Origin of the sequence: Streptomyces humicola, from assembly GCF_024436035.1 — a bacterium.
Lineage (GTDB): Bacteria > Actinomycetota > Actinomycetes > Streptomycetales > Streptomycetaceae > Streptantibioticus_B > Streptantibioticus_B humicola.
The window spans coordinates 113,758-170,330 of sequence record NZ_JANFNG010000002.1 but is presented as its reverse complement, the minus strand read 5'-3'; the positions used below and the strand labels follow the sequence as shown (position 1 = coordinate 170,330).

The 56,573-nt window shown below is 68.1% G+C and carries 51 protein-coding genes and 7 pseudogenes (2 of these 58 only partly in view); 25 read left to right on the top strand and 33 right to left on the bottom strand.

The window, feature by feature from the left end; translation table 11 throughout:
* The 3 genes from NGB36_RS04185 to NGB36_RS04175 form a co-directional block, all read right to left on the bottom strand.
* A protein-coding gene (locus NGB36_RS04185; protein WP_255918666.1) for a transketolase crosses the window boundary here: on the bottom strand, window positions 1-1,600 show its 5' portion. Its footprint begins 275 nt before the window's first position; only the first 1,600 of its 1,875 coding nucleotides appear in the window; the start codon lies at window positions 1,598-1,600; the stop codon falls past the left edge of the window.
* A 175-nt stretch (window positions 1,601-1,775) separates the two neighbouring features.
* Window positions 1,776-1,988 (bottom strand): DUF5133 domain-containing protein, encoded by a 213-nt coding sequence (locus NGB36_RS04180; protein WP_255918665.1) that lies wholly within the window; start codon window positions 1,986-1,988, stop codon window positions 1,776-1,778.
* Between the two features lie 47 nt (window positions 1,989-2,035).
* A complete protein-coding gene (locus NGB36_RS04175) occupies window positions 2,036-2,542 on the bottom strand; it encodes a MarR family winged helix-turn-helix transcriptional regulator (protein ID WP_255918664.1) in 507 nt (168 codons plus the stop codon).
* 75 nt (window positions 2,543-2,617) lie between these two features.
* Here NGB36_RS04175 and NGB36_RS04170 point away from each other — a divergent pair, with 75 nt between their 5' ends.
* The gene (locus NGB36_RS04170; RefSeq protein WP_255918663.1) at window positions 2,618-3,445 is read left to right on the top strand and encodes a class I SAM-dependent methyltransferase; all 828 of its coding nucleotides are present in this window, start codon (window positions 2,618-2,620) and stop codon (window positions 3,443-3,445) included.
* Window positions 3,446-3,878: 433 nt separating this feature from the next.
* On the opposite strand, the gene NGB36_RS04165 is transcribed toward NGB36_RS04170, so the two are convergent.
* Together NGB36_RS04165 and NGB36_RS04160 are read right to left on the bottom strand one after the other, a co-directional pair.
* Window positions 3,879-4,814, bottom strand: a complete 936-nt coding sequence (locus NGB36_RS04165) for an SDR family NAD(P)-dependent oxidoreductase (RefSeq protein WP_255918662.1) — start codon at window positions 4,812-4,814, stop codon at window positions 3,879-3,881.
* A gap of 65 nt (window positions 4,815-4,879) precedes the next feature.
* A complete protein-coding gene (locus NGB36_RS04160) occupies window positions 4,880-5,191 on the bottom strand; it encodes a Rossmann-fold NAD(P)-binding domain-containing protein (protein ID WP_255918661.1) in 312 nt (103 codons plus the stop codon).
* Between the two features lie 81 nt (window positions 5,192-5,272).
* On the opposite strand from NGB36_RS04160, the gene NGB36_RS04155 reads away from it, so the two are divergent.
* Window positions 5,273-6,049 (top strand): LysR substrate-binding domain-containing protein, encoded by a 777-nt coding sequence (locus NGB36_RS04155; RefSeq protein ID WP_255919012.1) that lies wholly within the window; start codon window positions 5,273-5,275, stop codon window positions 6,047-6,049.
* Window positions 6,050-6,246: 197 nt separating this feature from the next.
* Here NGB36_RS04155 and NGB36_RS04150 read toward each other — a convergent pair whose 3' ends face one another.
* Window positions 6,247-6,420: a hypothetical protein gene (locus NGB36_RS04150; protein ID WP_255918660.1), complete on the bottom strand. Its 174-nt coding sequence runs from the start codon at window positions 6,418-6,420 to the stop codon at window positions 6,247-6,249.
* A 424-nt stretch (window positions 6,421-6,844) separates the two neighbouring features.
* On the opposite strand from NGB36_RS04150, the gene NGB36_RS04145 reads away from it, so the two are divergent.
* A complete protein-coding gene (locus tag NGB36_RS04145) occupies window positions 6,845-9,121 on the top strand; it encodes a terpene synthase family protein (RefSeq protein ID WP_255918659.1) in 2,277 nt (758 codons plus the stop codon).
* A 262-nt stretch (window positions 9,122-9,383) separates the two neighbouring features.
* Here NGB36_RS04145 and NGB36_RS04140 read toward each other — a convergent pair whose 3' ends face one another.
* The 4 genes and pseudogenes from NGB36_RS04140 to NGB36_RS04130 form a co-directional block, all read right to left on the bottom strand.
* A complete protein-coding gene (locus NGB36_RS04140; protein ID WP_255918658.1) occupies window positions 9,384-10,838 on the bottom strand; it encodes a glycoside hydrolase family 47 protein in 1,455 nt (484 codons plus the stop codon).
* A gap of 370 nt (window positions 10,839-11,208) precedes the next feature.
* Window positions 11,209-11,385, bottom strand: a pseudogene (locus NGB36_RS33365) (YdeI/OmpD-associated family protein); the annotation flags it as partial.
* Window positions 11,386-11,472: 87 nt separating this feature from the next.
* The gene (locus NGB36_RS34120) at window positions 11,473-11,652 is read right to left on the bottom strand and encodes a YdeI/OmpD-associated family protein (protein WP_505016737.1); all 180 of its coding nucleotides are present in this window, start codon (window positions 11,650-11,652) and stop codon (window positions 11,473-11,475) included.
* 57 nt (window positions 11,653-11,709) lie between these two features.
* On the bottom strand, window positions 11,710-12,588 hold the full coding sequence (locus NGB36_RS04130) for an SAM-dependent methyltransferase (RefSeq protein WP_255918657.1): 879 nt from the start codon (window positions 12,586-12,588) through the stop codon (window positions 11,710-11,712).
* Between the two features lie 331 nt (window positions 12,589-12,919).
* Here NGB36_RS04130 and NGB36_RS04125 point away from each other — a divergent pair.
* A pseudogene (locus NGB36_RS04125) lies at window positions 12,920-13,478 on the top strand (sugar O-acetyltransferase).
* Here NGB36_RS04125 and NGB36_RS04120 read toward each other — a convergent pair.
* Both NGB36_RS04120 and NGB36_RS04115 read right to left on the bottom strand, forming a co-directional pair.
* Window positions 13,411-14,553 carry an MFS transporter gene (locus NGB36_RS04120; RefSeq protein ID WP_269469789.1) on the bottom strand — a complete coding sequence of 381 codons (1,143 nt, stop codon included), beginning with the start codon at window positions 14,551-14,553 and terminating at the stop codon, window positions 13,411-13,413. The pseudogene NGB36_RS04125 and the gene NGB36_RS04120 overlap by 68 nt on opposite strands.
* Before the next feature lie 584 nt (window positions 14,554-15,137).
* The gene (locus NGB36_RS04115; RefSeq protein ID WP_255918655.1) at window positions 15,138-15,578 is read right to left on the bottom strand and encodes a DUF3574 domain-containing protein; all 441 of its coding nucleotides are present in this window, start codon (window positions 15,576-15,578) and stop codon (window positions 15,138-15,140) included.
* 707 nt (window positions 15,579-16,285) lie between these two features.
* Between NGB36_RS04115 and NGB36_RS04110 the strand changes: the two genes are divergently transcribed.
* From NGB36_RS04110 to NGB36_RS04100, 3 genes are all read left to right on the top strand, one after another.
* Complete coding sequence (locus NGB36_RS04110; protein WP_255918654.1) at window positions 16,286-17,284, top strand: acyl-CoA desaturase; 999 nt, start codon at window positions 16,286-16,288, stop codon at window positions 17,282-17,284.
* A 270-nt stretch (window positions 17,285-17,554) separates the two neighbouring features.
* A complete protein-coding gene (locus tag NGB36_RS04105; RefSeq protein WP_255918653.1) occupies window positions 17,555-17,890 on the top strand; it encodes an ArsR/SmtB family transcription factor in 336 nt (111 codons plus the stop codon).
* A complete protein-coding gene (locus NGB36_RS04100) occupies window positions 17,890-18,600 on the top strand; it encodes a cation efflux transmembrane domain-containing protein (RefSeq protein ID WP_255918652.1) in 711 nt (236 codons plus the stop codon). The genes NGB36_RS04105 and NGB36_RS04100 overlap by 1 nt, the downstream gene beginning before the upstream one ends.
* Before the next feature lie 98 nt (window positions 18,601-18,698).
* On the opposite strand, the gene NGB36_RS04095 is transcribed toward NGB36_RS04100, so the two are convergent.
* From NGB36_RS04095 to NGB36_RS04085, 4 genes are all read right to left on the bottom strand, one after another.
* Window positions 18,699-19,787, bottom strand: a complete 1,089-nt coding sequence (locus NGB36_RS04095; RefSeq protein WP_255918651.1) for a family 2 encapsulin nanocompartment cargo protein terpene cyclase — start codon at window positions 19,785-19,787, stop codon at window positions 18,699-18,701.
* A gap of 5 nt (window positions 19,788-19,792) precedes the next feature.
* Window positions 19,793-19,987 (bottom strand): hypothetical protein, encoded by a 195-nt coding sequence (locus NGB36_RS33675; protein ID WP_372509365.1) that lies wholly within the window; start codon window positions 19,985-19,987, stop codon window positions 19,793-19,795.
* A gap of 143 nt (window positions 19,988-20,130) precedes the next feature.
* Entirely contained in the window at window positions 20,131-21,009 is an 879-nt protein-coding gene (locus NGB36_RS04090; protein WP_255918650.1) for a geranyl diphosphate 2-C-methyltransferase, read from the bottom strand.
* A gap of 45 nt (window positions 21,010-21,054) precedes the next feature.
* Window positions 21,055-22,497 (bottom strand): family 2B encapsulin nanocompartment shell protein, encoded by a 1,443-nt coding sequence (locus NGB36_RS04085; protein WP_255918649.1) that lies wholly within the window; start codon window positions 22,495-22,497, stop codon window positions 21,055-21,057.
* Between the two features lie 744 nt (window positions 22,498-23,241).
* On the opposite strand from NGB36_RS04085, the gene NGB36_RS04080 reads away from it, so the two are divergent.
* A complete protein-coding gene (locus NGB36_RS04080) occupies window positions 23,242-24,009 on the top strand; it encodes a bestrophin-like domain (RefSeq protein ID WP_255918648.1) in 768 nt (255 codons plus the stop codon).
* 182 nt (window positions 24,010-24,191) lie between these two features.
* Here NGB36_RS04080 and NGB36_RS04075 read toward each other — a convergent pair whose 3' ends face one another.
* On the bottom strand, window positions 24,192-24,335 hold the full coding sequence (locus tag NGB36_RS04075; RefSeq protein ID WP_255918647.1) for a hypothetical protein: 144 nt from the start codon (window positions 24,333-24,335) through the stop codon (window positions 24,192-24,194).
* 62 nt (window positions 24,336-24,397) lie between these two features.
* Here NGB36_RS04075 and NGB36_RS04070 point away from each other — a divergent pair.
* The 3 genes and pseudogenes from NGB36_RS04070 to NGB36_RS04060 form a co-directional block, all read left to right on the top strand.
* Window positions 24,398-25,105 (top strand): annotated as a pseudogene (locus NGB36_RS04070) (AMP-binding protein); the annotation flags it as partial.
* 126 nt (window positions 25,106-25,231) lie between these two features.
* Window positions 25,232-25,528, top strand: a complete 297-nt coding sequence (locus tag NGB36_RS04065) for a hypothetical protein (protein WP_255918646.1) — start codon at window positions 25,232-25,234, stop codon at window positions 25,526-25,528.
* A 282-nt stretch (window positions 25,529-25,810) separates the two neighbouring features.
* Window positions 25,811-26,455 carry a CBS domain-containing protein gene (locus NGB36_RS04060; protein WP_255918645.1) on the top strand — a complete coding sequence of 215 codons (645 nt, stop codon included), beginning with the start codon at window positions 25,811-25,813 and terminating at the stop codon, window positions 26,453-26,455.
* A gap of 171 nt (window positions 26,456-26,626) precedes the next feature.
* Here NGB36_RS04060 and NGB36_RS04055 read toward each other — a convergent pair whose 3' ends face one another.
* From NGB36_RS04055 to NGB36_RS04035, 5 genes and pseudogenes are all read right to left on the bottom strand, one after another.
* Window positions 26,627-26,809 (bottom strand): DUF1918 domain-containing protein, encoded by a 183-nt coding sequence (locus NGB36_RS04055; RefSeq protein WP_255918644.1) that lies wholly within the window; start codon window positions 26,807-26,809, stop codon window positions 26,627-26,629.
* Window positions 26,810-27,132: 323 nt separating this feature from the next.
* A complete protein-coding gene (locus NGB36_RS04050; RefSeq protein WP_255918643.1) occupies window positions 27,133-27,255 on the bottom strand; it encodes a hypothetical protein in 123 nt (40 codons plus the stop codon).
* Between the two features lie 106 nt (window positions 27,256-27,361).
* A complete protein-coding gene (locus NGB36_RS04045) occupies window positions 27,362-28,219 on the bottom strand; it encodes a NucA/NucB deoxyribonuclease domain-containing protein (protein WP_255918642.1) in 858 nt (285 codons plus the stop codon).
* Window positions 28,220-28,273: 54 nt separating this feature from the next.
* Complete coding sequence (locus NGB36_RS04040; protein WP_255918641.1) at window positions 28,274-28,504, bottom strand: hypothetical protein; 231 nt, start codon at window positions 28,502-28,504, stop codon at window positions 28,274-28,276.
* 407 nt (window positions 28,505-28,911) lie between these two features.
* Window positions 28,912-29,022, bottom strand: a pseudogene (locus tag NGB36_RS04035) (MarR family winged helix-turn-helix transcriptional regulator); the annotation flags it as partial.
* Between the two features lie 215 nt (window positions 29,023-29,237).
* On the opposite strand from NGB36_RS04035, the pseudogene NGB36_RS04030 reads away from it, so the two are divergent.
* The 4 genes and pseudogenes from NGB36_RS04030 to NGB36_RS33670 form a co-directional block, all read left to right on the top strand.
* A pseudogene (locus NGB36_RS04030) lies at window positions 29,238-30,185 on the top strand (NAD(P)/FAD-dependent oxidoreductase); the annotation flags it as partial.
* Window positions 30,186-30,441: 256 nt separating this feature from the next.
* Complete coding sequence (hglS, locus tag NGB36_RS04025; protein WP_255919011.1) at window positions 30,442-31,782, top strand: 2-oxoadipate dioxygenase/decarboxylase; 1,341 nt, start codon at window positions 30,442-30,444, stop codon at window positions 31,780-31,782.
* Between the two features lie 24 nt (window positions 31,783-31,806).
* Window positions 31,807-33,336 carry an L-piperidine-6-carboxylate dehydrogenase gene (amaB, locus tag NGB36_RS04020; protein WP_255918640.1) on the top strand — a complete coding sequence of 510 codons (1,530 nt, stop codon included), beginning with the start codon at window positions 31,807-31,809 and terminating at the stop codon, window positions 33,334-33,336.
* 163 nt (window positions 33,337-33,499) lie between these two features.
* A pseudogene (locus NGB36_RS33670) lies at window positions 33,500-33,697 on the top strand (IS3 family transposase); the annotation flags it as partial.
* 323 nt (window positions 33,698-34,020) lie between these two features.
* Here the strand turns inward: NGB36_RS33670 and NGB36_RS04015 are convergent.
* The gene (locus tag NGB36_RS04015; RefSeq protein WP_255918639.1) at window positions 34,021-34,890 is read right to left on the bottom strand and encodes an XRE family transcriptional regulator; all 870 of its coding nucleotides are present in this window, start codon (window positions 34,888-34,890) and stop codon (window positions 34,021-34,023) included.
* A complete protein-coding gene (locus tag NGB36_RS04010; RefSeq protein ID WP_255918638.1) occupies window positions 34,887-35,681 on the bottom strand; it encodes a peptidoglycan-binding protein in 795 nt (264 codons plus the stop codon). The genes NGB36_RS04015 and NGB36_RS04010 overlap by 4 nt, the downstream gene beginning before the upstream one ends.
* Before the next feature lie 313 nt (window positions 35,682-35,994).
* Here NGB36_RS04010 and NGB36_RS33665 point away from each other — a divergent pair, with 313 nt between their 5' ends.
* A complete protein-coding gene (locus NGB36_RS33665; protein WP_372509364.1) occupies window positions 35,995-36,282 on the top strand; it encodes a DUF742 domain-containing protein in 288 nt (95 codons plus the stop codon).
* Window positions 36,283-36,676: 394 nt separating this feature from the next.
* Window positions 36,677-36,832, top strand: coding sequence for a hypothetical protein (locus NGB36_RS04005; protein WP_255918637.1), 156 nt, complete (start codon window positions 36,677-36,679; stop codon window positions 36,830-36,832).
* A 296-nt stretch (window positions 36,833-37,128) separates the two neighbouring features.
* Here NGB36_RS04005 and NGB36_RS04000 read toward each other — a convergent pair whose 3' ends face one another.
* A complete protein-coding gene (locus NGB36_RS04000; protein WP_255918636.1) occupies window positions 37,129-37,527 on the bottom strand; it encodes a peptidoglycan-binding domain-containing protein in 399 nt (132 codons plus the stop codon).
* 98 nt (window positions 37,528-37,625) lie between these two features.
* Entirely contained in the window at window positions 37,626-38,036 is a 411-nt protein-coding gene (locus tag NGB36_RS03995) for a peptidoglycan-binding domain-containing protein (protein WP_255918635.1), read from the bottom strand.
* Between the two features lie 751 nt (window positions 38,037-38,787).
* Here NGB36_RS03995 and NGB36_RS03990 point away from each other — a divergent pair.
* The 3 genes and pseudogenes from NGB36_RS03990 to NGB36_RS03980 all read left to right on the top strand — a co-directional run bounded on the left by NGB36_RS03990 (window position 38,788) and on the right by NGB36_RS03980 (window position 40,141).
* Window positions 38,788-38,985, top strand: a complete 198-nt coding sequence (locus tag NGB36_RS03990; RefSeq protein WP_255918634.1) for a hypothetical protein — start codon at window positions 38,788-38,790, stop codon at window positions 38,983-38,985.
* 133 nt (window positions 38,986-39,118) lie between these two features.
* Window positions 39,119-39,511 (top strand): annotated as a pseudogene (locus tag NGB36_RS33085) (IS5/IS1182 family transposase); the annotation flags it as partial.
* A gap of 123 nt (window positions 39,512-39,634) precedes the next feature.
* Window positions 39,635-40,141, top strand: coding sequence for a DUF6624 domain-containing protein (locus tag NGB36_RS03980; protein ID WP_255918633.1), 507 nt, complete (start codon window positions 39,635-39,637; stop codon window positions 40,139-40,141).
* 181 nt (window positions 40,142-40,322) lie between these two features.
* Here NGB36_RS03980 and NGB36_RS03975 read toward each other — a convergent pair whose 3' ends face one another.
* The 6 genes from NGB36_RS03975 to NGB36_RS03950 all read right to left on the bottom strand — a co-directional run bounded on the left by NGB36_RS03975 (window position 40,323) and on the right by NGB36_RS03950 (window position 49,415).
* On the bottom strand, window positions 40,323-41,555 hold the full coding sequence (locus NGB36_RS03975; RefSeq protein WP_255918632.1) for an amidohydrolase family protein: 1,233 nt from the start codon (window positions 41,553-41,555) through the stop codon (window positions 40,323-40,325).
* A complete protein-coding gene (locus NGB36_RS03970; protein WP_255918631.1) occupies window positions 41,552-42,664 on the bottom strand; it encodes an MAB_1171c family putative transporter in 1,113 nt (370 codons plus the stop codon). The genes NGB36_RS03975 and NGB36_RS03970 overlap by 4 nt, the downstream gene beginning before the upstream one ends.
* A gap of 23 nt (window positions 42,665-42,687) precedes the next feature.
* Window positions 42,688-43,209, bottom strand: a complete 522-nt coding sequence (locus NGB36_RS03965; protein ID WP_255918630.1) for a hypothetical protein — start codon at window positions 43,207-43,209, stop codon at window positions 42,688-42,690.
* 11 nt (window positions 43,210-43,220) lie between these two features.
* Window positions 43,221-43,703 carry a hypothetical protein gene (locus NGB36_RS03960; RefSeq protein WP_255918629.1) on the bottom strand — a complete coding sequence of 161 codons (483 nt, stop codon included), beginning with the start codon at window positions 43,701-43,703 and terminating at the stop codon, window positions 43,221-43,223.
* Window positions 43,704-44,441: 738 nt separating this feature from the next.
* The gene (locus NGB36_RS03955) at window positions 44,442-45,092 is read right to left on the bottom strand and encodes a TetR/AcrR family transcriptional regulator (protein WP_255918628.1); all 651 of its coding nucleotides are present in this window, start codon (window positions 45,090-45,092) and stop codon (window positions 44,442-44,444) included.
* 315 nt (window positions 45,093-45,407) lie between these two features.
* Window positions 45,408-49,415, bottom strand: a complete 4,008-nt coding sequence (locus NGB36_RS03950; protein WP_255918627.1) for a type I polyketide synthase — start codon at window positions 49,413-49,415, stop codon at window positions 45,408-45,410.
* Window positions 49,416-50,034: 619 nt separating this feature from the next.
* On the opposite strand from NGB36_RS03950, the gene galU reads away from it, so the two are divergent.
* Both galU and NGB36_RS03940 read left to right on the top strand, forming a co-directional pair.
* Entirely contained in the window at window positions 50,035-50,982 is a 948-nt protein-coding gene (galU, locus tag NGB36_RS03945; protein WP_255918626.1) for a UTP--glucose-1-phosphate uridylyltransferase GalU, read from the top strand.
* 291 nt (window positions 50,983-51,273) lie between these two features.
* Window positions 51,274-52,170 (top strand): ParB/RepB/Spo0J family partition protein, encoded by an 897-nt coding sequence (locus tag NGB36_RS03940; protein ID WP_255918625.1) that lies wholly within the window; start codon window positions 51,274-51,276, stop codon window positions 52,168-52,170.
* Between the two features lie 68 nt (window positions 52,171-52,238).
* Here NGB36_RS03940 and NGB36_RS03935 read toward each other — a convergent pair whose 3' ends face one another.
* Window positions 52,239-53,084, bottom strand: coding sequence for a helix-turn-helix domain-containing protein (locus NGB36_RS03935; RefSeq protein ID WP_255918624.1), 846 nt, complete (start codon window positions 53,082-53,084; stop codon window positions 52,239-52,241).
* Between the two features lie 211 nt (window positions 53,085-53,295).
* On the opposite strand from NGB36_RS03935, the gene NGB36_RS03930 reads away from it, so the two are divergent.
* The 3 genes from NGB36_RS03930 to NGB36_RS03920 all read left to right on the top strand — a co-directional run.
* A complete protein-coding gene (locus tag NGB36_RS03930) occupies window positions 53,296-54,729 on the top strand; it encodes an MFS transporter (protein ID WP_255918623.1) in 1,434 nt (477 codons plus the stop codon).
* A gap of 79 nt (window positions 54,730-54,808) precedes the next feature.
* Window positions 54,809-55,594 carry an SDR family NAD(P)-dependent oxidoreductase gene (locus NGB36_RS03925; RefSeq protein ID WP_255918622.1) on the top strand — a complete coding sequence of 262 codons (786 nt, stop codon included), beginning with the start codon at window positions 54,809-54,811 and terminating at the stop codon, window positions 55,592-55,594.
* A 68-nt stretch (window positions 55,595-55,662) separates the two neighbouring features.
* Window positions 55,663-56,573 carry the 5' portion of an MFS transporter gene (locus tag NGB36_RS03920; RefSeq protein WP_255918621.1) on the top strand. 310 nt of this gene lie beyond the right edge of the window, so only the first 911 of its 1,221 coding nucleotides appear in the window; its start codon is at window positions 55,663-55,665; the stop codon falls past the right edge of the window.

Genomic DNA, 56,573 nt, shown 5'->3' with positions numbered 1-56,573 from the left:
TCACCCGCGCATGGACGCCCTCCGCCGCGAGCTCGTCCGCCGCAGCCAGGCACTCGTGGAGCGTCACACCCGCTCCCACCAGCGTGACCCGGTCCTCCGCGCCGGAACGCAGCGTCTTGGACCCGCCCACAGGGAACGGCTCCTGCGGCGGATACAGCACGGGGTACGCCCCGCGGGTCGTCCGCAGATACGAGATCCCCTCCAGATCGGCCATCGCCGCCGTGAGAGCGGCAGCCGACATGGCGTCGCTCGGATACAGCACCGTCGAACCGTGCACGGACCGCATCATCGCGATGTCCTCCAGGCCCATCTGGGACGGCCCGTCGGCGCCGATCTCCACACCGCAGTGCGAACCGCACAGGGCGATGGACACCCCGGAGACCGAAGCCATCCGGATGAAGTCGTGGGCACGTGTGAGGAACGCCGCGAACGTCGCCGCGTACGGTCGGCGACCGCGCACCGCAAGCCCCACCGCGCTGGCGAGCATCTGCTGCTCCGCGATGAACGTCTGCACATAGCGCCCCGGATACACCTCCCCGAAGTCCTCGGCGTGCGTGGAGTTGCCGACCTCCGCGTCCAGCGCCACCACCTCGGGCCGCGCACCCAACGCCGCCAGAGCCTTGCCGTAGGCGGAGCGGGTCGCCACCTTCTCACCTTGCTTGAAGCGCGGCAGCTCCACCGCTGCCGGGTGGGACGGCTGACGAGCGGCGACGGAGTGCGGGCCGGGACCACGCACGGTCAGATGGCGCACCCCGCCGAGTGCGGCGACCGCCCGGTCGGCCATCTCCCGCGGCAGCGGCTTGCCGTGCCATCCCTCGGCGTCCTCCACCTCAGCGAACCCACGCCCCTTGATGGTCCTGGCCAGGACGACCGTGGGGCGCTCGGCGCGGCAGGCCACCTCGAAGGCCTTGTCCACCGCCGCCACGTCATGCCCCTCGACCGTCAGCGCCGCGCACCCGAAAGCCTCCACGCGGTTGGCGTACGCCTCCAGATCCCAGCCCAGCTCGGTGGGCCCGCGCTGACCGAGACGGTTGACGTCGACGATCGCCGTGAGGTTGGCCAGCCCGTAGCGGCCGGCCTTGTCCAGCGCCTCCCACATCGAACCCTCGGTCATCTCGCTGTCACCGCACAGTACCCAGACCCTGTAGGGCGCGTGGTCCAGCCTGCGCCCCGCCAGAGCCATCCCCACGCCGTACGGCAGACCCTGGCCGAGCGAGCCGGTGGCCACATCGACCCATGGGAGTACCGGCGTCGGATGCCCCTGCAGCCGCGACCCCGTGCGGCGGTAGGTGGTCAGCAGCTCCTCCTCGCTGACCACGCCGGCCGCCGTGAACATGGCATACAGCAGCGGCGAGGCGTGGCCCTTGGAGAAGACGAGGTGATCGTTGCCGGGGTCCTCCGGGTGATGCCAGTCGTAGTGCAGATGCCGGGCGAGGAGCACCGCCATCAGATCCGCGGCCGACATGCTCGATGTCGGATGGCCGGAACCGGCGCTGGTGCTGGCCCGTATCGAGTCGACCCGCAACTGCTGGGCGAGCTCGAAGACGTCCGCCAGATCGGAACGGGGACCGATGAGAGCGTTCGTGGGAGCGGCAGTCATGATTCTCCTCAGGTCCGTCGCGGCTCCTCGCATGCGTGAATTCGCGCATGCAAGAGTTCGCGCCCGCGGCCAGTCGGCCGCCGCGGGTGCCGTCACGCTGGAACGCCGTACCCGAGCCCGGCTCAGTCATGCCTGCGCCGGGCGCCGGGATTGGGGACTTCCGTGCCGGCGTCTGCTACGCCCGGCCTGTGGCCTCGACCCGCCGCAGCAGACTGCGCGCGCGGGCGACGGCCTGGCCGGGATCTCGGACACCGGTGTAGACGCACAGCGTGTACTTCACGTCCTCCAGCCGCTGCTCGGTGTCCGGTGCCGCATCGTTATGGGCACCGGTCAGGGCATCGAACTCGGCAAGCAGATCGCGCAACACGGAATAGTCGATCAGAGGCATCCCGGCTCCCGTTCCCGCACCGAACAGGCGCGTGGTCGCACCCTTTCTCACCCATGGTTGTCCACCATCCGGGGGAGCGCCACACGAGTGTTCGGATCGCGGGGGAGCTCGTCGGTCTCCGCCAGCCGTTCCATGAGCCCGGCGGCGATCCGCAGCAGCTCCCTCTCGGCTGTCGTGAGCTGCGCGGCCATGGCGGCGGCCAGCCAGGTGTCCCGTTGCCGCATGTCGTCGCGGAGGGCGCACCGCCCCGCATCGGTGATGGTGAGAAGTGAACGCCGCCCGTCGGAGGGATCGGGCCCACGGGTGATCAGCCGCCGCTCCTCCAGGCCCGTGAGGGTACGGGTGAGGGACTGCGGTTGAACACGCTCGATCGCGGCGAGATCACCCGGACTCATGGCTCCGCGTCGGCTCAGGTGGCCGAGCACGCTCAGCTGGAGCAGCGTCTCGCCCCGATCCGGCCGCTCCATGCGCAGCCGCCGCGCCAGCCGCGTGGCACCCCTGCGCAGCGCGGCGGCCGCACCCAGCGCCTCGCCACCATCCTCACCATGGTTCACAGTTCATACGCTAACACGTGCTAAATTGCCCGAGGATTCCTGCCCTCATGCCAACAAATATGTACGCTACGCCGTATGAATTCCATACTGAGCGCCTTCGCCGAGCGGTGGCTGGCCCGCCGCCCCGGCCCCACGGCCGTCCGCCCCTCGCGGACGAGCCAGGCCGTCGCACTGACCCGGGCCGAACTGTCCCGGCCACACAGCCCCGACGGCGACCCCGACGCCCAACGACACCTGTGCGCGGGAATGCGCTCCGCGCCGCCGCCCTGGCTGCGACCGCAGCTCGCCGCCCGTACACGCTTCTTCGACGAACACGTGACGGCGGGAATGGGGGGCGGGATCCGCCAGATCGTCGTCCTGGGCGCCGGCTACGACGACCGGTCCCTGCGTTTCCGTACCACCGGCGTGCGGTTCTTCGAGGTGGACCACCCGGCCACGCAGACCGACAAGGCGCGGCGGCTGCGTGCACTGCGTGCCCGTGCGGACGAACCGGTGTTGGCCGCGGCGGACTTCCGTGAGGACGATGTCCCCACGGTCCTCGGGGCCTGCGGGCACGATCCGGGTGAGCGGTCGCTGTTCATCTGCGAGGGGCTGCTGGTCTACCTCGAACAGCCGGTCATCGTCCGGTTGTTGACGGGCCTGCGCGCCTGCGCCCCCTCCGGCTCCGTCCTGGCCGCGAGCCTCGCCGTCCACGAGGACGGGCTGGACTCCGCCGAAGTCGCCGCCGCCGCGAACGCGAGGCGCCGTTCCGGCGCGCGCGAGCCGTGGCGGACGATTCTGCCGGCCGATGCCCATCTCGAGTTGTTCACGCGCGCCGGATGGAGCGTGGAACACGCGGTGGACGCCGTGGAGTTGGACGACGGTGTCCGGCCCGGCCGGTGTCTGCTGGTCACCGCCGGGTAGGAGCGCGGTGTACGCGAGGCGATGCACGTCATAGGCGGATGACCGCCAGGGCCGTGTCGTCAGTGGCCGCCTCCGGCCGCGCCCTGTATCCCTCCGGCGTCGTCTCGGTCAGAGGAACGCTCTCGCCCGTCCTCGAAGCGGCCCTGAACGATCTTTCGGACACGCTCTACCCAGGCCGTCCGAGGAGAAGGTGACGGCGGTGACGGCACCCAGGTCGTGGAACCGGGCTTCCGGATCGGCGAGCAGGTGCCAGATGGTGACCAGCAGCGGCCGGGCGACCGGGACGACGGTCTTTTTGCGTCCCCGGTGCCGGGCGATACGGCGGTAGCTTCCCCAAGGAAGGTGTCTCGGTCTTGCCAGCCGCGACGGTTGCATTGCCCAGGCCCCGGACCAGGTACGGATTGCCGTGACCAGTGGCCGACGTGCCCTTCTTCTACGAGGACTTCGCCCGGGTGAGCAGGTCCTGCGACAAGTCCCACAGGCGCCGGGCGTTGTCCGGGTCGACGGCGTAGCGGGCGACGCCGTGCAGCGTGCCGGAGCGCCGGTCGACGACCTCGGTCTCGTTGCAGTCGACGAAGTACCGGCCGCCGACGCCTTCGAGGTGGGGCGAGGTGGCGAGGAGGACGGAGGTCGCGGCGCCCTGCTCGATGCTCTTGATCAGCTCGGCGGGCACCCGGCCGCTGCCTCGGCCGCCGGTGTGGCGCTGCAGGTTCGTGTAGATGGCGCCGGGCATCAGGGCGTTGGCAGTGATGTTGTCCTCAGCCCAGCGGCGGGTCGCCTCGACCGCGAAGAGGACGTTCGCGGTCTTGGACTGGCCGTAGGCCAGCCACGGGTCGTAGGGACGGAAGGCGAAGTTGACGTCGTCCCATACGACGGGTGACTGCTGGTGGCCGGTGGAACTCACCACGACGACACGGGCGTTGCCGTCGGCGGCCAGTGCGTCGTGCAGTGCGGTGGCGAGGGCGAAGTGGCCCAGGTGGTTGGTGGCGAACTGCTGCTCCCAGCCCTGTTCGGTGTACTGCTCGGGGCAGGCCATGACGCCCGCATTGTTCACCAGTACGTGCAGCGGACCCTGCCAGGAGGGGGTGAAGGCGGCGACGGATCCCGGATCGGCGAGGTCGAGCTGTGCGACCCGCACGTCCTGGTTGCCGGTCGATGCGGTGATGCCCTTGGCGACGCGTTCACCCGCCGCCATGTCACGGACGGCGAGGGTGACGCTTGCGCCGGTCCCGGCCAAGGCGCGGGCCGTCTCGGCGCCGAGGCCGGACGAGGCGCCGGTGACCACCGCCTGGCGGCCGGCGAGGTCGATCCCTTCCGCCACCTCGGTGGCCGTGCTGGAGAAGCCTAAGGGGGTGGTGATGGTGCTCATGAGTGAACTCCTTGCCGTGTACTGCGTTGCGTACTGAGCTGGGTGTGGCGGCCGGCTCTGGGCGTTCAGGGCGTGACCAGGCGGTCCTGCTCCACCGGGGGCGTGCCGTCGTGCCAGTCCAGGGCTTTGCCTGCCCGGACGAGTTGGCCGTAGAGGGCGGGATCGACGTGGTCGGAGAAGACCAGGTCGAGTACGGCTTCGGCGGCCTGGGGCGGCGACTGGGCCTGGCTGTAGTCGCTGAACCAGGGGCGCGAGGTGGCGGTGTCGACCATGCCGGGGCACACGGCCGCGATCAGCGTGTCGGTGGCGAGGTCATGTTCGCGGCGTTCGGAGGCGAGCGCGCGGACGGCGGCGACCTGGGCGACCTTCGAGGGCACGTTCAGCCAGATGGGCCAGCCCGCCTCCTGCGCGGTCCGGTGGTGGATGGCGCTGCGCCACGACTCGACGGCGTACCCGACCTGGTCGAGGCTCGCACCGTCGAAGAGGTGGTGCAGGCGCGCATCGAGGTCGTCATGCGCCGCGCCACGACCGTGCTCGACGAGATCGAGGCCACCGCGCGTGAGCTGTCCGGCCTTCCGCAGGAGGGCGGCACCGTACGCCTCGGCTGGGTGCCCAGCGCCGGCACGACCTTGGTTCCGCGAGCCCTTGCCGCGCTGCGGAGCAGCGATCCGGGCGTGCACGTCGTCAGCCGCGAGGGTGGCACCCCGGCGCTGGTGCGCGCCCTGCGGGCGGGCAGCATCGACCTCGCCCTGCTGTCGTCGGCACCGCCGTTTCGCGCACCGGACGCCGAGTCGCCGCCCTTGGTGGTGCAGACGCTCACCGAGCGCGCCCTGTGCCTGGCCGTGCCCGCGGCGCACCCGCTGGCCCGCGGGGATTTCGTCGACGTGGCCGAGCTGCGCGGACAGCGGTGGATCGCCGGTTCATCGTTCGGCGCGGAGCGGCTCATGGGGGTGTGGCCGGGCCTGGACGAGCGGCCCGAGGTCGCGCACACGGCCCGGGACTGGCTGGCGAAGCTGCATCTCGTCGCCGCCGGCTGCGGCATCACCACCGTGCCCTCCGCACTGGCCCCCGCCGCACCGCCCGGCGTGCGCATCCTGCCGGTGCGCGGCGGCCCGCAGGAAACGCGGCGCTTGCTCCTGGCCCGGCTCCCGCAACAGCCGGCCGAGCCGGTCGTCCGGCTCGCGGCCGCGTTGCGGGCCGCGGCCCTCGGAACCGACACCGTCTTGGATCCGTGACGCGGGGCCGCCGACCGCGCGGCCCGTACGGGGGCTGCGCCGGGACCGGGGCGCCGCATGACGTTCTCGCATGGAGCGTATGTCCAACTGTCGTTGGACTCATGGCGGTTCGCTTCGTAGCGTGACAGTGGTCCCGGGGTGGCCGCTTCAGGGCCTTGCCGCCGGGCCGGTACGGGCCTCGGCCGGGACCCGGAGGGTCAGATCGCGGAGTGGTTTCCGTGCACCATGTCCCACGCCTCGCTGGTGTAGCGCTCGCGCTCGTCCAGTGTCAGCGTCGGAAAGTAGTCCTTGAGCCGCTCGATGACCTGCTGCTCCGGCTCGTGGCAGTCGCGCAGCAGAAAGACCGCCTTGTGAACGATGCTCTGGTCCACGGATGTTCCCCTTGATGGTTCGGCAGCCTCCCGGCGTCGTGCCGGTGAGGCGGGCGGTCCAAGATTACGCAGGCCGGGGCGGGTTTCGGCGGTGGCGGCAGGGCGGTGCGGGGCATGCCACACCAGAGGATCCGCCGGTGGGCGGCACCGGCTGGTGCTCGTCCATGTCGACCTGGCCGAGGAGTTGAAGGAGGCGGGGACAGCACGCGGAAGCAGGCGGCGACTTCGGTGCCGGTCAAGTCGTCGCCGGCCTGGCGCAGGACTGCTCGCTCGCGGTCGACCACGGCGGTGATGGCGGCTGTCATTGCCGCCCTCCGCCGATTTCCCGTCATCGTGTGACGATCACATTGATGCGTGTCGGGTCATAACCGGCCCGCGCCGGGGGTAGAGCTTGGCCGGTCGCTGTCAGGAAGGCCGGTGTCACATGAAGCAACAGCCCTTTGAGCTCCCCGACTTCTACATGCCGTATCCCGCACGCCTCAATCCTCACCTCGAACAGGCACGCAAGGCGTCCACGACCTGGGCGCGCGCGATGGGAATGCTCGAGGGATCCGGTATCTGGGACGCCGACGACCTGGACGCCCACGACTACGCTCTGCTGTGCTCCTACACCCACCCCGACGCATCGGCGGCGGCATTGTCGCTGGTGACCGAGTGGTACGTGTGGGTGTTCTTCTTCGACGACCACTTCCTGGAGACCTTCAAGCGGTCGCAGGACCGCGACGGTGGCAAGGCCTATCTCGACCGGCTGCCGGCGTTCATGCCGATGGAGTCCTCCGCTGGGGTTCCCGAGCCGGGCAATGCCGTGGAGGCAGGACTTGCGGACCTGTGGGCCCGCACGGTGCCTGCGATGTCCTCGCAGTGGCGGGCGCGGTTCGCGCAGAGCACCCGCAATCTCCTCAACGAGTCGCTGTGGGAACTGTCCAACATCAATGCCGACCGGATCCCCAACCCCGTGGAGTACATCGAGATGCGCCGCAAGGTCGGCGGTGCTCCCTGGTCGGCAGGGCTGGTCGAGTATGCGACGGGGGCCGAGGTCCCTCCCGCCGTGGCCGAGTCCCGGCCGATGCGGGTGCTCAAGGACGCCTTCTCCGACGGCGTGCACCTGCGCAACGACCTGTTCTCCTATCAGCGCGAGACCGAGGAGGAGGGCGAACTGAGCAATGGCGTCCTGGTTCTGGAGCGGTTCCTGGACTGTTCCACGCAGCAGGCCGCGGATGCCGTCAACGATCTGCTCACCTCCAGGCTGCAGCAGTTCGAGCACACGGCTTTGACCGAACTCGCACCGCTCCTCGCCGACAAGGGCCTCGATGCCGCCTCCTGCGCGGACGTTCTGGCGTACGTCAAGGGGCTGCAGGACTGGCAGGCGGGCGGCCACGAATGGCACATGCGGTCCAGCCGTTACATGAACGGCGGTGCGGGCGGGGCCGCGTGCACCGCCGCGTCCGCAGCTCCCTGGCCGATCCTCGGGCCCACGAGCAGTCTCGGTCCGCGCGGTCTGGGCACCTCGGCGGCCACGATCGCCCGGAACCGCGCCCGTGGCTTCTGCCACGTCCCGCACAACAGGGTCGGCCCGTCCCGGCTGCCCGACTTCTTCATGCCGTTCACCACCACGCTCAGCCCGCACCTGGACGAGGCCCGCCGCCACGTCACCGAGTGGGCGCAGCGGATGGGGATGTTGGAGCCGCAACCCGGCGTCCCCGGCTCCCATATCTGGGACGAGCACAAGCTCATCGGCTTCGACTTCCCGCTGTGCGCCGCGGGAATCCACCCCGACGCCTCACCCGAGCAACTCGACCTGACCTCGCAGTGGCTGACCTGGGGCACCTACGCGGACGACTACTACCCGGCCGTCTTCGGACGTTCCCGGAACCTTGCGGGCGCCGAGGCATGCAACAGGCGCCTGACGGAGTTCATGCCCATCACCGACAGCGCGCCCGCTCCCGCGCCCGCTCCCGCGCCCGCTCCCGCGCCCGCTCCCGCGCCCGCTCCCGCGCCCGAGAATGCCCTCGAACGCGGCCTCGCCGATCTGTGGGCCCGTACCGCGGGCCCGATGGCCGAGGACGCACGTCGTACCTTCCGCGCGGCCGTCGAGTCCATGATCTCCAGCTGGCTGTGGGAGCTCGCCAATGAGGCCCACCATCGCATCCCCGATCCGGTCGACTACATCGAGATGCGACGCAGCACCTTCGGCGCGGACCTGACGATGAGCCTGTGCCGGATCGCACATGCTCGGCAGCTACCGCCCGACGTCTATCGCAGCGGTCCGATGCGGTCGCTGGAGAACTCCGCCGTCGACTACGCGACCCTGCTCAACGACGTCTTCTCCTACCAGAAGGAGATCGAGGTCGAAGGGGAGCTTCACAATGGGATCCTCGTCGTCCAGAACTTCTTCGACTGCGACTATCCGACGGGACTGGCCATCGTCAACGACTTGATGTCCTCGCGGATGCGCCAGTTCCAGCATGTGGCCGCCCACGAACTCCCCGTCCTCTACGAAGACTTCGCGCTCGATCCTGCAGCCCGCGGGGAGCTGGACGGGTACGTACAGGAGCTGCAGGACTGGATGGCCGGGATCCTCACCTGGCACCGGGGCTGCCATCGCTATGAGGAGGCCGAGCTGTACCGCCGCGTCGCACCTGAGCAGGCGTTCCGTGGCCTCACGGGACTAGGCACGTCGGCGGCTCGGATCCGCTGCTGAACCAGGGCATGTCCACGGGTGGCCGCTGCATCATCCGTTCGATTCCTCGGCGCAGCGACGAACCACGAAACCCTCCGGTCCGCGGCCGGCCAGTTCGTCCGCCGTCAGCGAGCAGTCGCTGGTGTCGGCCACTGGGGCTCACCGGCGCCGCAGGTGCTGACTGGTGACGTGGTCTGGCCGGCCGGGTGGGCCGTCTCCGTCGGTGACGTGCTTGTCGGGAACGCGCCGGCTCAGCCTGCCGCCGGACGGGAGAAGGGACCGGTCAACGGGCGGGGAGCAGCCCGCGAAGAATCTTGCCTTCGGTGGACAGGTAGAAGTTCTTGCTGTTGAACCGCGGAGAACCACCGAAAATCAGGTACAGGTACTTGAAGTTCTCCGCGAAGCCGTAGGCAGGGAACAGGTCGCCTTGTTGCATCGGAGTAGTCGTCACGTCGTCGAGGACCGTGTACCCGTTCGCCGTCCTGGCATTGGCCTTCATGCCCTGGAAGTACTGGTAGGCAGTACTGGCGTAGTACGGGTCCATGGTCTGGAAGTACAGGTCGAAGGAGGCGTTGGCGTACTCGGGACGGAACTGGTTGCCCTTCGAGGTGGCCGTGATGGTGGTGTAGTCGATCTCTTCGGGCAGTACCGGGAACTTATCCAGCACAGCCGTCCACGAACGGTAATACGCGGCGCCGAGCGGCAGGTCGCCCGCGTGACCCAGCACCTCCGCATAGAAGGAGGCCAGCTCGGACTGGTTCCGGCCGACCAAGGCGCCGGTCTGGAAGTCGACCTGCTTGTACCAGACGTTACCGTCGTAGGTCTCCGACGCATATGTGGTCAGCGCGTCGTTGAGCATCACGAACCAGTCCCGGCATTGCCTGTCGCCGAGCAGCGCCCAGCCTCCCCACAGATACTCGTAGAACGAGTCGGAGGGCGGGTTCGGAGCCTGATCGGTGGTGTCGGCCCATTGTCCGGTCTCCACGTTCAAGGACGTGGCCATCAAGTTGATCGACGATCTCTTGGCGATGGCCGCCCGGTATGCCGTCTTCGCCGCGTCGTAGTACTTCCGGTCACCGGTGAGTCTCGACAGCAGCCCGAATTCCAGGATGTTGGTGCCGATCTCCGCCAGCGGCGGGGTGTTGCCGCTCACCTCGCCGGTGCGCAGGTTGACGTACTGGTAGGGCATACCGGTCGGGGACTTGGCGAACGCCGGCATCAGGCGGTCGGTGATGTCGACGGTGAGGGCCAGCAGCGAATGGCTGCCGGTCGCCAGATAACCGGCCAACAGGCCGCCGACCACCCGGATGATGGCCTCGAACACGTGGAAGTCGCCGTCGATGTCGAAGCTGAGATTGCCCTCGATCCACTGGACGCCGGCCGCCAGCTCCTGGTCGAGTTCCATGACGTAGAGCGTGTCCAGCGCCTCGATGATGGACAGTCCGATCGGCTGGCCGGGGACGAAGAATTCGCTGTATGTCCCGGACAGCGGGTGCACTTCGTCATGACCCCATGCGAATTGCTTGTACCCGTTCCAGGCGTGGAGGAATTCCGTCTTGATCTCCTCGGCCGCCGCGCTCGCTGATGGCATGCTCCCGGCGACGTCGGCGCGTGTGGCCGCTGTCGCCCGCAGGATCCCGCCCGGGCCGCCGGTGAGGCTCAGCCCACCGGCCAGCCCCAGTGCTGCCAGCATCCCTCGGCGGCTGAGATGCTGTCTGCGAAGACCGTCAGAACGCATGAACTCTCCCCTCGACCAGGTGACATGACGGGGTTTCGACAACGTTGTCAGAAGCGAGCTACGGCAGGAACCTATCGATACCGCGACCGAACGTCAACGGGCTGGACCGCAGAACCGGTTCGCCGCATGAAGTCCGGCGGTGTCCTGGTCGCGGCGTGTTGGTACGCGGTTTTCTGTGGTGTGCTGATGGGTGTGTCTTGCTGGTGCGTCCCTGACCCTAAAGGACCGGTGCGGATCTTCACTGGTCAGGGTCACTTGGTCGGCGGCGTGATCGGCCGTCTCGTCGAACCGTTTCTGGCCTGCGGCAGGTAGCCGCTGTCCCGGTCGGCTCGGCGGGGCACGCCTCTGGCGGGCCAACTGCCGTTCCTCATCACAGCAGTGACGTGAGAGGAGGTGTGGCGCCGGCCGGGTGATCAGGGGCAGAACTCTGCTTCTGAACCAGCATCGTGATGAACTTCTCGATCCGCCGCATCCTGGTCTCGGCTTTCTTCGCGTCCTGGAGGCGGTACAAGATCGCGTAGCGGTTCCGTCGGTCAAGGGTCTCGAAGAACTCGGCTGCGGCGGGGTTTGCCGCGAGGGCCTGGGTCGGATCGTCCGGAACCGTGGCGGACTTCGCCCCGTCGTACGCAGCCTCCTATCGGCTGTCGGCCTTGGCGCTTTCCACCTCGGCCAGCCCCGAGCGCTGCATCCGGCCCCGCTCGATCAGCGCCATCGCCTTGTCGCGGTTGATCTTGGACCACTGGCTCTTGACCTTGCGCGGAGTGAACCGCCGCAGCCAGAACGTGTCGTCGAACGTGCCCTTCTGCCCGTCGATCCAGCCGTAGCAGAGTGCGACGTCGAGGGCCTGCGGGCCGACCGAGGACGGCCTGGGCTAAGGCAGATACGCGAAGACGTGGACGGCGTGCTGCATGAATGACGGCGGCTCCAGCGGGCGGCCGTAAGCGGCGGCTGTCTGCGTGGCGGAGACATTCCTGCTCTGCCACCCCAGTTCCGACAGGCGTTGGCTCGGGGTAGGGCGCGGGTCGGTGTGGACCAGGTCGGCGATGTCGATGCCCATGGCCTCGGCACTGTCCTTCATCGCAGTATCGTTCAACGCCTCCGAGATGTCGTCGAGGTGCTCGACGGCAAGCCGGCTGCCGCGGGCGGACAGCCGGTGGATCTCGTGGAACAGGCGGTCCTCGGCCTCGGCGGGTAGATACGGAAGCAGCCCCTCGGCAAGCCAGGCGGTGGGGCGCGAACGGTCGAAACCCGCCGCTTCGAGGGCCGCCGCCCAGTCCTGCCGCAGGTCGACCGCCACAACGTGGTGGTCGCAGGTCGGGGTGGCGCCGCTGTCGCGCAGCACCCGCAGCTTGAAGTCGAGCACGGCGGGCTGGTCGATCTCGTACCACGTCAGCTGCCGCGGCCAGTGCAGCCGGAACGCCCGTACGTCCAGCCCCGCGGCCAGCAGCACCACTTGCTCGACCCCGGCGCCGACGGCCCGGTCGAAGTAGTCGTCGAAGGCGCGGGTGCGTACGGCCATGTAGGCGGACATCGCCAACCACATTTCGCCCCGCGACCCGGCCGCCGTCACGTCGTCGATCGAAGTGGGCAGTGGCACAGGAGGCCGGGCCTCCTCGACGAAGCGAGCCGCGTAGGGGTCCTCGACCAAAGCGTCGGGGCGGCTGGTCTCGACGGCTCTGGCGGACGCCACCGCCAGAGCCGTGATGCCGACCCCCGAGACGATGTCCCATGGCTGGTCCGTGCCGCTCACAAACACCTCCACCCTCATCATGCGATTCATCCGATCAGGCACCGGACGGCCATTATGGAACGCCTGCCGCAGCCCGGCGCCCCGAATTGGTACTGTCACCCCGTCGGCGGTGCCGGCTACGCGGTCCCTCGCCGAGTGACCGGCGGTCGGGTGAGCCGGCTGTCGACATGCTGTCGTCTTCTGCGTGAGGCCGGGGCGACCCGTACGGCAGAGTTGGTACGGCCGGGCCACCCGTTCAGGGAATCGGGGCGCCACTACGAGGAGAACCTCTACCGGGAGCGACGTCCCGTCGACGCCGCGCCGGGACGGGGTGGCGGACGGGAGGGGCACCATGGGTGAGAACAAGCGGCGCATGCTGGCCGGCGACTGGTACATCCCCGACGATCCCGAGCTGGCGGCGGAGTCGCAGCGACGGCTCGAGCTGTGCGAGGCGTACAACGCTGCAGGTCTGGCCACGCCGCACGAGCGGCGGAAGATCCTCGAGCAGCTGCTCGCCTCCGTGGGCGAGGGGGTGCGGATACGCGCCCCGTTCCACTGCGACTTCGGTTACCACATCACCATCGGCGCGCGGACGTTCATCAATTTCGGCGCTGTCTTTCTGGACGCGGCGCCCATCAGCATCGGCACGGATGTGCAGATAGGGCCGAACGCGCAGTTGCTGACACCCAACCACGAGCTCGACACGGAGCGGCGGCGCTCCGGCTGGGAGCGGGGAGAGCCCGTCACCATCGGCGACAATGTCTGGCTCGGCGGCGGCGTGATCGTCTGTCCGGGGGGTGACCATCGGCGAGAACACGGTGGTCGGCGCCGGAGCTGTCGTCATCAAGGACCTGCCCGCCGGCGTCCTCGCCGTCGGCAACCCGGCCCGGATCGTGCGCACCCTGCACTGACATCGAGCGCCGTGATGGTCGGTCCAGGCCGCGAGGACCGCGCGAGGACGATGCTCTCGCGCGAGGTGGCGTTGCCATCGCAGGGCGCGGTCCAGGCCAGCACCTGCCACGCCGCACTGTGCGCGAGGGCGAGCAGCAGCAGCGCCGCGGTCAGCGGTTCGGTCGCGGCCAGGAGCGTGGCGCGCGAACCCCGCCTGCGGGTGAGGGCGCCGCCCGACAGTCCGGCGAGGATCGCGGTGATCCCGTAGGGGAGTTGGTAACGGGCGACACCCATCGCGTCGAGTCCGAAACCGTAGTGCACCCCCGCCGCGCGAGGCGTCTGCAGCATCTGCGGGACGAGGAAGGCGAAGCCGGAGACAGCGAAGGCGCACAATACGGTGGCGAGGACGGGCAGTCGCATCTGCGGCCCGGCGATGGTACGCACCTCCACCAGCGGATGGTCGCTGCGCAGCGCGTGCGGGACGAAGCGCAGGACGGCCGCGGCGCCTGCGGTGCAGCAGGTGAGGGTGGCGGCCGAGGTCCAGCCCCATGCGGCGCCCTCGGTGGTGGCGAGCAGCAGAAGGCCGGTGCCGCCGCCGAGCAGCGCGCTGCCGGTCAGGTCGAGCCGCTGGGGAAGGCGCACCGGCGACTCCGGGACGATGGCCCAGAAGAGCGTGGCCAGGACGGTCACGGCGGTGAAGCTGAACCAGAACACGCTGCGGAAGCCGTAGTGATCGATGAGCGCGCCGCCGACGAACGGCCCCAGGATCGCCGAAGCGCCGAGGCCGACGGAGATCACGCCGAAGCCGAACGGGACCAGGGGTGCGGGCAGGATGTCCCGCAGCAGTCCGTAGAGCACTGCGATCACGGCGAGCGAGACGTCCTGCAGGACCCGCCCGGCGAGCAGCATCGGGAAGTCGGGTGCGAGCGCGCACAGCAGTGAGCCGAGGGCGAACAAGGAGCTGACGACGAGCGTCACCCGCTTCTTGCCGTGCAGGTCGGCGAGTTTGCCGACGGGCGACTCCGCGATCACGCCGGTGAGGCTGACGATGGTCAGCACCAAGCTGAGGTTAGGGGTGTGGAAGACCGGTGCCATGTAGCGGACGGCCGGCTAGACCAGGGTGAGCTCCAGCGGATTTACCTGCCCGGGGCGCGACGGATCCCCACCCGGTTCTGTCCGATTTCTCACGAACGGATGGTGCGCGGAAGTGAATCGGTGGGCAGGGGGCGCACGCCCCGAGAAGCCGTGGCGCCGTTCACCGCGACGCTGCTGATACTGCCCGGCGGATCGGCTGGGAGGTCCCCGGCAACTGCTCAGGCCTGCGCGTCTCAGACGCGGCGAGGCATCCCGTGCGCGTCCCGGTCGAAGCTGTCGGTTTATGTCTGCGCACGATGGGCGACCGGGGAGATCCTTCGGGCGGCGGCGATGCCGCCGCCCTTGCCACTTTTGCCGAGATCGGTGCGCAGGTGCCGCCGATCCGCCCCCCCCGTGAACCGCCAGGAACGGATACCACCGCCTACCGGTGGACCAGAGCGCGTTCGCGGGCGATGAACGTTCCGAATGTGCCAGGAGCCGCACCGGCGAACGTAGGTGACAATCGATAGCTTCCAAGGCCGTGGAGGCGGAAGGCGTCTGGGCATCGCCCTGTCGCGGCCGGGTAGCTGACAGGCCGAGCCCTGTCAGCCGAAAGAGGCGTGGACTGCCTCGTCGATGCGGCCGACCGACTCCTGCCGGAAGCTCTTGTCGTACAGGTGTCGAATGCTGTCGAGATTGTCGTTGGCAGATGAGGTGGCACTGGTCGGGTAGACAACGATCACCTGGTAGGAGCGTTCCTTTTCGATCACGCCGTACCGGTCGCGGTACTGGCCGCGTCCTTCATCCACTGTCAGTCCTTCGGGGAAGCGCGGTGTGACCTGAGTGTCGAGGAATCGCTGGAACTCCGCCTCGGTCACCGCCGGGCCGCCGTCGGGCCGTTGGGTCCCGAAGAACAGCGTGGTTTCGGTGTAGGCGTCGCGGGCTGCGCCGGGAGCATCGGCGGCCACGACGACGGGGGTCAACGCTGCGCCGGCCGCCGCGAGGCTGCAGGCCAGCAGCAACCCGGCTCGTGTGTCGATCTTCATGCACGTCATAACGGTGCACAGCCGGGCCGGTTGCGGTGTGGTGCTTTCCCTTTGAGCCGGGGTGCTCGTGATCGAACGCGATGACGGGGCCCGTGTCAGGTGCAGAGGCGTCGGCTGCCCCGTGGACATGATCGGCCGTGACGCGCAGCTACCCCGCCTCGCCGGCCATCAGCGTGGCCGCGCAGGCCGAGGACTGGCACGGTGGAGGCTGACGGCTGGCGCGCTGGTTGTAGATGCTGACCGGGAGGCTGTCGATCCGGGAGCGGGCGGAGCGGTTCGGGCGCTGCCGCGCCGGTGAGAGCTGATAGCCGCTCCTCCTCGGCTGCCTTGCGCCCGTCCCGTGCACGCCGGGCGTGGAGCTCGGTGAACGTCCACCGGTTGGGCGACATAGTCGCTCCCCGGCCACGGCCACGTGCGGAGCGGCTCGTCATTCGGCGCCGTGTCATCCGGTGTTGTGCCCGGAGTCGGGTCGGTGGCCATTCTCGTTGGTGCCGGACCGGAGGGGGACTGAGGCTTACGCCGGTGGCGAAGGAGATTCGGTCCCGCGACGTTCACACCCTGGACATCAGCGATGGCCTGCGTGGATGCCGTCCGGTGCGATGGTGTGCCCAGGGCCGCCGGGCGCGGTTGAAAGCGTGTGGACGCGCGCGTGGTCCCGGTTGGTCCGGCATGGCGTCCGAGAAGGCTTGAGCGATGGTGAGGAACCGATGAACCCGATTGACGCCGACCGTTGTGCACAGGCCGCCCCCGAACACGATGCCGACACCGCGGCCGCCAAGCCGCTGCTCGACGCCCCGCAGACGGTCGTGGCGGCGGTGGCGATGTGGACCTTCGTCGTGGGCCCGCTGATCTGCCTGATCGTGGTGGTGCCGTTCGTGTGGGGGTGGGGCTTGTCCGCGCTGGACGTCGGCATGGCCGTGGTCGCCTACCTCGTGTCCGGCTTCGGCCTTGCGGCGGGCTATCACCGCCTGTTCACGCATCGCTCGTTCAAGGCGCGGCGGGGCCTGCGGATCGCCCTGGCCGTCGCGGGCTCGCTGGCGGTCGAGGGCTCGCCGGTCCAGTGGGTGGCGAACCACCGTCGCCACCACGCCTTCGCGGACCGCGAGGGTGACCCGCACTCGCCCTGGCGCTACGGAACCGACATTCGTGCGCTGCTCAAGGGCCTTGTCCACGCGCACATGGGGTGGATGCTGAAGCGTGAGCTGAGTAACCGGGCCAGGTTCGCGCCCGACATTGCCGCCGATGGCGACCTGCGGCTCGTCGGTCGGCTCTTCGGGCCGCTGACCGCCGTCTCGCTGCTGGCCCCGGCGCTGGTCGGCGGGCTCGCCACCGGTACCTGGAGCGGCGCGCTGTCCGGGTTCTTCTGGGCCGGCGTGATCCGGATGGCGCTGCTGCACCATGTCACCTGGTCGGTGAACTCGGTCTGCCACGTCGCGGGCAGGCGCCCGTTCGCCAGTCGGGACAAGGCCACCAACTTCTGGCCGCTCGCGCTGCTGTCTTTCGGCGAGAGCTGGCACAACTCGCATCACGCCGACCCCACGGGCGCGCGGCACGGCGTGCTGCCGGGTCAGATCGACCCGGCGGCACGCCTGATCTGGGTATTCGAGAAGCTGGGCTGGGTCCATGACGTGCGCTGGCCGAGCGCGGATCGTCTCAGCGCTCGACTGCTGCCCGAACCGGCCGGTCCGCAGGAGTCCGTGGCCTGACGCCTCTCGGGCGGCGCGTCGCCGCGGGGTCCCGCGCCGATGGGACGCAGCAGCGGGAGGTTCGCGTGCTGGTCTGGGACTCCGCGGCTCAGCCGAGCATCGGGGCCGCTCGGCGCACTCCCCCCCAGTGGCCGCCACTTGATAGATCGTCAAATGGCCGCCGGATCCATCGGGCAAGGTAGCTGCCGGCGTGGCTCGTACTGGGTCCCTCCAGCGGCTCGATGGTGCGACACAACCTCCTGAATTCAGGGTTTCTTGTATCGTCGCGTTGTGCTGACTCTTGCTTCTGAGGTCGAGGTGCTGGCGCGGTTCGGCCGCGCTCTCGCCGACCCGATCCGCTGTCGACTGCTCCTGTCACTGCGCAAGGCTCCGTCCCACCCCTCCGACCTGGCCGAACAGCTCGGTGTCTCCCGGACGAGGCTGTCGAACCACCTGGCGTGCCTTCGCGACTGCGGCCTGGTCGTGGCTGTGCCGGTCGGGCGCCGCACCCGCTATGAACTCGCCGACCCGCGCCTCGGGCACGCTTTGGATGACCTTCGCGCCGCGGTGGTTGCCGTCGAGACGGACCGCACCTGTGCCGACGCCGATGACAAGGACTGCTGCTGATGGCCGCCTCCATGTCCCTCGACCGGGTTGCTGCCCGCCGGGACGCCCTCACCCGGCGCATACGACTGCTGGTGGCCGCCACCATCACCTACAACGTTATCGAGGCGGTCGTCGCCATAGCGGCGGGCACCGCCTCCTCCTCCACCGCCTTGATCGGCTTCGGCCTCGACTCCGTCATCGAGGTCGCCTCCGCCGCCGCTGTCGCCTGGCAGTTCTCCGCGACCGACCATGCCGTTCGGGATGCCCGGGAGAAGACCGCGCTACGGATCGTCGCCTTCTCGTTCTTCGCGCTCGCCGCCTACGTCGCTATCGACGCCGTCCGTGTCCTCGCGGGGACCGGCGAGGCCGGGCACTCGCTGCCGGGCATCGTCCTAGCCACCCTCTCCCTAGCCGTCATGCCGGTGCTGTCTGCCGCACAGCGCCGTGACGGCCGCGACCTCGGTTCCGCGTCTGCCGTGGCCGACTCCAGGCAGACCCTGCTGTGCACCTACCTGTCGGCCGTGCTCCTGGCCGGGTTGCTCGCCAACCTGCTGCTGGGCTGGTCCTGGGCCGATCCCATTGCGGCCTTGGCCATCGCCGCCGTCGCCGTAAAGGAAGGCCGCAATGCCTGGCGCGGGGACACCTGCTGCACCATCCCGCCCGCGGCGACCGGAACGGACGCCGCCGCCGATGCGTGCGGCTGCCAACCCGGCTGCGACTGCTGCACCTGACCCAAGGCCCCCACGCACGGGGCGGGCGACAGCCATGACTGGCCACCGGCGGGGAGCAATAACTGGCCGTCCCTGGAATTCCACCCGGCCGCTGTCACTCATGATGCTGTCTGTGAGAGCCAGTAGTCGGGCAGGGTGTAGCGGTAGGTGTTGGTGGCGTGCCACTCGTGGTTGCCGGAGACCCAGGAGGCCAGGCCGGTCAGGTAGCGGGCCAGGATGGGGTCGGGGATTTGGGACTGCAGGCGTTCGCCTTCGGTTTCGAAGGCATGCATGATCGTGTTGTGGACCTCGACGGCTTTCAGGTAGGCGTCGCGCTCGGTCAGTCCTTCGCGGCGTGCGAGGACGGTCGGCAGGTTCAGGTGCGGGCGCTTGGCGCGCCGTTCCTTGGTGTATGAGTACAGGTCGTTGACCAGGGTGGCAGCGTTGCCGGCGAGGGCGGTGAGGCGCTGCACGGCGGGGAGGGTCTGCAGGGGGGCCGGCAGCTCGTAGCCGGCGACCAGGTCGGTGAGGGTCAGGCAGGGGCGGAAGTTGTTGAACTGACGCATCACCAGGTATTCCCACACGGCCGGGGTGACGCCGTCCAGGCTCCAGGCTGCTTCGCCCAGGTAGCCGAGGTGGAGCCGGGCGAGGTCGTGGCGGAGTCGGTCGGCCTGGGCGTCAGTGGCGCACGGCAGGGCGTGCTCCATGGCGGAGCGGTAGCCGCGCAGCGGCGCGTCCGCGTCGAGGCCCTCACGCCAGGCGGTCTCGCATTCGGGGGCGGAGTGGAACGGGTCGAGTGCGGAGTGGGCGATCACCAGGCGGGCGCCCAGGCCCTCGGGGGAGCCGCCGTGGTCTTCGCAGTAGCAGTCGTCCACGACGTTCTCCGCCACGAGCAGCCGGGCGGCGACCATCAGGCGTTCGAGGTCGGCGTGGTCGGGGTGGCACAGGCACACCGCGCGGCCGAAGCCGAATCCTTCGAACTGGTCCTCCCACTCGGGCGGGACCAGGTCGAGCTGCTGGGCCCACTGGTTGGCGCGCCGGTCCACCTCCGCCACCACAGCGGGGTCCGGCTGGACGGCGGGATGGTAGTGGAGGCCGGGGATGGGCCGTACCGGCTGCTCCGCGGCGTGCGCCGGGCGCTGGCCCCCGGTGATGATCAGGCCGGAGGTGCCCAGGCCGGTCGGCCCCTGGGGGATGCGGGAGACCATGGCCGTCAGCTCCCCTCGGCACCGGCTCGGACGCGCCCCGGCAGCCCGACGGCGCCGGGGAGGTGACCGGCCGCCGGGCAGGAGGCCGTAGCCGGGCAGCGCGTGATCGCGCTGTCGTCAGTACACATGAAACCCATGAAGCGAACGTTCACGCTGGACTCGCCTTCGTCGCGGATGCCGGACCGGTGCCCACCGGCCACTCCTTCTTCTTCGTTCTGTCCCCTGGGCACGGCGATGGCGGTCGGGGTGCCGTCGCCGGCCGCATTCAGCGGCCGAATGGCCCGCTGCGCCGCTACGGGCCTGCCGCCGCTGCCGGCAGCGGCGGCAGGCCCGTCCGAGGCGTTCAGATACGGTCGGCGGCGATGAGCAGGTAGTGGAAGCTGCCTTCGCGGTATGCGGTGAGGAAGGGTTCCTCGATGCCGGTGGCGACCGGGGACTTCGCGCGCAGTTCCCAGTAGGGAATGGTCGCTGGTGTCAGGTCGATGACATTGATGGGGATGAGGTTGTTGTCCGCCATCGCCTTGAAGTAGGCGCTGCGGGAGTGGATGTTGCAGGTGTAATGCTCGTCGATGCGGGCGACGGCCTTGGAACGGCCGCCGGTGACGTCGTTGTAGCAGCCGGTGATGCACACGTAGCGGCCACCGAACGGAAGCAGCCGGGAGAACTCGCCGAAGAGCTGGAACAGGTCGACGTACATGGTCGTCTCGTTGGTCCAGATGCCGCGGCGGGACCCGGTCTCGAGGCCGGTGTCGAGCATGTTGCGAAAGTGGAACCGCACCTGGTCGGTGACGCCGCGTTCGGTGGCCTGGTCGTTGGCGAACGCGACCTGGGATTCGGAGATGCTCACTCCGTCCACTCGACATCCGAAACGCTGGTGGGCCATGAAACTGGTGCCGCCGCGGCCGGATCCGGCGTCCAACAGCCGGTCGGTGGAGGCGATGTCGCCGAGGTGGTCCAAGAGCAGGTCGGCCTGGGCGGTCTCCAACCGATGCAGCTCGGTGATGATGCGTTCATCGCGCGTGTCCCGCGGCCCCTTGAGGACGGACGGGTCGACCTCTCCGATGCCGTAGTGGTGGTGGTAGAGGCCGTCGACGTCGCCGAGCCGCAGGTTGACCGGGGACTGCTCAGTGTTCCAGTAGGCGGCGACGGACCGCTGGTAGTCGGTGCGCAGCACGTCAGCGGCAGCGGGTGCGGGCAGGGTCGTGGTCGTGGTCATGGTCATGGAGGGTGTCCTTACGGTGTCTGTGGCCTTGATGGCGTCTTGCTCTCAGCTCGCCGTGGGAGGGGCGTGGTTGGTCTCGTAGTGGCCGAGCTCGACGTTCTCCAGAATGCCGAGGGCGTCGGGAACCAGGACCGCTTGGGAGTAGTAGGCGCTGACCAGGTAGGAGATGATCGCCTTCTCGTCGATGCCCATGAAACGGACGTTGAGGCTGGGTTCGTACTCGTCCGGGATGCCGGTCTGGTGCAGGCCGATGACGCCCTGGTCCTCCTCGCCGGTACGCATCGCGATGATCGAGGTGGTGAGCGAGTCGGAGACCGGGATCTTGTTGCACGGCAGCAGCGGAACGCCGCGCCAGGCGGGCACGTGGTGGTCGTTGAACTCGATGCCGATGGGGTAGATCCCGCGGCGGGAGCACTCCCGCATGAACGCGGCGATCGCCTTCGGGTGCGCGAGGAAGCAGCGCGTCTTGCGCCGCAAGGACAGCAGCTCGTCCATGTCGTCCGGGGTGGGCGGGCCGCCGCGCGTGTGGATGCGTTGCTTGAACTCGGCGTTGTGCAACAGGCCGAACTCCCGGTTGTTGACCAGTTCGTGCTCTTGGCGCTCGCGCAGTGCCTCGATGGTCAGCTTCAGCTGCTGTTCGAGCTGGTTCATCGGCTCGTTGTACAGGTCGGCGACGCGGCTGTGGACGCGCAGCTGGGTTTGGGCGACGCTGAGCGGGTACTCGCGCGGCTGCGACTCGTAGTCGACGAACGTCTGCGGCAGCATCGGTTCGCCGACGTGTCCCGAGGCCAGCTCGATGGCGGCCTCACCTTTTCGGTTCACCGGCTTCTCCGGCCGGGAGGAGTACTCCTGCAGGTGCTGACGTAGGTGCGGAAAGCGCTCCATGATCTGCAGGTACTCCGGGCGCGGCAGGATCATCAAGGTGCACGCGGTGGCTGCTGTGGCAGTGAACTCCCAGGCACCGTCGGACGCCGCCAGGGCACGATCGCCGAAGTAGTCGCCGTCCGCGAGGGTGCCCAGGACTGTCCCGGTGTCGTACTTCCCGGCGCCGATCTTGCGGACCTTGCCGTGGGCGATCAGCACCAGCTGGTCGGCCGGTCGCCCTGCCTCCGCGATGACACCCCCTGCAACGACCTCGCGCTGCTCGAACCTGCCCGCCAGGGCGGTGAGTGTCTCGGTGTCGGTGAACTCCCGCAGCAACGGGATCTCACGCAGCTCGTCGGGGATGACGCGCACTTGCGCGCCGGTGGCCTCGAAGTCGATCCGGCCGTCTCCCACCGTGTAGGAGAGCCGACGGTTGACCCGGTAGGTACCGCCCGATACCTGCACCCAGGGCAGGACCTTCAGCAGCCAGCGGGAGCTGATCCCCTGCATCTGCGGGACGGACTTGGTCGTGTGGGCCAGATTCCTTGCTGCCTCGGTGCTCAGGCTGGTCAGCTGCCCGTTCTGGGCCGCTGCCTCTTGCGCCGAGGGCGAAGTCTGCGTCATCGGGCATCCGTTCTCGTTGCCGAAACGCCTCTGAATTCAGGGCAGTTTGAGTGAAACGGTCAGCGCCTCACTACCCCACCCCGCGCCGGACCATGTGGCGTGCACGGACCTCCCAGCGGCATTCATCCGATGGGGTGAATGCTGCTGCTGGATGGGTGATGTCCCTCCGACCGGCGCAGTCTTCCCCCCATGGACTGGGGGCACTTCAACCGACGCTGTGGGCAAGCTCTGGCCAGTGCGGCGGCAGCCATCGTCGCCTGCGCCGCTCCTGTCGTCGCGGCAGAGCCCGGCAGTGGTGCCGCCGTGACGGTGCGGGGCACGATCTGTGTGGAGGTGGTCGTGCAACTGCCCGTTGTCGGTATCGGGTTGCGCCTCGCGCTGCCGGAACCCTGTCGGCCGACGGACGTGCCGTCACCGCCTCCTCCACCGTCGCCCTCACCTTCCCCGCCCACTACGCCGCCCGCCTCGCCCTTCCCATCCCCCCGGCCACGCCCCAGGCACATGGCCATGCGCCCGCACTCAGCCGTGCCGGCCAGTCCCGCCCCGTCTCACAGCCCTGACCCCACAACAACGGTGGTGGACCCGCCGCCGCGGCCATCTGTGCCACACCAGGTCACCGCCTACGCCGGCCCGCCGCACCACCAGGCCCCGCGCCCACTCTCGCCCGTCACCCTGACTCTGCTGATCACGGCACCGGCGGTACTGGCGGCCGCCGTGCTCCGCCCGCGCCGGAGGTAGGTTGCCATGTCCCAATGGCTCGTCTTCACCATCACGATGGCTGCCGCATGCCTGATCGTCCTCGGCATCGTGGTCATCCGCGACCGCCGCAACGCTCCCCACAGCAATCCGGACGAGACGCCTGACGTCATCGAGTACATGACCATGATGGTGGGCGTCGTCTACGCGATCGTGCTCGGCCTGGCGATCGCCGGAGTATGGGAGGCCCGTAACGCAGCCGACGACGCGGTCAATCAGGAGGCCCAGGCGCTCCACGAGGTCCGCGAACGCGTCGCGGTGTGGCCGGCACCGGTCCGGGACCGTATCCGCGGCGACGTCGACCGCTATGTGCAGTACGTGACCGCAAGTGAATGGCCCCACATGGTCCGCACCGGTACGCTGACCGGCCGCGGCACAACACTCCTGGAGACGATGCGGAGCGATGTGTCCAGCTACACCCCCGCAAACGACCACGAAATGCAGGCGTATCAGCCGCTGGTCGACCAGGTCGCAGCAGTTGACGCAGCACGCAGCGCCCGCGAACAGGCCGCCACCCCCACCCTGCCGGGCGTGGTCTGGCTCGGCCTGCTCACCGGGGCCGTGATTACCGTCGGTCTGATCTTCACCCTCCAGATCCGCCGCTCATCACGCGAACTGCTGGTAGCCGGCGTCTTCAGCGTTCTGATCGCCTTCCTGCTCTGCTTCATCTGGGACTTCGACGCCCCCTACGGCAGAGTCACCACGGGCTCCGTTCCAGCCTTCGCCCAACTCATCGCAGCAGCACACAGTGGATAAGGGCCGCAGCTCCAGCCGACGCCGCCGTCCTACACGGCGCGGTACGGCGGCAAACCCGCAGGTGCACGTCTCCCTCAGATCGGCGAGAACGTGCACGCCCGGCCGCAGAGCACCTGAGGAAGCACGACGAGCCGAACCTGCAGGCCCCGCCCCAGCCGACGCAGGGATGTCCTAGGTACTGGTCAGCGACTCGGCAGCGGGTGGACGGTCACGTCCCGGGGCATGCCGCCCACTTCGGTGCTCGGTGTCTTGCCCTGGGCGTGGAGGAGTTTGACCGCGGCGCGCGCCGCCGGTTCGGTGACCTGACCGTAGTAGTCCTCGAACATCTCGACGCCCAGGGACGTGCGCAGCGAGACACCCCGCTCGGGGACCGAGGTACCGGCCGACAGTGATGAAGCGGGTGGTCAGCGAGATGCACATGGGCGAGGTGGCGATCTGCTACGGGATGACCGAGACCTCACCGGTCTCCACCATGACCCGCCGGGACGACGTCCTGGCGCGGCGCACCGAGACGGTCGGCCGGGTGATGCCGCACCTGGAAGTGAAGATCGTCGACCCGGACACCGGCCTTGTGGTGCGCCGTGGCGAGCCCGGCGAGCTGTGCACCCGCGGCTACTCGGTGATGCTCGGCTACTGGGACGAGCCGGCGAAGACCGCCGAGGTGGTGGACGCGGGCCGCTGGATGCACACCGGTGACCTGGCGACCATGGACGCCGAGGGCTACCTCAACATCGTCGGCCGAATCAAGGACATGGTGATCAGGGGCGGCGAGAACATCTACCCGCGGGAGATTGAGGAGTACCTGTACACCCATCCCGACATCGCCGACGTCCAGGTGATCGGCGTCCCCGACGCCGCATACGGCGAGGAGCTGATGGCCTGGATCGTGATGCGGCCCGGGGCCGAGACGCTCACAGCCGAGCGGGTCCGTGAGTTTTGCGCGGGCAACTTGGCGCACTACAAGGTCCCTCGCTACGTGCACGTCGTCGACGGTTTCCCGATGACCGTCACCGGCAAGATCCGCAAGGTGGAGATGCGCGAACAGGCCGTCGACCTGTTGGGCCTGCACTCCGCCGCGTACATCGAGAACGCGTGAGGTGTGGCGCTGACTCGAGGCTGCCAGTGAGGACACCACGCTGCCCGGGGCCGGCCCGGACGTGGAGGGCGCGCGCGATGAGCGAGCTGTGGTGGGTGACGATTGACTGCTTCGGAGCCCTCGTGGATGGGCGCCACGGCGGCCGAGTTGGTGGCACCGGGCGAGGGGCCTCGGCTGGTGGAGGCATACAACCGCCATGAGCCGCAGGTACAGCGAGAGACCCTGTCGACGCCATACAGCGACGTGCTGGCGGAAGCCCTGCGTCGGGCGGCGGACGAGAAGATCGAACCGCACGACGACGACGCCCAGGTGTTGCATCGCCTTTTGGCCGGTCTTCCCCGAAGTACACCCAGCCCTGCGCCTCTGCCCTGCATGAATGTGCACGACGGCGCACCGCGGCCTGTCCGGGCGCGAGACTGGTGAGGTCGCATGTTGAGGTGTCACGTGTTCGCGGCCGAGGGCCGCAGCGCAATGACGCTGAGTGAGCGGTCAGCGGGGCTCGACGTGATCATCTCCACCGGCAGCAAGGACCAGGCGCCCAGCGTCGCCAGCATCTACCGCGCGCTTGGCTGCACTCCTGGCCGAGGGACCGCCGGCCCTTCCAGCCAGGCCGAATGCCACTGGTCGATGGAGGGGTGCGGTGCTGTGATGGGTAGGGGAGGTCGGCGCGGCGCCCCTGTCGCGAAGTGGAGGAGGGCCGATGCCATGCTGCACCGCCGCACGGTCGGTGACGTGATGACCGAGGAGGTCGTCACACTCCGCCCCAACACACCGTTCCACGAGATCGCCGCCCTGCTGGATGCGAACGACATCGCCGCGGCCCCGGTCGTTGACGACGACGGGGCCCCGATCGGCGTGGTGTCCGCGTCTGACGTGCTGCGGCACGAGACTGGTATGCCCGATCCGCAGGGACAGGACGGGAACGACGAGCGCGCCTGGGGCAAGGCCCGGGCCCGGACCGCGGGCGCGCTCATGAGCAGCCCCGTCTTCGCCGCCCGCGCCGACTGGACGATCCCACGAGCCGCGCGGGAACTCCGAAGGCGGCACGTCAAGCAGCTGCCGGTGGTCGGGGACGACGGGTGCCTTACCGGCATCGTCAGCCGCAGCGACCTGCTGGACACCTTCATCCGCTCCGACATCGAGATCCGCGGCGAGGTCGAGGGGGACGTCCTGGGGCGCATCCTCGGCCTGGAAGAGGGCACCGTCGCGGTCGATGTCCGGGACGGTGCCGTCACCCTGCGGGGCCACGTCCCGGAATCGCGTCTCGTCCCGGTGGTCGTGGGCCTTTGCCAGGGCGTCGACGGTGTCGTCGCCGTGGAGGCCCACCTCGCCGCCACCTGGGCGGACTAGGAGTGCTTCGTTGGATTCGGGCTCTTGATCTGGCGAGGGGACGGCCGCAAGTGGTGCAGGTTCCGGTCCGGCATCACAGCAGGGACTGCAATGACTGCCTCGGGGAACGGTCACGGCGACGCTAGCGCGAACGGATCTGGCGGGCCTGCTGCGGCATCCTGGGGAGGTTGGTCAGTGGGGCCTGACGACACAGTCCGGCCCCGGAAAGACCAGTGATTCATGGCCGTCGTCAAACCTGACCACGTACGGCGGTGCGCCGTCCGCGCCGCGCACCTCAACGATCTCGCCAGTTTGTTCCGGAATCCCTACCGCTCGTGAATGAACCAAGATCTGGTCCCCAACGTTCGCGCGCATATGAATGTTCAACCGCCCTTCACCACCATCAAGCCGGACGGGGAGGCAGTACCCCCACGCCGCCGCTGACATCCCTCTGGCTGGATGGTTACTGCGTTTGACTACGCTTCATTCACTCCCAGGGATTGCACGCTCTGACTGCCGCTCGCACCGGTTGACCGGGTCGAGTGAGCCGCGGCCGCCCCGGGCGCAGCCGAGGCGTTCCTGCGACCACTGGCGCCCGAGGCCCTGCCCGACGTCGGCCCGGGGGATGGCGTGGGATGGCGTGGTACTGGTCGACGTCCCAAGGGTCGGGTGCGCCGGCTCGTTGCAGGAGGCGGGGCTCATTCCGGCACGGTCTTTAGCTGGGCCACCGGCTGCTGATCGGCGATCCACGCTTGGATCAGATGCTCCTCGCCGGCACTGCTGACCCGCCGGTGCACGCGCAGTCGCCACCAGGTGTCCACACCGCCGGGGCACTCCAACTCGTCGAAGTCCGCGCAGTCATCACCCTCCCCTGAGGCGCCCGCCCCCCACCCCAGGGGAACGGGCGCCTCGGCGTACGAGCGCCTGCTAGGCCCAGACGTTGAAGTAGAACGGGTCACCGGGCAGGATGCGGTTCTGACTGTAGAAGCTCTTCAAGATGCCGCCCTGCTTGCGCTGCTCCGCGATGGGTACCCACGCGATCCCCCGGTTGGGCGGCGCGAAGAACGTGCCGCCCTCCGCGGTGGACGCGAACGGGTACTCGTCGCACGACAGGCCCGGCGTTGGCGGCTTCAGCCCGTCGCACACCGCGCCGCGGTTCTTGTCTTTCTGGGCTTCCGTGGTGCGGTGCAGCGGCTCGCCGGAGAACGGCCTGCCCACGTGCACCCCGTTCTCCTGCACCGTTTGGATGTTCTCCTTGATCCCCGGCAGCGAGTACATCGCGGAGGGGATCAGCATGCTGGTGTCGGTCGCCGCCTGCTGCGGCAGGACGCAGCCGGGCACCTTGTTGCGCTTGGTCTGGGCCTTGTTCCAGAACATGTCGTCGCACCGCCACGTCGGCCCGTCGTACCCCAGCGTGATCGGGGTGGTGAAGCCGGCGGCTTCGCCTTCGTAGATGTAGTGCGTCGCGTCCGTGACGTCCTGCATCTTGTTGACCCGCGAGGAGTAGTCGATGGTGCCGGTCTCCGGCGAGGAGCCGGACAACGTGAATGCGCCGGCGAGCTGGCCGGTCGCCTTCGTGACGGTGTTCTGCTTGGTGAAGGTCAGCAGGGTCAGCGTGATCGGGCTCGTCTCCGCGGCGCCGGACAGCTGCGCCGGGGAGAGGGTGACCTGCTCGCTCCACGTCAGCGACGTGGTGTTCAGCGTCATGATGTGCTCGGCGGTGAAGTTCGCCTGACCGACCTGCTCCGAGACGCCGTCCTCGATCACGATCAGGTCGACTTCCATCTGCTCGGCGAAACAGCTCGTGGTGCGGATCGTCTGGTTGGATTCGAAGATCCATCACGGGTCGCCGCAGCCGGTGGGGTCCGTGTATGCGGGTCGCGCGTCGGCCTTCGTCGCCCCCTTCGGAATGGCGCCGTTCCACTTCGGCGCGATCTTGCGCACGTGGACGGACAGTTCGCGCTTCACCGAGTGCGCGGTGCTCGCCGAAGCGACTCCCGCGCTACCCCCTACCAACGCGAGCGCCGCAACCCCTGCGGCTGCGGCCTGCGTGAACGTGTGTCGTTGCACGATGTGTGCCCTCCCCTGACGCGATTCCCCCCGGACACCCCCTGCGTCCCGGATGCAGCGCCAGCACCCCAACTCTAGCCGTGCACATGCCAGTTGGAGGGCGGTTCAACCATCCCCGTCCCTAGATCATGGCAGCGTTGCTCGTTTGCTGCGTGATCAACCACGACTCATTGTCCGGGGTGCTCACGCAGGCCACCCGGCTCACCATCGCCGTGATCGTGCTGATCATCGCGTGGACGGCAGCTGCTGTCTGCCGGAATCGGCGGCGCTGACATCGGCTTGGAGGAACGGCAGGGCAGTCGATAGTGGCTGCCCTGCCGTTCCCCGTATTGCCGCCGTGCGCGGCAGGACCCCAACTCGGCGCCGGGCTGCTACCCGAAGTGCCCCCACTGCGCCGCGGGGTTGGGGACGCGCTGTGAGATCGCTCCGGGGGTTACCAGCGTCCGCTGGGCGAGCTTGCGGGTGCTGAGGGTGTAGGGCGGACCGGAGCGGCGGGTAGGGGTGAGGGGGTCGGGAGTTTTGGTCGTTGGTGGACGTCGTTGGTTGGGGTGTTGCAGGATGGCTCATTGACAGCGATCGGCTTCGCTTTGTGCTGACGGCGTGTCGTCTTGTGGAGGTGGGGTCTGCTTTTTGTTGTGGTGGGGTGGGGTGTGGAAGGGGGTGATCTGTTGCCTTCCTGTGTCTTGCGTGCGGTTCCGATCTGGGCTGTTGTCTGATCGTTGGTGGCGGTGTGATGGGTGTGAGTGCTGTGTTTCACCTCGTCGGGGCGGGGGTGCGGAGCTTTGTCGTGGGGTGCGGTGGCCTGGGTTGTGGCAGTTCGGGCGAGCCGATCGGCGGTGTGCGCGTTCGGTTCTGTGGTCCGCTCAATATCGAGCTGGGCGGCCGTGGTGTGTGTGCCTGTTGGGAGTTCCGTGACCGGCCCGGCGCCGGTTTCGGGCTCGATGTTGTCGGCTACTTCTTCCTGCTCAGCAGCGAACAGCAGGTGAGCGGGTTGGAGGTCGGCGTCGGCTTCCGGGACAGCCTGCAGGTGCCGAGCGGCGTGGTCAGCTCTGTGGAGGCGCAGTGTCTGTGTGCTTGTGTCAGTACTGGTGGCCTTGTGGCGGCCGTGTATTGCGCGGCTGACGGACACGCTCGCCTCGCATGGGTCGTCAAGGGGTGTGCGCCGGCCGCGGGGTGGGTCGGTGTCGTCATCGTCACGCGTGCCGCGGTCTGCGGTATCGGTGTTGTCGGGGGCCGGGTGGCCGGTGTGCACACCGGCCGCGGCTGTATTGCGTGCTCCACTGTCATCTGTGCGGCGGGTGCCCGCTCGGCGCGGATCGGCGGCATGGCCGGCATCGATCTGCCGGTGCGGCCGTTGCGGCGGCAGCCGGCGTTGGCCGCTGCGCTCGTGCCTCCTGCGTTGCGTGTCTCATTCGCCGTCGGCTTCTCCTGGACTGCCTGCTTCCGTAACAGCGAGGACGGGTTGCTGTTCGGGCTGGCCGGCTGCGGTCAGGAGGGCGGCTTGGAGACCACTTGGACTCCGCAGTGGCTGGAGCTGTTCTGCGCTGTGGTCTGCTACCTTGCCCCGGCTCTGGCCGGCGTGGAGACCGTCAGTGGCTGGGCGGGCCTGTACGGGGTCACGCCGGGCCGCAACGCGCTGATCGGCGGCTGCGGCGAGCTGCCCAGCTTCTTGTATGCAGCCGGGTTTTCCGGTCATGGCTTCCTTGCGGCGTCCGCGGTCGGCGAAGTTATGCGCGAGCTGTACCTGGAGCGCGAGTCGTTCACCGACATCTGCCCGCTCGGCGCCGACCGGGCGGGCTACGGCGTCGAGCTCCGGTTCCGTCTGGGCGCCGAGATCCGCCCCGAAGCTCACGTGGTGTACCCGATCGAAAGGCAGAGCCGTGTCAACGGTCAGTCAGTGGCAGCTGAGGGCGGCATTTGCAGTGCGGCTGTCGCAGATGTACGGGCAGGAGGTTCCCGCCTACACCACGCTCGTGGACGTCTCGCGCGAGGTCAACGAGGACGTTCTGCGCGCGCAGGGAGCCGATGCCGAACGCCTGGGGTCCATCAGCCGGGTGACCGCCGAGCGGCACGGAGCCATCCGTGTCGGCACGCCGCATGAACTGCAGCAAGTCGCCCGCATCTTCGCGGCCTTCGGCATGCACCCGGTCGGCTTCTACGACTTGCGGGAGGCCGTGACCAGCGCCGTGCCGGTCATCTCCACCGCCTTCCGGCCGGTCGATGGGGGGGAGCTGGCACGCAACCCCTTCCGGGTGTTCACCTCCATGCTCACCGTGGCCGATCCCCGCTTCTTCGACGCCGATCTGCGCTCGCGCCTGGAGACCTTCCTCGCCGGCCGTGAACTCTTTGCCCCCGAGCTGATCGGGCTGGCCGACCGTGCCGCCACCGAGCAGGAACTGCCCCGGCAGGAGGCCGAGCGGTTCCTGCAGCTCGCCGTCCAGGCATTCGAACTGTCCGCTGAGCCGGTCGACAAGACCTGGTACGAGACCCTGGAGCGGATCTCCGCTGTTGCCGCGGACATCGGCGGCGTGCGCAGCACGCATATCAACCACCTCACGCCGCGCGTCCTCGACATCGATGAGCTGTACCGGTGCATGACCGAGCGCGGTATCGAGATGATCGACACCATCCAGGGTCCGCCGGCCTGGAAGGGCCCCGACGTCCTGCTGCGGCAGACGTCCTTCCGGGCCCTGGCCGAGCCCCGTGCGATGCGTACCCCGGATGGCAGCGTCGTCAGCGGTGCCCTGCGGGTCCGCTTCGGTGAGGTCGAAGCCCGCGGCATCGCCCTCACCCGTAAGGGCCGCGCCCTCTACGACACACTCCTCGGCCACATCGACGACCAGGCGTCACAAAATCCCGCCGAAGCCCGAGGCGACATCGCGCGCGCCGTGTGGGAGCGGCACATGCCCGGCAGCGAACAGGAGCTCGCCGCTGGGGGATTGGCCTACTTCACCTACCAGCTCAGTCCCGGCCGGCCGCGCGACGGCAGCCGGCCGCCCACCAGCATCAGCGCGCTGGTGCAGCGGGGCTGGGTGCGCGCCGAGCCCATCGTCTACGAGGACTTCCTGCCCCGCTCCGCCGCCGGCATCTTCCAGTCCAATCTGAGCGGCGAGGGCACCCGCGACAACGACCAGCCAGGCGCCGCCTACGACGCCGCCTGGCTCTGCGGCGCCATCGGACGCGACGTCCTTGACCCCTTCGCCCTCTACGAGCTGCAGCAGAGCCGCTCCATCGCACACATCGCCCACGAGTTGGACCTCACCGGCGCCCTCGGCTGACCCCTGACACCGTCAAGGACCACCATGACCAGTACTGCACTGCCCACCACGGACGACCTGCGCGCCCGCGCCCGCACGGCCTTGGAGCACATCGGAGTCTGCGTCCCCGGCGGGAACGATTTCGAGGCCCGCACACCCATCACCGGCGAGAGCCTGTTCGGAGTGGCGGCTGCCACCGATGCTGACAGCGAACAGGCCGTTGCGGCCGCCCGTGCGGCCTTTCTTACCTGGCGGGCCATGCCCGCGCCGCGCCGCGGTGAACTCGTGCGCCGCCTTGGTGTGCTGCTGCGTGAACACAGCAGCGACCTGGCTGACCTCGTCACCATCGAAGCAGGCAAGATCCGTTCCGAGGCGCTCGGCGAGGTCCGGGAGATGATCGATATCTGTGACTTCGCGGTCGGCTTGTCTCGACAGCTGTACGGCCGCACGATCGCCTCTGAACGCCCCGGCCACCGTTTGGCTGAGACCTGGCACCCGCTCGGCGTGGTCGCGGTAATCTCTGCCTTCAACTTTCCCGCGGCGGTGTGGTCGTGGAACACCGCTGTCGCCCTCGTCTGCGGCGACACCGTGATCTGGAAGCCTTCGGAGCTCACCCCGCTGGTCTCCCTGGCCTGCGATCATCTGTTGTGCCGGGCCGCGAACGAGGTCGGCGCGCCCCGTGATGTGCACCGCCTCCTGCTCGGTGACCGTGCGGCCGGTGAGAGGCTTGTCGACGATCCCCGCGTCGCTCTCGTCAGCGCCACCGGCTCCACCCGTATGGGGCGCGAGGTCGGCCCCCGTGTCGCGGCCCGCTTCGGCCGCAGCCTGCTGGAACTCGGCGGTAACAACGCCGCGATCGTCGCTCCGTCGGCTGACTTGGACCTCGCCGTCCAGGCCATCGTCTTCGCCGCGGTCGGCACCGCCGGCCAGCGCTGTACGACGCTGCGCCGCCTGATCGTCCACCGCGACATCGCCGGCACGCTCATCGAGCGGCTGACCGCCGCTTACACCAAGCTCCCCATCGGTAATCCGTTCGACGACGCCACGCTCGTCGGCCCGCTTATCTCCACCACAGCGCTCGATGCCATGTACCACGCCCTTACCCGCGTCCAGGCCCGGGGCGGCACAATCCTGGCCGGCGGAAACCGACGCCTGGCCGAGGCCGCGCCTGCGGCGGCCTACACCGAGCCGGTCCTGGTCTGTGTCGATGAACAGAGCGACGTCGTACGGGAGGAGACCTTCGCACCGATCCTGTACGTACTGACCTACGACACACTCCACGAGGCGATCGCACTGCACAACGACGTCCCCCAGGGCCTGTCGTCCAGCATCTTCACCCGCGACCAGCAGGAAGCCGAGATCTTCCTGTCCGCCGCCGGCTCCGACTGCGGCATCGCCAACGTCAACATCGGCACCTCCGGCGCCGAAATCGGCGGCGCCTTCGGTGGCGAGAAGGAGACCGGCGGCGGCCGGGAGTCCGGCTCCGACGCCTGGAAGTCCTACATGCGCTCGGCCACCAATACCATCAACTACTCCAGCGAACTCGCCCTCGCCCAGGGCGTCAGCTTCCTTTGATGAGGCCCCTGGCAGCCGTGAACGCTCCGGTGGGGTGGGATGCCGATCCCCGGTGTCCTACCCCAGCCGAGCCCGGGCCCATGTTATCGGGGAGGCAGGTATCCGGCCGTTCACCGGCCGCACCGGATGATGCTTCGACCACGCCGTCACCGAGAGCTTCTTCGCCTCACCGGAGACGGAGCTGCTCGACCGCACCGTCTTGCGCACCCGCCGCGACGCCGGGCGGGAAGTCTTCAGCTACATCGAATGGTTCTGCAACCCCTGGCGCCGGCACTCGGACGGCGGCCGACTCAGTGCCGTCCAATACCAGCGCCGGTACACGGCAAAAACGTCAGGTAGCCGCGCCTGCGCTGCCGCGTAGCTCCCAAGCTCACCGGTGTCGTCCGGACCGGGGAGACTCCAGTGGTGATGCGTCGTGCCGGTGTTCATTCCTGCCCAGACCTGGGGCACGGTCACCTCCGCCAGTTCGTCGTACACCGGTACCGCAGACCCCCTCGCCGGCGTTGTCCTACTGCAGCGATCACGTCGCGTCTTGCCATTGGCGGTCGAGTCGTGTGGGGGCTTGGGGCGGCCAAGTGCCAAGAGCCATCGGACGGCTACAGCTTCTGAGCCATACCGGAACCCTTGGATCAGGCGATCCTGCGCGTGACGGCCTGAGATGCGCCGAGAAGGTAGGACAGCTTCTCAAGGCGACGCTGTGGAGTAGCAGGCGCTGGGTTTGTCGAGCGTGGCCGTCAGGCAGGCCCTCAGTTGCGATTCGCTGCTGAGTACGGCGATCAGTGGTGTGTAGACGAAGGGATCGAGGTTGCGTCCGTGGGCGACGGTGACGCGCTGGGGGGGCTGGCCGGGAACGGTGATGGCGAGTACGTCTCCCGTGGGGGCGTTCCAGACGCGGGCCCAGGCGGCCCGGCACACAGGGTTGTAGCGGATTTCGAGGCCGGCACCGGCGGGGGTCTGCACGTGAAGCAGTGTCTGTGGTTCCACCCCGCACAATGCCGTCCCCGGGTCGCGCCCGTTGCAGGACATCCCCGTGCAGGCGACGTGGAAGCCGCTGACCGAGGGCGTGGCGTGTGCTTGCCTGCCTCCGTTTCCCGCCCCCGCGGCGAGACCGATGCCCAGCAGCGCCACGACAGCGGCGAGGGCCAGGGCGGGCCGCCACCGTCTTCGGGGGTGAGGGGCGGGCTCGGTGGGTGTCACGACTGCGGCTGGGCAGGCGGGACCTTCGAAGCCGGCGTCGGTGGAAGGGGCCAGGCTCTCTGCGGTGGCTGTAGCCCCTACTGCCACGGCCGGCGCGGCGACGGCGCTGCGCCGGCTCCAGGTGGCCTCTGCAAGTTCCCACAAGGCCCGAACAGGCGGTTCGGGCTCGTTCGCCAGGTGACACAGCGCCCGCACGGCCAGCCACGGGGGCAAAGCGCGCCCGGCGAGATAGCGCTGCCAGGATGACTTGCTGTAGGCCGACTCGATGGCCAGCGCAGCCAGGCTCAGTCCCGAGCGGTCACGCAGCAGCCGCAGTTCCGCGGCCAGGCGTGCGCACTCCGGCCGTGTCTCGGTCATCGGCGCAATGCCGCCCACGTTTTCGGTCCCACCTGTCCGTCGATATCCAGGTGGTACCTTTTTTGTGCCTGGATGACCGCCGCCTCGGTGAGCGGACCGAAGTTGCCGTCGACGCCACCGGGAGAGATCCCCGCGTGCTGCAGGAGGCACTGCAGCTCGGCCACATCGGGGCCGGAGATGTCGACTTCGAGCTGGTCGGTAAGGGTGGTGCTGTTACCGGCATACCACTGTCCGCCCCGGCGGAGGTAGGTGCAGGCGTAGGAGACGGGGTGGGCGACGGCCGCCGTCGGGCGGGCGGGGCCTGCCGGACGCAGTATGAGTGCTGCGACCGCCGCACCCAGCGCAGCCGACACCAGCGCGGTCACCGTGAAGTGCGCAGGTGTCCGAGAGCGCCGGTCAGGGGTTGGGCCAGCCGCCACGGCGGCCGTATAGCGGTCCTCGGCCGATGCTTGCGGGTCGCGGCCAGCCGCATCCTCCGAACCGGCCGTGCCCTCCAGGCTCGCCGGCCTGTCAGCGGGGTGCTGGCGCCGCCATGTCTCCTGCGCCATCTCATACTGCGCCAGCAGCCGTACCGAGTCCGCCCCCACCATCGTCGCCAGCGCTTGCACCGCCGCGCGCGGCGGCAACAACCGGCCTGCCAGGTAACGCTCCCACGACGAGGCGCTATAGCCGGTACCGGCCGCGAGGTCCCGCAGACTCAGTGCGCTGCTGTCCTTCAGCCGGCGCAGCTGCGTCACGAACTCCACGACCGCCGGGTCAAGCCCCCCGGGCAGCGCCTTCCAGCGCGCCATATCCAGCCCCCTGTCACATCCCCCATGGGGCACCCCAGCCCCGGCCCTGATCGTAGCGGCTGCGGAACTGTCCATCCACGGGTGCCCTTAACGAACGTGTCATGAGCCCCGGAACCGGGAGGGCCCTTTCGGAAATCACGTGAGCGGGCTGGTTGTGCAGCGTCTCGCCGCTCGAGGGTGACATCGTAGCCGGGCACGCCGAGGCCCCCGGCGGCTTGCCCCGGGTACGCGGTACGCGCCGGCGACGGCTCGGCCAAAAGACCAAACCCACGCAACCCGGTCGAGGCGTTGGTTGAAACGGTCGTCGAACCGGATGCCTACCGGGCAGCTTCCCGAGCACCACAGGATTTGCCACCTGTGCCGGGACATCACGTCGGTCGCACAGGTCCCAGCACTTCTGGCGATCCCGCTCGGCGCCGCCCGCCTTCGAGTGGCCGACGTGGCCGCAGCCGGCATGCTCGTCGTCCACAAGCCCGACGGCGGGGCACCCCGACGGAAAGCCGGACATGCCCATGCTCGAACGCGTGCTCCAGGGACCACGGCCCCGGCGCTGTTCCGGCCTGGTGTTGTATGTCGGCTGCAGTCGTTTGGCTCGCAGTGAGATGGCCGGCGAGCACGACCTCTGTTGACCTTTGAGATCTTCAGGCCAAAAGACCGTCGCAGGAGTCGCGCTCGTGTCCGCACCTTCCCCGACCAGTCCCCGTCTTGACCAGCCCGCCGACCGGGCCCTGTGGCAGGCCGAGCTGACGGTCGATCCGACCGAAGGTGAAGTCCTCGCTGGTCCCAGGGCTGTGACTTTTTTCGGCTGATGGCGCCACTCGGCGGTGTTTGGCGCATTGAGCCGAATGGAGCCCGGCAAAGCGGCGTCCGGTGCCGCGGCTGGGGACGCGGCACCGGACCTGGGTCGGTCGTGGGTGGGCGGGACCTGGTAGCAGTTGCGCAGCGGCACACCCCAGGGGGTGATGTAGTTGCCGCCGCCGAAGACGATGGAGCTGATGTCGGACCACATGGAAGAGCCGGTATCCGGACCCACCTGCCCATCCGGCGATAGGTTCAGTGCCTTCTGGTACCAGATGACGTACTTCAGCGTCTGCGGGCCGACGGAGCCGTCCTCGCAGATGGTCTGGTACGGCGGGGTCTGGTCGTCGTAAAGCCAGTTCACTGCAACCTGAACGCAGTAGACACCGAAGCCGCTGTCACCCTCGACGATCTGAGGGGCGCCGACCTGGGCCTGGACGGTGCCGGCGGTGGCCGCGAGGGCCCGGCGGTGAGGGCGAGCGTGGCAGCCAGCGTCAGGCCGCGCTTCTTTATCGGTGCCACGACTTCCTTCTTGAAACGTGTCCAAGGGGGGAGCGAGCGGGCACGCCTGGTCCGCCGCGAGTGTCGGGAATGCGGCGTGGCGGCCATGAAGGACCTCCGGACACCTCACCGGGCCGCCGAGCCCGCGTCACTGTCCGAGGTGGTTGTCCCAGGTGTCGAGGTCGGTCCTGGTCTGCACACCGGCGACGCCGTCCACGGAAAGAGGGGAGTAGGGCAGCCCGGTGTAGTTGTTGTCGACATACTTTTGGAACGCGATCACCGCTGCTTCAGTGTTGGGGCCGAAGTCGCCGTCGACGGCGATCTGGGGAGTGACCTGGGACCGGTTGAGCTGCTCCTGGAGGTAGGCGACGCAGCCGTCGCCCTCGCCCTCATGCAGGTTCGGGGTCGGGCAGGACGAGCTCCAGTAGTTGACCGGGGTGACGGCCTGCGCGGTGCCGGCGAGGCCGAACACCGCGCTGCCGAGCACGCCGAGCGCCAGGGCGCTGTGAACCAGGCGGCGGCGCTTCATCAGGTGCTGGATGAACATCGATGTCCCTTTCGTGTTGGTGGAGTGACCGTTGCACAGGTCATGGGCAACGGGGCCTGGAGCGCGTGGCCGCTTCAGCCAAGCGGCCACGCCAGGATTCAGCTGGTGGTCGGCAGGACCTGGCAGCAGTCGGTCAGCGGCACGCCCCACGGCGTCCGGACGGACCCACCGCCGGCCTCGACATGGCTGATGTGGTTCTGGACCGAGCCCCAGATCCGGGTTCCGGTCAGCGGGCCGACACCGCCGTCCTGCACCAGGCTGTTCTGCTGCTGGAACCGCTCCACCACCCGCAGCGTCTGCGGTCCGAACGAGCCGTCCGGGGTGGCGTAGTAGTTGGAGTCGTCGAGGAAGTAGTCCGCGGCGACCTGGACGCAGTAGACGCCGAACCCCTGGTCGCCCTCGACGATCTGCGGCGCGCCGACTTCAGCCCGGGCCGCGCCGGCCGCAGCCGACAGCGCAACCGCGGACAGCATGAGCGCGGCGGAGACAGTGCGGATCTTGCAGCCCATGTGCGGCTCATCCTTTGCAGGTTGAGTGGATGGAAGTGCATGCGCGCCCGGACGACACAGGTGTGTGGCCGGCGCACGGGCACGTTTGCACACCGGCGGTCCTCAGATCCACGAAGATCACGGCGCTGACGAGATCTCGGGACGTCAAGGCCGTGAGCTGCCAGTGTGAACGGGACGATGACGTCCGCACGGGACGCACCACCGTCACCGGGGAAGTCGTCGAAGCCGCCCGAGAACCTTGTCATCGGCATCATGTGACGCCGCACACACCACAAGGCCGTTCATCAAGCCTGGTCACTCGCATCGGCGAAGCCACGATCAATGGACCGGCGCCAGATACCTGCGCCGCCCTTGCCGCCCTGATCGCCCACAGCGGCACGTTCCTTGGCATCGCCTCGGACGGATGCCTGCCCGACCAGCATCACACTCCCGCCGCCCGGCGCCGCCACGAGCCGCCCGGCGCCGACGCAGGGCCGGCACCCCGATAGCCCCGCCGAAGGGGCCGTGAGGCGAGCGCGGCCGTGCACGGCCAACCGGCCCGCGAGCACCCCAAGACGGCGCAGAGGGACCCCGGGACCGTCTTCGGTGCGCACCGCTGCCACGGCGGCACGTGCGCCGCCGGACCCCCGGCCCGTGGCCGTGCGCGGTCGCCATAGCCATCATGTCGGGCAACCCGACGCCGCACCGGACAAAGAAGAGGCGGCGAGCGCGGCCGTGCGCAGTGAGCCAGGCCGGCGCCCGGGGATGGCTGATGGCCGGACGGGTCGTCTACGACTGCGCCCACGATAGGTTCGGGCCGATCGCCGCGGCCGGCCGCCCGTACGACCAGCGCGGCTACCTCGAAAGCGGATCGGACACGGCCTTCCTCATCCCCTACCCGGGCGGCGGCATCGGCTGGGAAGCGCCGCAGCGGGATCTCGCCCCGGCGAACCGGGAGACGATCCCGTGAGCTGCCGTCACCGGATGCCGCACGCGGACGGCGCGCCCTTCACGGCCTTACGGCTTTCGGCGCAAGCCGCCCCCCGTGCTGCTGCTCGGCATCGCCGTCCAGGATGCGCAGCACGCCGAACCCGGCGAGCACCCAAACCGTAAACGTGCCCGACCGACGTCGGCGCCGGACGGCACCTGAACAGCTCCCGTACCGCCCGCAAGAAACCCGCTCCCCCAACCGGTACGACGGCCGGGCGGTACGGGGCCACAGACCCCGGCGCAACCGCCGCTACCTGCGCCGACGCCAGATCAAGCACACCATCCCCGAACCGAGGAATCAGCGGGCCAACCGTCGGAGCCGGGGCAGCAAGGGCGGTCGTCCTGCCGCCTTCGACAAGGAGATCTACAAGCGCCGCAACGAAGTCGAGCGGACGATCAATGCCCTCAAGGGTTTCCGGGCGGTGGCCACGCGATATGACAAGCGTGCCTACGTCTTCCACGGCACCGTGACCGTCATGGCGATCCGGCTCTGGCTCCGGGCGTAGATCCATTATCCCGGTGCGTGAAGGCGCTTGTCACCGTTCTCCGGAATGATCTTTACGCCTGATATGCGCCTTTAGGGTTGCAGGCAGCGAGCGCAACGCACCGATCTGACCTGGGAGTTGAGAGTGGCGCACGACGTTGCCGCGCTGGCGGTGGAACTCGCGGACATGGCTGCGGCCGATCACCAGTCCTCAATCCGCGCGAACAGCGATGACCCGGCCGAGCAGCTGGTGTGGCGCCGGCTGACCGCACGGCACGGTGACCGACTCGGCGAGATCATGGATGAGTACGGCTGGCCGACGGCAGAACTGGTCGGCGAGGAGGCCGCACGCGCGGCGTGGCTGATCGCCCAGCACGCCGACCGGCAGCTCGACGTTCAGCGTCGCGCCCTCCAGCTGATGCAGCAGGCGGTGTCGGCAGGCTCGGCCGGCCCACGGGAGCTGGCTTTTCTGCGCGACCGCACGCTGGTCAATGAGGGCCGCATGCAGGTCTACGGCACTCAGATCGCTGGCGTGAAGGACGGGTCACCGGTTCCGTGGCCCTGTGAGCAGCCCGAGCGCATGGACGAACTCCGTGCGGAAGTCGGCATCGAGCCCTTCGACGAGTACGTTGCCAAGTTCTCGATGGCCTGACGACCCGTTCCCAGTCGCGTCCGGCGGATCATTGCCCATAGCTCACCTGCCGTGGGGCAATGATCCGCCGGACAGGCCCTAGACAAAACGCTGCCGCTGTCCGCGTTGGCCTGTCGGCACTCGCCTCACGGCAACACTGATCCCAGCAGTTGTCTTCAGCCTCACCAAAGGAAACGACGACTTATTCCCCAACTCGGGCACCGGCCCTGGCAGCGGATTCGTGTGGTTCCCCGACGCAGACAGGGCGGCCCGCCGTGAAGACGTGACGGACCCGGCGCAGAGCGTCGAGGTGGCGGAGGGGGTCGCCGTCGATGACGATGAGGTCGGCGCGCTTGCCGGGGGAGAGGGATCCGGTGTCGTTCAGTCCGAGTGCGTAGGCGGAGTTGGTGGTTGCCATGTCGATGATCTCGGCGTGGCTGAAGCCCAGGGACTGGAAGAACTCGAGCATGCCGACGTAGTCACCGAACCGGGCTCCGGGCACCCCGGCGTCCGTTCCGGCGATGAACCGGACACCGGCCTCCCGCATCTGCTGGATGACGTCGACCATCGCGTCGGCGCGTTCAGGGCCCAACTGCCTCAGGAACAGTCGCCAGTCCCCGGAGATACAGCGGCAGACCGCTATGCCGTCCTCGACCATCCGATGGGTGATCTCGGGGTCGTAGGTGACGCCTTCGGCGGTACGCCAGGAGCAGTGTTCGATGGTGCGCACGCCGGCGGCCACGCAGTGGGTGATGGCGTCCGTGCCGTGCGCGTGCGCGGCCACTCCCAGGCCGTGACGGGCGGCTTCGTCGACGATCAGGCGCAGTTGGCGGGGGCTGAACTGCGACTCCCACATGCGTGGTCCGCTCGGTGTCAGGGCGCCGCCTGACGCCATGACCTTGATCAGATCGGCGCCGTTCGCGGCGTTGCGTGCGATCTGTGTCCGGATGTCGTCGTCCGTGGTCACCTCACCGCCGAGGAAGCCGCAGTGGCCACCGTGCGAGGTCAGCGGTGCGGTCGCGGAGAGAATACGCGGCCCGGCCGCCGCTCCGCGTTCGATGGATGTACGCAGTGCCACGGCGAGCCCGTCGCGGTCGCCGAGATCCCGTACGGTTGTCACACCGGAGGCCAGGAACCGCTCTGCGCGTTCGGCCATGGCTGCGCCGAGGTCCTCCAAGTCGGCCTGGGCCACGGCGGTGATCGGGTCTGGCCCGGCGTCAAAGGCCAGGTGGACATGGCAATCGATCAAGCCGGGCATCACCGTCGTTCCAGGACAGCGCAGCCGGGGCACCGCCCCGTCCACCGACGCGTCCAACTCGGCTGCGGTGCCGACGGCGCTGATCACACCGGCGTCCACGAGCACGGCATCATCGTCGGTCACCTGGGCCTTGGGCCCGGTGATGACGCGATCAGCGATGATGAGAACCTTGTTCACGACTGCCTTTCCGCGTAGGCGTGGGATATAGCGATGAGTTCACGGGCGTCGGCACCCAGGTCGTTCTCGGTGGGGAGTGCGACGCGTGCCGCCGAAAATGCGGTATCGGGGTCCTCCGCCGACGGTTTGAGCGCCAGCGCCTGGCAGATGTATCGAGCGAGATGCTCGGCCCGGCCGCGTGCGAGGTCCGCGTCGGGCGCGACCCGCGCAACGTAGGGGCTGAGCCGCACCAGTCCGTCGCGGCATTCGATGAGCCGACGGTAGAACCGCTCGTGCGTGCGGCGGACCCGCAAGCGGCTCCACCTCGAACGGGCCGGTTCCCGCTTCAGGATGAGCTCGGGGTAGGCGCCGGCGAGAGCGGTCCACAGTGGGGTGAGCTCGTGGTACATACGACGGTGGCGAACCACTGATCGCAGGTGCGCGATCAGCTGCACCGAGGCGGAGTAGCTGATACCGATCAGGACGACGCCCATGGACCAGTCGTTCAGCGACCAGTTCACCGTGTTGAACGCCTGGTGCGATACAGGGTGGTTGATGCGCAGGAACACCCAGATCATTCGGTTGACCGAGGTGATCGCCAGTCCGAACAGCCCGAGTGCTGTCGTGCGCAGACCGAGCGCCAGATGCCGGCCGGCCATGCGCGCGTAGCGCAGCGCCCACGACCCCGATGTGGCATAGGCGTACAGGAAGTAGGCGTTGCCGATGAGATAGAACGAGGCGATGCCGGGTTGCGCCATGTGCGCGGTGGTCAGCGTGTGACCGCGCATGGCAGGAGGCGTGGCGGTCATGGAAACGACCAGGGCGATCACCACACCCGCCAGCAGGCTGGTGTGGATCCGCAGGTGCCGCCGGTACCGGGCGCGTGAGCGGCGTGTGGACGATACGAAGAACAAGATGAGCGCGGCCAGGCCGGACATGTAGATCGCATTGAAGGCGATCTTGCCGACCCCGAGCGCCGTGAGCGAGTCGACTGCGCTGTTGGCCTGGGGATAGCTGAGGATTTCTCCGGCCGCCAGCAGGAGCAGGCAGGCGACCAGAAGGCGCAGTACCCGATCGTGCGGGGCACGCACCAGGTCGATGATCTTCCATATCGAACCGATGACCAACATGACGGTTACGGGTTCTTGGAACACTACGTCCACCCCCAGCGCGGATTCAAAGCGGTGCGCAGCGGGCCGAGTGCCGCGTCCTCGGTGGCGCGAGGGGTGGCGTAGTCGATGACCACCGCCCACTCCTGGATGATGGTCGCGACCAGTTCCGCTTCGCGTTCGTAGTCATCGGTGTAGCAGGTGCGACGAAAGCCTCGTGCGACCAGGTCGTGAGGGTCATCCGGGCCAAGACCGGGGAACTCGTCTCCCGCGTTCTCGTCGTCCTGGTGATCGGCGAGGATATGGCCGATCTCATGCAGGATGATGTGGTCTTGGTGTACCCGGGTCGTTTCCTTCTGGTAGAAGATGGCCTCCTCGTCCGGACGCGACATCCACAGCCCGAACGGCCCGGGAATGGGCAGCGACCAGGGAACGAGGCGGATCGGCTTGCCGCGGTGTTCACCCAGCTTGCGGCACAGTTCGTCAACGCGCAGTGGCGGTTGAATGTCGAGTTGGCGCAACAGGCGCTTGCAATGGCGGCGCAGTTCCCGTTCGCGTACGGCCACGACGTCCTTTCCTAGGCTTCTGTCGCCTCTGTGCCGGGATCGGCGGGACCGGTCTGGTCGAAAATCTCGATCATCTTGAGCAGCTGTTCGCGCATGGCCGGCGTCATCGCGCCCGCCCTCATCGCGATCTTGCGAACCTGACGGCTGGCAAGTTGCCGGCGCAGCAGCTCGTCCTCCGGGTCCTCCTCCGCGACCAGCCAGTGAACCGTGATCGGTGGCGAACCTGGTTCGCGGTGGTCGCTGAAGAACTTTGCGAGCCCCTCCAGCACGCTCAACGTCGGGTTGGTGTGCGACCCGTTGCGCAGCATGGCCAGATAGCTGCGCGACAGCGTCGCGGGGTGGTCCGAATCGGCACTGACCGCCTCGGCCACCTCGGCGGTTGAGTACTCGCGATGCCGCCCGTGGTCGTCGACCCATCGGACCATCGCGAACAGCGCGTTCAATCGCTCGGCCAGCGACCGTCCATGACCCTGGCCATCCGCCACCGTGACCACGCCCCTCAGCCGGATCCCACTCGCCCATCCCTTAGATCAGCACACTGTGCAGTCCGTCGGACCATACCCAAGATTACTTGACCCCGTGAGCCGTCGACTGCCAATATATTGGACGCTTCGCGCATGGGGTGGCCGTGTGGGAGGGCGCAAGCGTTCAGCCTGTCGGGCCGGCCGGGGGAGGAGGTGCTCGAAGCCGTCGATTCGCCCAACGTGTCGGTCTGCTGATCGGACGTCATGTGGTGTGCTCCGCGGGGGAGAACGCACCGATGTCGCCCGATGCCGCAAACCTGCATTCCAGCCCAGCCCACCGCACCCAACTGCTCACCCTGGCCCCGGCCAAGAACCCGCGCCGCGCCCTGCACACCGCCCGGAAACGAATCGGAGGCATGCTGCCCGTCGAGACCCTGTGCACCACATTCGCCGACGCCACAGGATCCGGTCTGCTCAACGTGGAAGGAACGGAGGCCGGAAGCCTTGAGACAGCCCGTATCATCGGCTGGCGGTTACGAGGCGTTAATGCTCCCTTTACAGCGAGCGGCTTGACGTACACTCAGTCGAAGTGGAACCGTTCTCAGAGAGGCACTGTCTGACTGTGGCTTGAGACCGTGGGATGCGTGCATTGCTTCCTGGCAGAACGGCCGTCGCCGCGGTTGCCGCTTGTGGCTCTGACCGGTTCCCGACTTCGGCGGGTCGCACATCGCAGAGCGAAGCCGTGCAGGGAGGTGAGATCTTTCCGGCTCAGGTTCTGCGCAACTCGGGCTGAGGCTGCGTAGAGATGCCGTGTATGAGGAGCTTCAAAGCCGTGCGGAGCTCCCGGTCCAGGGCTCCCGGTCGCACCTCAGGCTGTTGGCGTGACCAGCGGAAGAGCGCACCGAGATAGATGTCACGCAGGATGTTGCCGACGTGCTCGGGGTCCGCTTCCGGGACGATCTCGCCTTGCTCGCGTCCGGTCTTGACGATATCCGCGAAAATCTCAGTGACGTACGGCTCCTCGAGCAAAGGCCGGCCTGCCTTGACCCAGGCCGTCAGCATGGCGGCCGTCAGATCGGCTTCCTCCTCGTTGATGCGCGCCAGTGCGCACATACATTGCTCTAGTCGAGCGGAGCACCCAGAGCCGGAGGCCGGCTCGTGTTCCTTCAGACAGGCCGCAAGCCTGGCACGGCGTTGTTCCCCCCAGGCGCTGATGAGATCTTCTTTACGCTGGAAGTAGTTGAAGAATGTCCCGCGCGCCACGTCTGCCAGCTCCGCGATCTCGTCGATGGAAGTCTGGTCGTAGCCATGCTCGGTGAACAACGTCAGCGCCGAGGTGTAGAGGCGTTCTTTCACCCTTTGCTTGTTGCGCTCACGTCGGCCGAGCGTCTGCGTCGCCTTCGACGCGTTGGAGTCCATGAATCCTTCTTCCCCATGTCTCGGGCAGCAGCCCCGGCGGAGTGGTGCCGCTGATCCGCCGTCCTGCCGCCTGTGCGGCGCACGCGAGTCACCGAGATCAGGGTTCGTGACGTCCCCGGTACGACGGGTGTCGGGCGGGGTGCCAGCGTGATGACCCGTTGTGCGCCCCCGTTAGAGAAAACTTATACCACAGTCTATGAATGTTGTCTGGTCAACCGAACGGGCGCGGCTGCTCACGCGGGCTGAGGCTCACGACGGTGAGGGGCCTGCCGCACCAGGGAAGGAGGGCAGGCCCCGTCACACCGGCATTGATGTCTATACGAGAAGGTCGTCTGCCAGGCTTCGGGCGATGCTGCCGATGCTGTCGGCTCCGAGCAGACGTCCGGCGGTCACCTCAAGACCGGTCTCTTTGCGCAACCGCTGTCTGAGCTGGGCCGCCATCAGCGAGTCGAGCCCGTAGTCGCGGAAGGGGCGGCGCAGGTCGATGTCCGTGACGGCCATCCCGAGTACGGCGGCGGCGTTCCTGAGGAGAGTGTCGGCATCGGCGCTGCGCGATGATTGCGGAGGTTCGGTGCGCGCTCCACGGCCCGTGCCTGTCCGAGTGGCACGGATTTGGGAACGCTCGCATGACACCGGTGATGCCGCACGCACGTGCCTGGCCCGGGGCGGCGCGGCACCGTCCGCGCTGCGATCGGGGCGGCTGATCAGCCGCCCCAGCAGCGACGCCATGCTGTTGCCCGGTGAGGCACCAACAGGCAGTGTGAGCCGGGAGAGCCGTGAGATCACGGCGGAAAGGACAGATGCTTCGCGGACGGCTTCTCCAGCCAGGCGACGCAAGCGGATACCGGTCAACTCGGCGAGAACGCGACCTTCGCGGGTGAGCAGCACGACATTGCCTCGCGCCGGATCGGTCCCGCTCGCAGGGGTGAAGCTGCTGATGCTCCAGAATTCCTCGGTCAGGTCGCCGAAGAGTTGCACGCGGTCAAAACCGGTCGCAACGTATGTGCAGCTATCCGCGTCTTGCGCCCCGGTCAGTGGCCAAGCCGCCACCAGCGGATGCAGCCCGGTCTCCCATGCGGCCGGCAGGCCTGCCTTCGGCAGTCGGAGGCGGGCCACCGCCTCGCCGTCACGGCGCCAGAGCTGTTCCACTCCCTCGAAGGCCTCACCGATCTCCAGCCCTCTCCTACGCGCCAGCGTCCGGAAACCGGAAGCAGGCAGATAGTGCCGGCACCGGGCCAGAGCGGCGTCCAGTGCGCCGTGTGCCTCGCGTGTGTCAGCCCCGTCGACGGTGCGGAGCAGCCCGGTCGCGCACCGAATGGGACCAGGACCTGCGTTGTGGACGGCTTCCACCAAAGCAGGTCGGGACGAGCGGCCGTCCGCCTCTTTGAGGGTGATGCGCAACGAGATCCGGTCGGCATCGTGTGCGTCGACAAGCTCATCGCCGAGCTCCATATCCTCAAGCGCGAGCATTGCGCCGGGCATGGCCTCGCTCGCCGTGTTAAGCAACGTTGCGAGGTAGACGGCGGCAGGGATGGGTCTGATGCCGCGCAGTTGGACGGCGTCGTCCCAGCCGGTGGCGGTCAGGGCTGCGAGGCTGACCTCCCGGACGCAGGTCTTGCCGCCGGTGGTCGAGACGGCGTCCGGGCGGAACTGCTTGGAGTCCCATGGATATGGGGGCAAGGCGACCGGGCGGACAGCCTCCCCGTACCATCGGTCCCAGGCCACGTGTCCACCGTGTGCAAAGAGCCGGCCGACAGCTTGCATCAGTTGTACACGCTCGTCTCGGTCCCGCCGAAGCGAGGGCATGGCTGCCCCGGTGATGGCCCAGGCGCTCAGAGTCTCTTCGACAGAGGTCACCAGCACAGGATGTGGGCTGACCTCCAGGAACACGCTCTCCGCCTCAATACCTAGTGTTTTCACGGCAGTTGCAAAGCGCACCGGGCGACGAAGATTGTCGGCCCAGTATCTGCCGTCGAGCTCGGGGCCTCGAACACGCCTATCGTGCACAGTGGAGATCATGTCGGTAGTCGACGCGGTCGGCTCCAGATCGGCGAGCTGGTCGAGGAGGTGCTCGCGCAGCGCGTCCATATGGGGTGAGTGGGAGGCAACGTTGACCTTGACCAGCTGGCACAACACGCCTCGGCTCCGCAGCTCGGCTTCGATCTGGGCCAGTGCAGTGCGGTCGCCGGCGATGATGGTGCTGGTGGGCGCATTCTCGGCCGCTATGCAGACGTTATCCGCATGCCTGGAGATGGCGAGCCGGGCCTCATCCGCGGACAGCTCCACGGCGAGCATCGCGCCTCGACCCGCCGCACGCTTCATCAACTGACTGCGTCGGCAAATGACCGCTGCCGCATCCTCCAAGGAGAGCGCGCCGGCCACGTGGGCCGCTGCTACTTCTCCCATGCTGTGCCCGACGCATACGTCCGGATCAATGCCCTTCTCCTGCCAAGCGGCTGCCAACGCCACCTGCATCGCCCACAAGGCGGGCTGCACGAGTTCCACCTCGGCGGGGAACTCCTCGGCATCACTGGTGAAAAGACCGATGACCGACCAGCCCAGCTCGGCGCGGATCGCGCGGTCACAGCGTTCGAGCGCGGTGTGGAACGCAGGGGAGGAGGCCATCAGGTCGCGCCCCATGCCGAGCCACTGCGACCCTTGTCCGGGGAAGACGAAGACCGCGCGTCTGACGCCGTTGAAGCCGGCCTGAGCGATGCCGCCGTCCTCGATCGACTCGCCTGAGGCGAGAGAGCGGAGCTTGGCGCTGACATCGGCGCGGGAGTCGCCAGTCACCCACAACCGGTACGGATGCGCATCCCGCCGAGTGGCCGCGGCGGCACAGACGTCTCGCAACGCGTAGGCACGGCCGTTTCCTTCAGGGCTCAGATACTCAGCAAAGGATTTGGCCAGCTTGCGCAAAGCCGTGTCGGAGCGTGCGCTCAGGACCAGCAGGTGCGGACTGCCGTCTTGCATCTGCCGCTGGTTGTCGGCAGGCCGGTCGGGAGCGGGGAGGTATTCGCCGATCACAGCGTGGGCGTTGGTGCCGGACAAGCCGAAAGAGCTGATGCCCAGCAGCGCTTGCCTCCCGGCCTTCTCCACAGGCTCGTTGGCCGTTACCACTTCGATGGGTGACGTGCCGTCGGCGAGCAGCGGGTGAGGAGTGCCCTGGTGCAGCGATGCGGGAATGATTCCGTGTCGGGCGATCAAGACCGCCTTGATCAGGCCAGCCATCCCTGCGGCCGCCTCTGCGTGCCCGATGTTCGTCTTGACCGAGCCGACCTTGAGCGGGCGGCCAGCAGGTCGCCCTGGAAGTGCCGCCTCGGACAGGGCCTGCAGTTCGACACCATCTCCTACCGGGGTGCCAGTGCCGTGGGCCTCCACGTAGTCGAGCTGCCAGGGTTCGATTCCCGCGCTCCGGCACGCCTGACGCAGCATATCGGCCTGCCCTTCCGCCGACGGCTTCAACAGCAGACCACTGCCTCGTCCATCGTTGGTGACAACACTGCCGAGCAGCACTGCAAGGACCGGATCACCGCCACGCAGCGCTTCGTGGAGCGGCTTGAGGACCACGACGCCCACGCCGTCGCTGCGCACGAATCCGTCGGCCTCCGCGCTACCGAATCGGCAGCGACCTTGAGGGGAGAGCATCCCGCCCTGGGAGTAGGCAATGGAGTCCTCGGGGGACAGAACGATGTTGACGCCGCCGGCGATGGCCAGTTCGCTGTCGCCCGTCAGCAGACTCTGCCGGGCGGCGTGAAGAGCCACCAGCGACGACGAACAGGCAGTGTCGACCACCATGCTGGGGCCGCGCAGGTCGAGCGTGTAGCTGATCCGACCAGCCGTGATGGCTCTGATGCGGCTGCCTGTTGCCTCCCACACGCTTGAGCCGGCTGCCGGCCGGGTGACCTCCGCGTACTCCGATGTCGCCTGCCCGATGAAGACTCCGGTCCGGGTGCCCGCGAGACTCGACGGCGGTATCCCGGCTGCCTCAAGGGCCTCCCACGTGACATGGAGGAGAAGACGCTGCTGGGGGTCCATGGACTTCGCTTCGACCGGCGAGATCCCGAAGAACGCCGCATCGAATCCGTAGGGATCCTCGAGGAACCCTCCGTGTCGCGAGACGGTCCTCCCCGCGGTTGCGGGAGTGGGGTCGTAGACAGCAGAAACGTCGTAACGGTCGGGCGGGACGGGGCTGACAGCGTCGATGTTCTCCCGGAGCAGATTCCAGAAACTCCCGGGCCCATCAGCCCCAGGAAACCTGCACCCCATGCCGATGATGGCGATCGGGAACGACCCGTTCTCACCTGAGTGCTTCGTATGCAAATGTCCGCCTTCGGAACGACTGGAGGCCACCCGCACCCCCCCGGAGCGAGTGGAGGAGGCCAGACGTTAGTGCGAAACAAAAATATGCCCCAGAACAACTTTGATCGCGAGTGGTTTAGACTCGCCGCGCGTCGTTCTGGGATGATTCATCACGTTTTTCACCAAAAATCTCTGGGGTCATCCTCGGTGAATGTGACCTGCGTCACAATATATGTACTCGAGTACATCTTTGTGTCTAAGCTCTTGAATGTATTCAGGTGAATGCATAGGCGGGGGTGGAATGATTGTCGCAGCGAGTCGCCCGATGCGAACGGCGACACAGTGTGATCTGCGGTGGCACGTGAAACGGTGTGCTCCGCGGGTCGGGATGAGTCGGCCAGTGCCTGCTCACCGGTGAGGCGGGGCGGTCTGTGTAACGGCGCGGCTTGGTGCCGTGCACCGAGCCGCCGCACGGTGTCCCAAGCCAGTTCCGGACCATGCGGCATGCCGTTGGGATCATGTACGGACAAGTAATCCAATGCCGCACCCGCGGCCGGTCATCATGAACGGTCGGCCTCAACTCAGGCCGGTCGGCCCAGATATTCCTAGCAGCACAACTATCTGCAGCAGGGGGTTGGAGATGAACGTCCACCGAGCTGGCGTGCGTAAGGCGGTCATGCCGGTTGCAGGTCTTGGAACACGTTTCCTTCCGGCCACGAAGGCGACACCTAAAGAAATGTTGCCAGTCGTCGATAAGCCTGCCATTCAGTATGTAGTCGAAGAGGCTGTGGCTGCCGGGCTGACCGACGTCCTGATGGTGACGGGCCGCAATAAGCGGCCGCTCGAGGACCACTTCGATCGAAACCACGAACTGGAGGAGGCGCTGCTGAGGAAGGGGGACACGGAGAAACTGTCGCGTGTGTGCGGACTCTCCGACCTGGCTGCGATCCACTACGTGCGACAGGGTGACCCCCGTGGTCTGGGCCACGCCGTGCTGTGCGCGGCCCCGCACGTCGGCGCCGAGCCCTTCGCCGTCCTCCTCGGTGACGACCTGATCGACCCCCGTGATCCGTTGTTGTCGCGCATGGCCGAGGTGCGTGACCGCTTGGGTGGAAGCGTTGTTGCATTGATGGAAGTGCCGTCGCGGCAGGTCCACTTGTACGGCTGCGCCGCCACCCGGGTGACTGCGGAGAACGATGTGGTGCAGGTGACCGAACTGGTAGAAAAGCCCGACCCGGGATCAGCTCCCAGCAACTACGCGGTGATCGGCCGGTACGTACTCGAACCGGCGGTCTTCGATGTCCTGGGACGCACCGCGCCTGGACGCGGCGGTGAGATCCAGCTCACCGATGCCTTGCAAGAACTGATCCAGCAAGGTCGGCCCGTGCACGGGGTCGTCTTCGGAGGGCGTCGGTATGACACTGGCGACCGGGCCGACTACCTTCGAGCCACGGTCCGACTCGCCTGCGAGCACAAGGATCTCGGAGATGAATTCCAGGGATGGCTGCGGGCATTCGTTGACCAGGAACTGGCCGACGGCCGCATTCCATCTGCGTCACACCATCCGGTGAGCGCTGCCGTCAGCTGACCGATTCATTCAGACAAGCCTCAGTGGATCGAGCCGATCCGCCAGCACAGCGTTCAACCGCGGAATCTCCCCAGTTGAACACACAGCCATTTGCCCACTGTGGCGCGATGTGAGCGTACACGCGAGCACGAGGAAGCAGATACAGACATGGAAACCGTCGAACGCCCCGCGGCCACAGCCTGCGAACCGGGCACGCACGCCCCGGAACGGGAGTGGCGGGCCTCCTTACTCCCCGTCCGGCCGGTTCCAGTTGATCTCCTTCTGCCGGCGGACTCTCCCCGGGCAGATGGGGTGAGCCTGGAGCATGCGCAGAAAATCGCAGTCTCGGGGCTCGCCTGGCCGCCGATCATCGTGCATCAGCCCTCGCTTCGTGTCATCGATGGAATGCACCGCTTGCGCGCCGCAGTGATGCTCGGTCAGTCGCACATCGAAGCCCGGCTCTTCGAGGGGACGGACGAGGACGCCTTCGTCCTCGCGGTTGAAGCCAACACCGGGCAGGGCAGGGTGCTGTCGTTGGCGGAACGCAGATCCGCTGCCGTGCGCATCCTGGTATCCCACCCCCAGTGGTCAGACCGGGCTGTCGCCTTCGTCACCGGGCTTTCCGCCAAGACCGTGGGCTCGTTGCGCCGCCGAGAGGCGGACCACATCCCCCAACCGCCCCTCCGCGTCGGGCGCGACGGTCGGATCCGGTCGCTGGACACATCGCAGAAGCGCCGGTCGGTCGGCCGCCTGCTGACCGACCGACCGGGAGCATCGCTGCGCGAGATTGCGCGAATAGCCGGGGTATCTCCCGGAACGGTGCGGGACGTGCGCGATCGCCTGCATCGCGGTGAGGACCCGGTACCAGCCCGACGTGGCAGCACCGGCAAGTCCGGTGCCGCTCGGCCCACGCGGGCGGCGGCGCCCACGACAGCCGATATAACACGAACTACCGTCTTCCGCAAACAGCAAGAGGATCTCGCAGCGATCTTTCACTGCCTGTGCCGCGATCCTTCCCTTCGACTCACTGACACAGGGCGTCTGCTGCTGCGCATGTTGGAGGTTCACACCTTTGTGCTCCCGCACTGGAAGCGGGTGACCGAATCCGTCCCTGCGCATTGTGCAGACGCGGTGTCGGCGGCAGCCGCCGAATGCGCCGAAGCCTGGCAGAATCTTGCTGCAGAGATGGTGAGTCGGAAATGCGCATAACAGATGTCTTCGTCGGCTCCCGGCTCCCCCACAATGTGCATGATGCGGCGGGCACGTGTGGTGGCACGTCAGATAAGCTTCTCCAGCGAACGCAAGCTGGCCTCCGATTCAGAGCACGGCCGTGCGTGGTACGTAATCAGCCGGTGACCGGAGGTGTCCAGGATTTGCAGTGTCTGGAAGCTGAGCTCCATCCCTCCGGTCAGGGGATGGTGCACGTAGACAGTTCCGAACGAGCAGTTGAGCAGTGGACGTTGCGTCCAAAGTCCGGCAAATTCTCTGGATTTCATGGACAGTTCACCGACGAGATCGGCGAGCAGCCGATCAGTGGGGTGGTTCCGCGACGCAAGTCGCAAGGACGCCACACAGCGCCGGGCCTCGGTCTCCCACCGGGGGTAGAGCTTACGGGCGCAGGTGTCAAGGAACAGAATCCGCGCCAGGTTGGGGCGCGCCTCCAGATTGTCCGGGCGGTCCGCATCGACGTGCCCGGCCAGCAGCGCATGGCCGAGAGGATTCCAGACCAACACCGTGCTCCGCCTGTCAACGATCACAGCAGGCACATGCTCCATCGCGGCGACCAGCCGGCGGGAGGTGTCCCGGGCGGACTCGGGATGCTCAAGGGTGCGTCGTGCGGCACGCCGAGGCCGGGCCAGGCGGCGCAGGTGTGCCGTGTCGGCGTCGCTGAGCTGCAGCGCACGGGCGATCGCATCCAGCACGCCCTGCGAGGCCTGTCGGCTGCGTCCTTGTTCCAGGCGTGTGTAGTACGCGGTGCTGATCCCAGCGAGTTGTGCCAGTTCCTCTCGGCGTAGCCCAGGCGCGTCACGGCGGTCGTCGCGCAAGGAAAGGCCGACGTCCTGCGGCCTTAGCAGGGCGCGCCGGGCGCGCAGGAACTCTCCCAACTCGGCTGATCCGTCCATGCGGGCCAGTGTGCCTGGCGAACGGACAGTTTGGGCGAGTCGATCCTGTCCCCGCCAGTGATGGGCACCGCAAGGCTAGGCACGGCCCGCCTACGCACGGCAGGGGACTGGCTGACCTTCCGGGACAGAAACAGACTTCCTTCCGGCAGGCAAATAACAGAACTGGAAGGAAAATTTTTCATGAATGGCGAAGCGGGAAGGAAGCGTGACGATGTCGACGCTGGATGAGGCGTCTGCCACTCGGCAGCAGGCAAAGGCCTCCCACCAGTTGACCGGGAAGCTGCGGTTGGTCCTGGTCGTGCTCCTGGTGGCGCAGTTCATGCTCGCCGTGGACTTCTCCATTCTCAATGTCGCCTTGCCGACCATCGGCAAGGGACTGAAGTTCTCGCTGGCGAACCTGCAATGGATCGCCACCGCGTTTGCGCTGTGTGCGGCCGGGTTCACGCTGCTGTTCGGGCGAATTGCCGACGTGGTGGGACGCCGCCGGCTGTTCCTGGTCGGGCTGGCGGTCTTGGGGGCCGCCTCGCTCGTGGGCGGACTGGCGGTCAACCCGCCGATGCTGCTGGCCGCCCGGGTGGCGCAGGGTCTGGCGACTGCGGCAGTGACGCCTGCCGGGCTGTCACTGCTGACCTCGTCCTTTCCCGAAGGCCCGCTGCGGGAGAAGGCCCTTGGGCTCAACGGCGCTTTGATGTCGGCCGGGTTCACCACCGGTGCGATCCTCGGAGGCGTGCTCACCGACCTGCTGTCGTGGCGGTGGTCGTTCTTCATCAATGTCCCGGTGGCGTGCATCGTGCTCCTCATCGCGCCCACGGTGATCAAGGAGAGCCGCCCCGACGAGAGGCCGAAACTGGATGTACCGGGTGCGATCTTCGTCACCGCAGGTCTGCTGGCGCTGGTCTACGGATTGACCAGGGCGGGCGAGCAGGGCTGGGGAAACCCGCTGGCGCTGGGTTCTCTGGCCGTAGGCGCGATCTTGCTCATCGTGTTCTACGCCATCGAACGGGGCGCGGCTGCGCCGCTGGTACCGGTGAGGGTCCTCAAGCGGCGAACGGTGATCTGGGGCAACCTCGCCGGACTGATCGCCTTCGTGACCGAGACCTCACTGGTCTTCTTGATGACTTTGTACCTGCAAAAGGTGCTCGGATTCTCGCCTCTGGCGGCCGGCTTGTCCTTCGGGGTGCTGGGGCTGGGAACGGTATCGGGTGGTGTGATGGCGCCGCGGGTGATCGGCAAGATCGGCACCAAGGCGACGCTGGTGACCGGTGGGCTCATCCAGTTCATTGCCACACTGGCGCTGGTGACCCTCGGCGAGCACCGCAGTTCCATGGCCCTGCTGCTGGTGGCCACCTTCATCGGCGGTGTCGGCAACATGCTTGTGATCGTGGGCTTCATGGTGACCGCGACCTCCGGTCTGCCCGATGCCGAACAGGGCATGGCGACCGGTCTTGCGACGATGACCCAGCAGGTCGGCATCACTATGGGCACACCGGTCATGAGCGCTATCGCCACGGCCGGGGTCACTGCGGCATCCGGGACGTCCGCCGTGCTGGGCGGCATTTCCACTGCCGTCGCCGTCAACGCGTTCATCGTGCTGGCAGGTGCGCTGTTGTCCGGAATCTTCCTGCGCAGCAAGCAGGCCGCCTGATCGACCGCATGCTCATGTGGCGGTGCCCCAGCCGGGGGCACCGCCCCCCGGTCCTCATCACCACAAGGGAAGTCCATCCATGGATCTGAAGCTCGCTGGCAAAGTGTTCCTCGTGACCGGTGCGTCGGCCGGCATCGGAGCGGCAACCGTCCGGCTGCTCGCGGCCGAGGGAGCATCGGTGGTCGGCGTCGCCCGCAAGGCCGACGTCATCGATGCCCTCCACCCGGCGGCCAGCGGTATCGCGGCCGACATCACCGACCCGGATAGCGCGCAGCGGATCGTCGAGGCGACGCTGGAACGGCACGGCCGACTGGACGGCCTGGTCAACAACGTCGGCGGTCTCGAGTCCCGCACGAGTTTCCTGGACGTCGCCGACGAGGAGTGGAAGGCGACCTTCGAGCTCAACTTCTTCTCCGCGGTCCGCATCACTCGCGCCGCACTGCCTGCGCTGATGCGGGGCGGGGAGGCCAGCGTGGTGCACATCGCCAGTGAGGCCGCCCGCTTCCCCGACGTCCCCCTGGTCGACTACGCTGCCGCGAAGTCCGCCATGCTGTCGGTCTCCAAAACCCTGGCGGCCGAATTCGGCACACGCGGCCTCCGCTCCAACGTCGTCTCGCCCGGCCCCACACGCACCGCGCTGTGGGACGCCCCGGGCGGTTTCGCCGAACAACTGGCTGCGCAGTTCCAACTTCCGGTCGAGGAAGCCATCGACCACTTCGTTCAGCAGGTCCGCCGCCTTCCCGCCGGCCGCATCGGCACACCCGACGACGTCGCCCGCGTCGTCGCCTACCTGCTCTCACCGCTGGCCCGCCAGGTCACCGGAGCGGAGTGGGCCATCGACGGCGGCGCACTGCGCCAGCTGTAAAACCCGATCGGGCCGCGCTGCAGACAGCCGGAGCTCAACTTGGCCCCCTGCGTGAGAAGGACCGCACGATGCCCCTTGCCCTGCTTGCTTTGGCCATCGGTGCCTTCGGCATCGGCACCACCGAGTTCGTCATCGTGGGCCTGCTGCCGCAGATCGCCGCAGACCTGACGGTCTCGATCCCGACCGCCGGCCTGCTGGTGTCCGGGTACGCGCTCAGCGTGGTGGTCGGGGCCCCGCTGATGACCGCCGCCGGCTCCCGGCTGCCCCGCAAGACGATGCTCGTAGTCCTGATGGGCGTCTTCACCATCGGCAACCTGCTCTGCGCAGTCGCGAGCAGCTACTGGCTGTTGATGACCGGCCGCGCGGTGGCGGCCCTTTGCCACGGCGCCTTCTTCGGCATCGGTTCAGTGGTGGCAGCCGACCTGGTCGCACCGGCCAGGCGAGCAAGCGCAATCGCCATGATGTTCACCGGACTGACTATCGCCAACGTCCTCGGCGTTCCGATGGGTACCGCATTGGGCCAGCACTTCGGCTGGCGGTCCACGTTCTGGGCGGTGACCGGCTTCGGGATCATCGGTATGGTCGGCATCCTTGCCCTCGTACCCAGGCAGCCACGCCCCGCACCCGGAGGACTCCGCAGCGAGCTGGCAGTCTTCAAACGCCCGCAAGTGTGGCTGGCACTGGCGACAACCACCCTCGGCTTCGGCGGCGTCTTCGCTTCCTTCACCTACATCGCACCGATGATGACCCAGGTAGCCGGGTTCGGACCGTCAGCAGTGACCTGGTTGCTCATTCTGTTCGGCGCGGGACTGTGCATCGGCAACGTCTTGGGCGGTCGCGCCGCCGACCGGCGTCTGATGCCCAGCTTGTACGTCGTCCTGGCGCTGCTCGCAGCGGTATTGACGGTATTCGTCTTCACGGCGCACTCGCGGATCGCCGCCGGTCTCACCATCGCGGTCTTCGGTGTGGTGGGCTTCGC

Coding starts and splice junctions, on each gene's coding strand:
- NGB36_RS04180 (WP_255918665.1), bottom strand. CDS start 1,988: ATGCCTCTGATCGACTATTCCGTGTTGCGCGATCTGCTTGCCGAGTTC.
- NGB36_RS04170 (WP_255918663.1), top strand. CDS start 2,618: ATGAATTCCATACTGAGCGCCTTCGCCGAGCGGTGGCTGGCCCGCCGC.
- NGB36_RS04165 (WP_255918662.1), bottom strand. CDS start 4,814: ATGAGCACCATCACCACCCCCTTAGGCTTCTCCAGCACGGCCACCGAG.
- NGB36_RS04145 (WP_255918659.1), top strand. CDS start 6,845: ATGAAGCAACAGCCCTTTGAGCTCCCCGACTTCTACATGCCGTATCCC.
- NGB36_RS04140 (WP_255918658.1), bottom strand. CDS start 10,838: ATGCGTTCTGACGGTCTTCGCAGACAGCATCTCAGCCGCCGAGGGATG.
- NGB36_RS04120 (WP_269469789.1), bottom strand. CDS start 14,553: ATGGCACCGGTCTTCCACACCCCTAACCTCAGCTTGGTGCTGACCATC.
- NGB36_RS04115 (WP_255918655.1), bottom strand. CDS start 15,578: ATGAAGATCGACACACGAGCCGGGTTGCTGCTGGCCTGCAGCCTCGCG.
- NGB36_RS04110 (WP_255918654.1), top strand. CDS start 16,286: ATGAACCCGATTGACGCCGACCGTTGTGCACAGGCCGCCCCCGAACAC.
- NGB36_RS04100 (WP_255918652.1), top strand. CDS start 17,890: ATGGCCGCCTCCATGTCCCTCGACCGGGTTGCTGCCCGCCGGGACGCC.
- NGB36_RS04095 (WP_255918651.1), bottom strand. CDS start 19,787: ATGGTCTCCCGCATCCCCCAGGGGCCGACCGGCCTGGGCACCTCCGGC.
- NGB36_RS04090 (WP_255918650.1), bottom strand. CDS start 21,009: ATGACCATGACCACGACCACGACCCTGCCCGCACCCGCTGCCGCTGAC.
- NGB36_RS04085 (WP_255918649.1), bottom strand. CDS start 22,497: ATGACGCAGACTTCGCCCTCGGCGCAAGAGGCAGCGGCCCAGAACGGG.
- NGB36_RS04080 (WP_255918648.1), top strand. CDS start 23,242: ATGTCCCAATGGCTCGTCTTCACCATCACGATGGCTGCCGCATGCCTG.
- NGB36_RS04075 (WP_255918647.1), bottom strand. CDS start 24,335: ATGTTCGAGGACTACTACGGTCAGGTCACCGAACCGGCGGCGCGCGCC.
- NGB36_RS04065 (WP_255918646.1), top strand. CDS start 25,232: ATGGGCGCCACGGCGGCCGAGTTGGTGGCACCGGGCGAGGGGCCTCGG.
- NGB36_RS04060 (WP_255918645.1), top strand. CDS start 25,811: ATGCTGCACCGCCGCACGGTCGGTGACGTGATGACCGAGGAGGTCGTC.
- NGB36_RS04055 (WP_255918644.1), bottom strand. CDS start 26,809: ATGCGCGCGAACGTTGGGGACCAGATCTTGGTTCATTCACGAGCGGTA.
- NGB36_RS04045 (WP_255918642.1), bottom strand. CDS start 28,219: ATGGAAGTCGACCTGATCGTGATCGAGGACGGCGTCTCGGAGCAGGTC.
- hglS (WP_255919011.1), top strand. CDS start 30,442: ATGTACGGGCAGGAGGTTCCCGCCTACACCACGCTCGTGGACGTCTCG.
- amaB (WP_255918640.1), top strand. CDS start 31,807: ATGACCAGTACTGCACTGCCCACCACGGACGACCTGCGCGCCCGCGCC.
- NGB36_RS04015 (WP_255918639.1), bottom strand. CDS start 34,890: ATGACCGAGACACGGCCGGAGTGCGCACGCCTGGCCGCGGAACTGCGG.
- NGB36_RS04010 (WP_255918638.1), bottom strand. CDS start 35,681: ATGGCGCGCTGGAAGGCGCTGCCCGGGGGGCTTGACCCGGCGGTCGTG.
- NGB36_RS33665 (WP_372509364.1), top strand. CDS start 35,995: ATGCCTACCGGGCAGCTTCCCGAGCACCACAGGATTTGCCACCTGTGC.
- NGB36_RS04005 (WP_255918637.1), top strand. CDS start 36,677: ATGTCGGACCACATGGAAGAGCCGGTATCCGGACCCACCTGCCCATCC.
- NGB36_RS04000 (WP_255918636.1), bottom strand. CDS start 37,527: ATGTTCATCCAGCACCTGATGAAGCGCCGCCGCCTGGTTCACAGCGCC.
- NGB36_RS03995 (WP_255918635.1), bottom strand. CDS start 38,036: ATGGGCTGCAAGATCCGCACTGTCTCCGCCGCGCTCATGCTGTCCGCG.
- NGB36_RS03990 (WP_255918634.1), top strand. CDS start 38,788: ATGGCCGGACGGGTCGTCTACGACTGCGCCCACGATAGGTTCGGGCCG.
- NGB36_RS03970 (WP_255918631.1), bottom strand. CDS start 42,664: ATGTTGGTCATCGGTTCGATATGGAAGATCATCGACCTGGTGCGTGCC.
- NGB36_RS03955 (WP_255918628.1), bottom strand. CDS start 45,092: ATGGACTCCAACGCGTCGAAGGCGACGCAGACGCTCGGCCGACGTGAG.
- galU (WP_255918626.1), top strand. CDS start 50,035: ATGAACGTCCACCGAGCTGGCGTGCGTAAGGCGGTCATGCCGGTTGCA.
- NGB36_RS03935 (WP_255918624.1), bottom strand. CDS start 53,084: ATGGACGGATCAGCCGAGTTGGGAGAGTTCCTGCGCGCCCGGCGCGCC.
- NGB36_RS03930 (WP_255918623.1), top strand. CDS start 53,296: ATGTCGACGCTGGATGAGGCGTCTGCCACTCGGCAGCAGGCAAAGGCC.
- NGB36_RS03925 (WP_255918622.1), top strand. CDS start 54,809: ATGGATCTGAAGCTCGCTGGCAAAGTGTTCCTCGTGACCGGTGCGTCG.